Below are 54677 nucleotides of genomic sequence, written 5' to 3'. Positions count from 1 at the left end.
CGGCCGACGAGCTGAACAGCACGCGCGTGATGCCGCGCGCGGCCAGCAGCCGCAACATGGTGATGGTGCGGCCGACGTTGACGTCGTAGTAGCCCAGCGGGTCGGCGACGGACTCCGGCACGACGATCCGCGCGGCGCAGTGGATGACCAGCGAGATGTCCGGGTGCTCGTCGGCGATGCGATTGATCACCGAGGCGTCGGCGATGTCGCCGACGTACAGGCTCCGGCCGTCGCCGAAATCCGAGCGCCCGGTGGAGAGGTCATCCAGGATGACGACCTCGATCCCCGCGTCGACGCAGGCACTGGCGATGGTCGAGCCGATGAAACCGGCGCCGCCGGTGATGAGGATCTTCACACCGGCCATGGTAGTCGGTGGCATGCCCGCGCCTGCCTCCAGGCATCCCACACAGGCGACCGGTAGGCTGTTGATCCGTGACCTCCCTGACGCATCTGACGAGCCGGACGCCCCTCTTCGAGGAGCAGGCATGACCGGGGCCGAGTTCGACCCGGCATCCGCCGCGATCGTCGTCGTCACCTACAACCGCACCCATCTGCTTCGCGGGCTGCTCACCAGCATCCGCTCGATGGACCCGAAGCCGGGCCGCGTCGTCATCATCGACAATGCGTCCACCGACGACACGACCGAGGTCGTGGAGTCGTTCCGCGAGGGCCTGGGCACCGAGATCGTCTACCGGCGCCTGGAGACCAACACCGGCGGGTCGGGCGGATTCAGCGAGGGCATGCGCACCGCCTACGAGCTGGGCGCGGAGTGGATCTGGCTGATGGATGACGACGTCGAGGTGCTCCCCGACGGTCTGGCACGGATGGGTCACTGGTCGCGTCGGTTCAAGAGCATCCAGGGCCGCCGCTACGACTACGACGGCAGCGAGTTCTACTGGCAGTACCGCATCGCCGACCGGATGGGCATCCCGATCCCGTTCGCCCCGAGCGGCTTCGACGACTCCGGCTTCAAGGAGATGAACAGCGGATGCTTCGAGGGCATGTTCATCCACCGCTCGATCGTCGCGCAGATCGGCCTGCCCGACCCGCGGTTCTTCATCTACTGGGACGACCAGATGTACGGCTGGCTGGCGTCGCGGCTGACGACCGCCGTGATCGTCAACGAGTTCGTGCTGCGCCGCACCCGCGAGATCAGGCAGTGGGACATGGGCATCAGGCACATGAACGCGTCCAGCAACGCGTATCGGTACTACATCATGCGCAATCGGGCATACATCAAGAACTACTACCGCACGAAGGACGCGTACAACCCGGTGCTGTTCGGCCTGGGCACGACGGCGACGTTCTTCAAGGAGCTGATCCGCCTGGTCTTCGTCGAGCACACCGTGCGCGGTACGAGCAACCTGTTCCGCGGCCTGCGCGACGGAGGCAGGATCGCCCGCGACCGCACCTGGCAGCCGATGCCCGCCCTGGAGGCATGATGAGCGAGCAGCAATACCTGTGGGCCCCCACCCCCGACAAGCCCAAGCGCGGTCGCGTGTGGCTGATCGTCGTACTCGCCGTGGTGGCGCTGCTGATCGTCGGCGGGGTGCTGTGGCTGGCCCTGCGGCCGGGTGCTCCGGATGCCGATCCCGCGGCCACCACGTCACCGTCTGCGTCCGCGTCGGCGAGCCCTTCCGAGTCGGCGACGCCGTCGGCGGAGCCCGCTCCCAGCGATACGCCGGTCACGAGCCCGCCACCGGTTCCGGATCCGAGTCTGGAGACCTTCCGCGGCCAGGTCGGCGGGTGGCTGGACGATGCGCTGACGGGTCTGGACATCGTCTCGAAGTCCAGTGGACAGGACGCGCAGGCTGTCATCGGCAACCTTCAGGACGATGCTCAGCGACTGGCGGAAGCCGCCCCGCCGTCGTCGATCTCCTCGAAGTGGCGCGATGGCGTATCGCAGTACAGCACGCAACTGTCCGAGATGGAGAAGCAGGCGGGATCGCGGACTGCGGTTCCCGTGAACACTGCAGAAGCCTCAGTGGCAAGTCTGCGTGACCTGATCGGGATGTGAAAGCAACCTGCCGTCACATCGGATACAGCCTGCGCGCGAGACGTGCCTTGTGGCGTCCGAGCTTGCGGGCATGCGCAGGGAACGACTTCAGCGACGTCGCAGGTGCCGATGCTGACGCATCCTTCTCCTCCGACTGCAGAGTCCAACCGGTCCCGAGCTCGAGCAGCAGCTCATGCTTGATGTCGTAGTAACCCGGTCTAACGTTCAGCACCGTCCCCCGTGCGCCTGCTGCAGCAGCGAGCAGATGGAAGTGGAATCTAGATGTCAGCCAAGTCTGCCCTTCGTATGCGGGGAATCCTTCGTCCCAGATCCGCATGAATGGGAAGAACTCGGCTCCGTCTCGCACGCGCGATTCCGCGAAACGGCCGTCCTCCGGGGGAATTGCCTCAGCGAACCCGACCGATGCATCCGGCCCCGCGGCGTCCAGGAAGTCATCGATGCAGGCCGAAATCTGACCCACTCGCTCCTCGTCGACCATATCTCCCTGAACGAGCACCATCGCGTCTGGAAGATCGGCGCGATCCGCATACACCGGTCGGCTATTTTGGAATGCTAGAAAAGCGTCATCTGTACCCGCATGGATGTCGAAAAGCGCCGATCCTCTCGCGTCGCGCGACTCGACGTAGTCGAACTGCGCGAGTTGCGCCTTCATCCATTCCTGGCTCTCCGACTCGTGAGGCAGCAACCCCTGCCCTGTCGCGTAAATACGCACGCCGTAATTGCGCTTGACTGCAGTGACCGCCGCAATAATGCCGAGATTCCTGTGCCAGATGGTGTTGAAGTAGCCGCCACCGAGCAGGTGAATGGATGCCATCCCCCGCAGGTCTCGTAGGCCGAAATCAACCTTCGGGGAGCCCAACTGTGTGACCAGGCGCTCCATCGTTGCAGCCGACGACTCGACATCGTCAGTACCGAGGGAATGTGCTGTCTGCCACAGCGTGTTGGTCGTATGAAGGAGCGGGTGCGTGTTGCGGAACAGATGTGCGGCCCGCCCGGGCTCCATGCAGTCCAACCAAACATGACGCCGCGGATGGTGCCGTGCCAGCCAATCCAGCCAAGCTCGCGTGATGAACTCGTCTCCGAAGTTCGGTTGCCCGGCGGCGGATACGAGGTAGATCGGTCCATGCTTCCGATGACGCGCCGCGCGGATCCGCCTGCGTGCACTTCTCAATGCACGCCGAACAAGACTCACCATGCAATCGCACCGCCCTCAGGATAAAGTCGACCGACTCGAGGCCCGAGCGTCGTTGCTGTTCGAGCCTAGCGTGAAATCGCGTACCGAACTACTCAGGCGAGTGGCCCCTCCTCAGCGCGGGCTGTGGTCGGCGTTGTAGCGGTCGAGCACCTGCGCGATGGGGCCGTCCAGCACCAGCGCCCCCTTGTCGAGGTACAGGCCTCTGCTGCAGAAGCGACGCAGGTCGCGCTCGTTGTGGCTGACGAAGAACAGCGTGCGGCCGTCGGCGAGCAGTTCGTCGATGCGCTTGTAGCACTTGTCGCGGAACGCCTTGTCGCCGACCGCCAGCACCTCGTCGACCAGCAGGATGGGCTCATCCAGCTGCGAGACGACCGAGAAGGCCAGCCGCACCTTCATGCCGTTGGAGAGGTGCTTATAGGGAGTGTCCTCGAAACCTGCCAGCTCAGCGAAGGCGATGATGTCGTCGTAGCGCCGGGAGATCTCCTCGCGCGGCATGCCGTGCAGGCCGGCTGTCAAGCGCACGTTCTCGCGCACCGTCAGGTCGCCCACGAATCCGCCGGTGAGCTCGATCAGCGGCGCGACCCCGCCGTGCACGGCGACACTGCCCTCGTCCGGGAGCAGGACGCCCGCGACCAGCCGCAGCAGCGTGGATTTGCCCTGCCCGTTGCGTCCGACCACCCCGATGGACTCCCCCGGCTGCACAGCGAACGACACATCGCGCAGTGCCCAGAACTCGCCGGGGCGGGAGCGCCGACGTGCACCGGCGAACAGGTCCTTGAAGCTGCGCCTGCCCCGCCTGTTGCGGCGGAACCGCACGCCCAGCGAGTGGACTTCGATCGCGGACGTCATCACAGCTCCTTCAGCAGGGATCGCTCGAGGGCGCGGAACGCCCAGGATCCCAGCGCGAGGAACACCGCACACATCCCCGCGCTGATGAGAACGGGACCCATTTCGAGAAGCTCGGGGAAGAACGCCGACCGATAGAGCATGAAGATGCCGGTGAGCGGGTTGAATGACAGGATGCTCTGGAACGGCTCCGGCAGATTCTGCACGGAGTAGATCACCGGAGTCGCGTAGAACAGCGCGCGCAGGATGAGCGCGGTCGTGCGCTCGAGATCTGTGAACATCACACACAGCGGCGCGACCAGCATCCCGAGCCCGACCAACAGGGCCGTCTGCATGATGACCGCCACGGGCAGCAGCAGCAGTCCCCAGCCGACGTGGGCGGTCTTGGCGGGGTCGGTCTCGACCAGCATGTTGATGATCACGAAAAGCGCCAGCACGGGCAGCGAGCAGAGGAACTCGACGCCCTTGCTCAATACGATGCGATTGATCCAGATCGAGCGCGGGATGGCTGTGGAGCGCACGAGCTTCGCGTCCTTGCGGAACGCGCGGGTGAAGTCCGACACCGAGGTGTTGAACCATACCCAGGGCAGGAGCCCTGCGATGAGGTAGACGATATACGGCTCGGCTCCGACATCCTTCTTGAAGAAGAACGTGAAGACCATCAGGTAGATCAGGCTCATCACGAGCGGATCCAGCACCGACCACAGGTAGCCGAGCATGCTGGTGGCGTAGCGCACCTTCAGATCGCGCGCCGACAGCAGCCACAGCGAGTGCGCATATCGTCGCGGCGTCCCCGGAGCGCCGACCGTGGTCCTGCTCATGCGCGGATCAGTCGTCCTGGCCCGCGAGATCGTTACGCCACATCGACAGTGCGGATCCGATCGCCATGTGCATGTCGAGGTACTTGTAGGTGCCCAGGCGCCCACCGAAATGCACGTCTTTCTCGCCCTTGGCCAGCTCGCGATACGCGAGCAGTCCGTCGCGATCGGCCTCGGTGTTCACCGGGTAGTACGGCTCGTCGGCACGGGTCGCGAAACGCGAGAACTCGCGCATGATGACGGTCTTGTCGGAGTTGAAGACGTCCTTGCGCTCGGGGTGGAAGTGCTTGAACTCGTGGATGCGGGTGAACGGCACGTCCAGGTCGGGATAGTTCATCACGCTGGTGCCCTGGAAGTCCGTGACGTCCACGGTCTCCTGCTCGAAGTCGAGCGTGCGCCAGCTCAACTCGCCCTCGGCGTAGTCGAAGTACCGGTCGACGGGACCGGTGTACACGATGGGCAGCTGCCCGACCGTGGCTGCCTTGTTCAGCGGCTGCGACTCGTCGAAGTAGTCCACGCCCAGCTTCACCTCGATGTTGGGGTGATCCGCCATCCGCTCCAGCCACGCCGTGTAGCCGTCGGTGGGCAGGCCCTCCCAGGTGTCGTTGAAGTAGCGGTTGTCGTAGGTGTACCGCACAGGCAGGCGGCTGATGATGTCGCCGGAGAGCTCATGCGGGTCGGTCTGCCACTGCTTGGCGGTGTAGTCGCGGAAGAACGCCTCGAACAGCGGGCGCCCGACCAGGGCGATGCCCTTCTCCTCGAAGTTCGACGCGGTCTTCACATCGAACTCCCCGGCCTGCTCCTTGACGAGCGCACGCGCCTCGGCAGGCGAGTACGCGGCACTGAAGAACTGGTTGATCGTGCCCAGGTTCACCGGCATCGGATAGACGACGTCGTTGTGGTGCGTGTAGACGCGATGCACGTAGTCGGTGAACGTCGTGAAGCGATTGACGTACTCCCACACCGTCGCGTTGGAGGTGTGGAACAGGTGCGCGCCGTAGCGGTGGATCTCGATCCCCGTCTCAGGGTCGGCCTCACTGTAGGCGTTGCCGCCGATGTGCGAGCGACGGTCGATGACAGTCACCCTGCGGCCGGCTGCTGCGGCGCGCTCGGCGATGGTGAGGCCGAAGAAACCCGACCCGACGACGAGGAGATCCATGAAAAGTTCTGCTTTCTAAGAGCGTTGAGCGACGAGTCTCTCGCGCCGATCTTCTTCAGTCGAGTCTAATCGGATGACCCTGGCTGACCGATCAGCAGAAAGTGCGCTATCGCGGGTTCAGCGGGCGCCGGTAGCAGCAGTGATCGCATTCGCTACCTCCGGCTCCAGGAGCCGCACGTACTCGAGATTGAGGTGGTCGGCGTCGTAGTAGACCGGCACCCCGCCGATCGCTGCGTAGCAGGATCCCGCGTCGCAGAACCGATCGGTGAGATCCAACGCTTGCAGCTTCAATGCCTTGGATGCGGTTGCAATCGGGTCCAACGGGCTCGCCTCCGCTCGCGGGCGCGCACACGACACTGGATCCTTCTCGTTGAGCATCAGGCAGTCCGGCGGCCTCACCTCAGCGTTGTAGGGCGGGTTGACGATCGGGAGAACCCTAATGCCCTTGGCAGTCCATCGTTTCCAATAGCTCGCAAGTCCGGAGACCATCTGCTGCGCCTGCGGTCTCCCGCTGCCATCGTCAGACAGCTGATCGCGAGCAGCCATGCTCGTCAAGACCACATCCGGGCTCTTCGACGCGATGTACTTGGAAATGTCCTGTGACCACTGCCGACACGCCAGCACGTCGGCAGCACCCCAGGAAGTGCGGAACCCGATGAACTCGGCGTCCGTCGCGGGACAGCCGCCGAAATAGCTGGTCGTGACAACCCAATGATGCCTGCGGGCGAGGTCGAAAACCGCGCCCTGCCACTGCTGGACATGTGAGTCGCCTACCAGTGCCACCTGCAGCGGCTTCGATGTCCCGGCGGAAAAGTCGCAGGTCATCGTCGTCTTCTTTTCGCCGTATGTGAGTTCAGACATAAAGTCGCCGCATTCGGGCGGCGTGTAGTAGTACTCGTTCTTCGCCGTCATCACTACGTAGTTCACGCTGGTGAATCTGTCAGGGCAGTCCGCTCCCGGTGCCATCGCCGCCGGTCCTTGACACGGCTTCATCGCAACAGTCGCAGGAGGTCGATCGGCAGCCGCTCGCGGATAGTAGATGGAGAGAACACCAGCGACGCAGGCAGCGATCAACAGGAATCCGGCCAGCATCACGGCGAAGGCGCGCGGGCTGGAGTTGTTCCAGAAGCGCCAGTGCTGGCCGCCATCCTCGATGAAATGCTTGGTCAAGCCGGCGAGCAGCAACGAGATCATCAGAACGCCGACCCTGAGCGGACCGGTCATCGACGTATTCAGCGCGAACGGCGCAATGACGATCAACGGCCAGTGCCAAAGGTAGACCGAATACGACACAGCACCAAGCCATTGGATCGGGCGCGTTGCGGTGAGGCGATCATGCAGTAGGACGACAGGGCCGTCACCGGCACGGGGCGTTCCTGCCGCGATGATCATCGCGGCCCCGATCACAGGAACCGCGGCATAACCACTCGGGAACGGCGTCGTGTGACCGTACAGGATTCCAGTCGCGACGATCAACGCGAGCCCCAGGAAGCTGAACACATTTCGCATCAATTGCGTGATGCGGATGTAGGGTCCTGCCAGCGCCAATGCACCGCCGACACCGAACTCCCAGGCCCTGGTGAACGTCGCGAAATATGCAGGTGCGGGAGCTGCCGCGGTATAGGCGATGCTGAGGATGAATGAGACAACGGTCAGCAGCATGACCACACCGAGCACTCGCCGTCGCATGCTGGCGGCGGTGGCCGCCTTCCCTCGGCGTAGACCAAAAAACAAAGTTCCAGCCAGGATCAGGATCAATGGCCAGACGATGTAGAACTGCTCCTCGACCGACAGTGACCAGTAGTGCTGAACTGTGCTGGCCGCGTCATTCAGCGCTGAGTAGTTGACGGACTTGGAGGCGAGGAACCAGTTCTCAACGTAACCTGCGCTGGAGAGGATCTCCCACGCGTTGCGCTCCCAGCGCGGGTATGGCAGAAACGCATACACAAGCGCCAGAGACGAAACCAGCACGACCATCGCCGCCGGAATCAGACGTCGGATACGTCGCGCGTAGAAGCGTCCCAGCTTCACCCCATCCGTTCGCGTCAGTTCCGCCATCAGGTGGCCGGTGATCAGGAATCCCGAGATGACGAAGAACACGTCGACGCCGACGTAGCCTCCGCTGAATCTGGTCGGCCAGAGGTGGGTCAGTACGACTAGCGCAATCGCAAGTGCGCGCATGGCCTGAATGTCAGTGCGGAAAACCCGTTTGTGGCTCGCCTTCACCAGACGCTCAGGCTGGATAGCGACCGTCACCCGCGTACCCTCAACCGTGCGGATGTCACTGTCCGTTGTATCACGCTGCTGCTTTCAAAGGGTGAGGTCAGGATTCGTCCCGGGTGATTCGATGCATCGGTAAGCATATCGCTACGAGAACGGCTCCCCTGTCAGCCGACGCTGGCCCCGGACAGGGCAGGCAACGGGAAGCCTCCGTCACTGAGCATCTTGGCGAGCATCGGCCCCATCGTCCGTCCATACGAATCCGTCACATGATTGTCATCGAGGTACACAGCGATGTTGCCAATCACTGAATGGCACACTCCGTCGGGGCACAGCCACGGCGTGAAGTCAACGGCGGTCACAAGATCCGACGCGGTTTCGAGGGTGCCCATGTCGACCGTCGAGGGTACGCGTGGAACATCACAGTCATGGTCTCCTTCGCTCGCGCACACATACATGTCAGCAGCGAACCGCGGGTTGTCCCGGACTGCCACCACGGGTATCCCCTCTCGTGTGAGGTCTTCAATGATGTCCTGGATACCATTGATGAACTCCTCCTGGCCGTCCGCCGTCGCGCGAGTGACAATGAGATAGACCGCGGCAGGCTTCAATTCCAACGCATAGTCCAGCGCCGCATGGCGCCACTCCTCACACGGCGGTCCAGTGATGGACGTGGACGGTGCGTTGACCCCAATCGAGCATCCGCCTTTTAGCAGTGCGACGAGGCCCCACGCATTGTCGTCAGCGACAGCTCGCAAGGGCGAGGACAATTGCTGTGCATGCGAGTCTCCCATCACCAGCACGAGGGGCGCAGTCGGATCATGCGCGGCACGGTTACTCATGCAGCTGCCGCCCAGACGCGGATCACTCGGTTCGAGCTCATCGCATGCCACGCCGAGGTCCACCCAGTCCCGATCCCTCAAGAGCGCCGGTGGCTTCAGTGGGAGGCTGGGCAGTGGAGTGGATGCCCCGATCTGCGCGGCACCGGGATAGTCCGGATTGCCGGCCGCCACAATGTTGTTCGCGTGCGCGATGGCGCTTGTCTGCCAAATGGTCAGGGGCGCGGCGACCACCACAACTGCCCCGGCCACCACCGCAGCTCCACGCCATGCATTGCGGTCGAAAACGGCCGCGTGACGCAGAGGCTCCTCAACTCCCCAAGCCACCACGCGTGCGATGAGAAACGACAGCAGAATGATCGCCAAACCCGCATACGGCCCGGGCGCAGGTCGATCCGTGATCACCCGCCATGTGATCAGAATCGGCCAGTGCACAAGATACAGTGCATACGCATCACGCCCAAGAAATCGCAGCGGACGTGAAGCCAGAAGACGCGACGGGGAATAAGGAGCCTCTTTGCTGCCCGCGACGATGACGGCAGCCGTGCACAGCACCGGCCACAGCGCGAAGTAGCCAGGGAAGCCGCCCTGCACGTCAAGGACGAGCCCACAAATGACAATGCCGACGACGCCCAGCCAACCGAGGAGCGTCCGCACAACGGCGGGGAGTCGCACGTTTGGAAGCGCGAGTGCCACGAGCGAACCTGCGGCGAATTCCCATAGTCGCGTCCGGGAGTCGAAATATGCGAACGACTGTGCAGCAGCAGTCTCGTATATCGAGAAGGCCAGCGAGCCGGCGAACAACAAGGAGAACAAGATCCAGAGCAGGGGAAGCGCGAGATGTAGGTGACGCCTCGTGATCACCGCGACCAGTGCAATCAACAACGGCCAGATGATGAACACTTGCCCCTGCACGGACAATGACCAGAAGTGCTGGAAAGCGCTCGGTGTCACAGCATTGCGCGCGTAATAGTCGACGTTCGAGACGGCGAGTGTCCAATTCTCGAAGTAGAAGAGACTCGACCATGCGTCGCGCCATACTCGGGGCCACTCGACCTCGGGATAGCACGTCAGTGCTATGGCCACGACGCCGAGGATCGTGACGGCAGCAGCCGGGAGAAGCCTGCGGAATTTGCGAATCCAGAACGCTCCCAGAGTGAGCGGCAGACCTCGCTTCACGCGGCGCGCAAATGACGAAGTCAGGAAGAACGCAGAGATCATCAGGAAGACGTCTACTCCGCCGGAGACACGACCGAGCCACACGTGATATACGACCACCAGCACAATCGCCAGTGCGCGCAGACCATCAATATCCGACCGGTACCCTGCGGTGCCATCCGCTGCGAGTTCGTGTCGCGACTTCGCACGCGTCGTTCTGGGATTCAAGGTGATTGATGGGTCCTGTTTCTTGTACTGCGGCGCCCTGAACTGGCCAGTGGCGCGGACCGTCAGCCTAGCATCCGCATACGCGACTTCTCAGAAGTCGCCCCCGCGCTGATGCACAAGCCACTCGGCCAACGAGATCGCGGAGTCCTGAGGGATGAAATCAGTCGCGAGGATCTTCGACAGATCCAGAGTGCTGTTATGAGGACGCTGCGCGATCGGTCCGACCACTGACGAGAAATACTCGGTCGTCGAGACACCTGTAACCCGAGACGGGTCATGACCGGTGAGGCGATAGACGTTCTTGGCGATATCCGCCCAGGTCTGCGCTGGGCCGTCGCCGGTGAGGTTGTAGGTGCCGTACTCGGCTTCGTTCTCCAGCAGGTGTCGGATGCCCCGGGCGATGTCGGCGGTGAATGTGAGTCGGCCGGTCTGGTCTTTGACCACGTTGGGGTTGATGCCGCGTTGGGCGAGGGAGGCCATGGTGCGAACGAAGTTGTTGCCGTCGCCGATCACCCAGGAGGTGCGGATGATGTAGTGCCGGGGTGTGGTGGCGACGGCCAGGTCGCCTGCGGCTTTGGACTGTCCGTAGACGCCCAGGGGGCTGAATGCCGCGTCCTCTCGGTACGGCGTCTCGGATGTGCCGTCGTAGACGTAGTCGCTGGAGACGTGCACCAGCGTGATTCCGTATCGTGTTGCGATGCGTGCCAGGGCGGCGGGCGCTGCGGCGTTGGCAGACCAGGCGGCGGCCCGGCCCTCTGGAGTCTCGGCGGTGTCGACGGCGGTGTAGGCGGCGGCGTTGATGATCGTGCCGTAGTCGCGCCACCGGCGCGCGGAGTCGAGGTCCGGCGAGGTCACATCCAGCTCGGCGCGTGAGGCGTATTCGACGTGCGGGGCATCGCCGTACTCGGCGCGGAGTGCACGCCCGAGCTGTCCGTTCGATCCGAGGATGAGGATCTTGCGCGGGGCGACGGGCGCCGCGTCGGCCAGGGCGGGGTGCTGCTTGTCCTTATCGGAGATCTCGGCTTCTGCGAGCGGGATCGGCCAGGGGATGTTCGCCGTGGGGTCGGCGAGATTGAGGAACGCGTACGCGGCATCAGGGGACCAGTGGTCGTTGACCAGGTAGGTGTACGCCGTGTCGGGTTCGAGCGTCTGGTATGAGTTACCGACGCCGCGGGGCACGAACACTGCGCGCGATGGGTCGATCTCGGTGGTGAAGACCGTCCCGAACGTCGGGCCGTCGCGCAGGTCCACCCAGGCGCCGAAGATCCGCCCGGTGGCGACGGAGACGAATTTGTCCCAGGGCTCGGCGTGAATGCCGCGAGTGGTGCCGACAGCGTCGTTGAAGGAGATGTTGTTCTGCACCGGCCCGAAGTCCGGCAGTCCGGCATCCGTCATCTTCTGCCGCTGCCAGTTCTCCTTGAACCAGCCCCGGGAGTCGCCGTGCACGGGCATGTCCACGACGAGCAGGCCGGGGATCGAGGTCTCGGCGACGACCAGCTGCTTGCCGAACTCGACGCTCACTGGCCCTTGCCTGCGTAGAAGGCTTCGGTCGCATCCTTGGACGGCGCCCACCATGCCTCGTTCTGCCGGTACCAGTCGATGGTCGCGGCCAGGCCTGCCTCGAAGTCGTGGTACCGCGGCTGCCAGCCGAGCTCTGTGCGCAGCCGCGTGGAGTCGATGGCATAGCGCAGATCGTGCCCGGCACGGTCGGTGACATGATCGTACGCCGCGGGATCCTGCCCCATCAGCGTGAGGATCAGCTCGACGACGTCCTTGTTGTTCTTCTCCCCGTCGGCGCCGATCAGGTACGTCTGCCCGAGCTCACCGCGCTCGAGGATCGTCAGCACCGCCGAGGAGTGGTCGTCGGCGTGGATCCAGTCGCGCACGTTCAGGCCGGCGCCGTACAGCTTCGGGCGGATGCCACGGATCACGTTGGTGATCTGACGTGGGATGAACTTCTCCACATGCTGATAGGGCCCGTAGTTGTTCGAACAGTTGCTGATCGTGGCCCGCACGCCGAACGAGCGCACCCAGGCGCGCACCAGCAGATCGGAGCCCGCCTTCGTGGACGAGTAGGGCGAGGACGGGTTGTACGGGGTGTGCTCGGTGAACCTGTTCGGGTCATCCAGCTCCAGATCCCCATACACCTCGTCGGTCGAGATGTGATGGAACCGCACGTCGTGCCGGCGTGCGGCCTCCAGCAGCGTGTACGTGCCGATGATGTTCGTGTTCAGGAACGGCGACGGGTCGTTCAGCGAATTGTCGTTGTGCGACTCCGCGGCATAATGCACCACGGAATCCACCCGCCCGAACAGCTCATCGACCAGCGCGGCATCCGCGATGTCGCCGTGGACGAACTCGACCCGGTCCTCGGGGAGCCCTGCCAGCGACGCCCGATTGCCTGCGTAGGTGAGCTTGTCCAGCACCGTCACATGATCGTCGGTGTGCGCCACGACGTGATGCACGAAGTTGGATCCGATGAACCCGGCACCGCCGGTGACCAGAAGCCTCAACGCTCGCCCCTCTCCAGCAGCTCCAGCAGATATGTTCCGTAGCCCGACTTCACTAGCTTCTCGGCACGCTCGCGCAGCGCATCATCGCTGAGGAAGCCCTGACGCCACGCGACCTCCTCTGGCACGCCGATCTTCATGCCCGTGCGGCGCTCCATCGTGCGCACGTAGTCGGCGGCATCCGTCATCTGATCGAACGTTCCCGTGTCCAGCCAGGCCGTGCCGCGGGGAAGGACCTCCACCTGAAGCTTGCCGCGGTTCAGATACTCGCGGTTCACATCCGTGATCTCGTACTCGCCGCGCGCAGAAGGCCGCAGCTTGCGGGCGATATCGACCACGTCGTTGTCATAGAAGTACAGGCCAGGCACCGCATAGTTGCTCTTCGGCTGCGCGGGCTTCTCCTCCAGAGACACCGCACGGCCTTCGGCGTCGAACTCCACAACGCCGTATGCCTGCGGCTCGGACACCCAGTATGCGAACACCGCACCGCCATCCACATCGGTGTAGCGCTTCAGCTGCGTCCCGAGGCCCGGGCCGTACAGCAGGTTGTCGCCCAGCACCAGGGCGACGGAATCATCTCCGATGAAGTCCGCACCGATGGTGAATGCCTGCGCCAGCCCATCCGGCGACGGCTGCTGAGCGAACGCGATCCTCACGCCGAACTGGGATCCGTCGCCGAGCAGACGCTCGAAGTGGGCGGCATCGTGCGGTGTCGTGATGATCAGGATGTCATCGATGCCCGCCAGCATCAGCGTCGACAGCGGGTAGTAGACCATCGGCTTGTCGTAGACCGGAATCAGCTGCTTGGAGACGCCGAGGGTGATCGGATGCAAGCGCGTGCCGGAACCGCCGGCGAGAATGATGCCCTTCACCCGTCTATCGTGCCACACCGCGTCGGCGCGATCGATCCGCCCAGCTTGCAGGAATTCCGACTCGAAATGAGTCAGACTACTAGGGTGCTCCCCAACACACTACGTGCCAGCCGCTGGACCACTCCCCTGCTCGCTCTGGCGATCACCATTGGAGTGGCTGTCGCGACGGTTTCTCCCACAGCCGCAACCGCAACCGCAACCACGCAGCCCTCGTCCAGCGCCACCTCAGCAGTGCTTTCGTCTTCCCTTACGCGAGTTGATCAAAGCATTGTGAAAGCGGCAGATCTCTCGCTGTTTCGTCCCGGCAACATCATCTCGGATACGACATTCTTCAACTCCGGAACGATGACGGCGGCACAGATTGACGCGTTCTTCCGTAGCAAGGTGACCACGTGCCAGTCCGGCTACGTCTGTCTGAAGGACTACCGGCAGAACACTCCCAACCGTGGCGCAGACCAGTACTGCAACGGATACAGCGGTGCGGCGAACGAGTCCGCAGCGAGCATTATCTACAAAGTCGCGCAGTCGTGCGGAATAAATCCACAGGTATTCATCGTCATGCTCCAGAAGGAGCAAGGTCTCGTCACGCACACATGGCCAAGTTCCTGGCGCTATGACAAAGCACTGGGACAAGGCTGCCCGGACACCGCGCCATGCGATCCGGCGTACGCAGGCTTCTTCTACCAGGTCTATGGTGCCGGCAGGCAGATGAAGATCTATACCGAGGGTCGATGGTTCACCTACTACGCCCCGGGTAAGACCTGGAACATCCTTTACAATCCGAACACGGCGTGTGGTACGGCACCGGTCTATGTCGAGAATAAGGCTACCGCTGCCCTGTACTACTACACGCCTTATCAGCCCAATCGCGCGGCGCTCAGTGCGGGGTACGGCGAAGGCGACGGATGCTCGTCATACGGAAACCGCAACTTCTACCAGTACTTCACGGACTGGTTTGGCAGCACTCAGTCCGGATCGCTGGTTCAAGGGAGTGGACGACCGGAGATCTATCTGCTGTCCGGCGGCTACAAGTACCACGTCGCGACGCTGGAGGACCTGACAACCCTGAGATCCGGCCTCGGCCCCGTCACAGCGGTCAGCGCGGCATATGTCGATGCCCTCCCGTCAGGCCAGGATATTGAACGATATGTTCACGACCCACGCACCGGGACGCTCTACCTCCTCGAACCCGATGGGACGAAGCACCGCTTTACGAGTAGTGAGCAGATCAATGCATACGGGTATACGTTCTCCTCATACGTGAATCTTGATCCCGGGCTCGCCGACAGATTCGCAACGGGTGCTGAGGTTACTGACTTCTTCCGCCCCTGGAACTCGGGCGATGTCTACCTATATGAAGGTGGCCAGAAGCGGCATATTGCGACGACCGCGACTTGGGTGAGCGTTTCTGCAGGAACCTCGGGTTTCATCGCAACAATGAGTCCCACGGCGGCAGCCGCGTTGCCAATGGGACCAGTGAGTATTCTCCCGAATAGCCTGGTTCGGGCATCATCATCCGGTGACGTGATGCTCGTTCTGCCAAGTGGTGCAATGTTGCGGATCCCGAGCTTCGCCCTCGCGAAGGAGTTCGGCGCGACACGCTACTCAGTGCTCTCCGATGCGTCGTTGTCTGCAAACCCCGTCATGAAGGGCGTCTCCCTGACGCCGATAGTGCTCTGCGACGGAAAACCTTTCCTTGCCGTCGGCGGCTCGCTCCAGGGGGTTGACGGCTCAGACTACGGGGGCATCAGTCCAACGAGTCTTTCAGTACAGGACTGCGCGGCGTTTGCCAAGGGAACTCAGACCTTCAGCTCGCCGATATTCGTGCAGGCGGCCGGGCATCCCGAGATCTACGCGCTTGATGGCGGCTTGTTGCGCCATGCCCGGACCCAGGCCATCCTCCAGCACCTCAACGCTTCCCGACCGTTGAAGATCGCGACTTGGAGCGCGGACACCGTCAAGGCGGTCGGCGTGGGCGCCCCTTACCTTGAGGAAGGCGTGTTCGTCCAGTTCTCCGGACTCCCTGAGGTGTATCGATACGCGTCCAACCAGTTGCATCATGTCCGGGACTTTGCGACTCTGCTCTCGCTGAACGGTGGACGACTCCCCGCCATCCTGGCAATTCCCCAGAGCGGCCTGTCTGCGTACACGGTCGGGGCGCCGATCATCGGGCAGGGGACCTTTGTTCAGTTCGCGGGCCTTCCAGAGGTGTACCAGTTCTCGAACTCTCAACTACATCATGTGGTGTCCCGTGAGACTCTCCTCCGCTTGGGCGGTGGCCGAGTGCCCGCCATCGGGGTGATCGCAGCAACCTACAAGTCCGCTTACACTATGGGGGCGCCGATCCCGTGACACTGACTGCTGAACATCGCGCAACCGGAGAAGAATGAACGCAAGTGAAGATCGCGTGCTCGTTATCGTGCCCGCGTGGAATGAGGCGCGGAACGTTGGCAATACGATCAGGGAGATCAGAGCGGCAGACGCCGCATACGATGTACTCGTGATCGACGACGGTTCCAGCGACGGGACGGCAAGTGTCGCGCACGATGCTGGCGCAATGGTTGTCATGCTTCCCTTCAATCTCGGAGTCGGAGGCGCAATGCGCACCGGCTTCACCTACGCTCAACGGGCCGGATACACTCGTGCGATCCAGGTGGATGCTGATGGTCAGCACAACCCGCTCGATATCGCCCGCGTCGTTCAAGGCCTGAAATCAGCTGATATCTCTATCGGCGCACGATTCGCAAAGGTCGGCGACTACAGCGTGCGCGGACCTCGAAAGTGGGCGATGCTCTTTCTGGCCCGTACAGTCTCGCGGGTCGCGAGAACCCAGCTCACCGATGTGACGAGCGGGTTCCGAGCCGCTAACAAGCGAGCAATAGACCAGTATGTCGATTACTACCCGGCCGAGTACCTCGGCGACACCATCGACTCGCTGGTAGCAGCGTGCAACGCAGGACTGACAGTGACCCAGGTCCCAGTAGCGATGCGGCCGCGCGTCCATGGAAATCCGAGTCAGGGCGCATTCGGCGCATCCGTCTACCTACTTCGTTCCGTCTTCGCACTCGCGCTGGCAATGATTCGTGGATCGATCGCCCGACCAGCCTCGCGATCAAGGGAGCCCAAGCCGTGATCATCATTGCCGGTATCGCGATCTCAATCATCATCCTTGTTCTTGTTTTCTGGCTTCTGATCGCACGGCGAATTCGTGAAAAGTATGCTGTACTTTGGATCGTTATCGCGCTCTGTGTGCTTGTGCTTGGACTTTTTCCTCAATTGTTGCTCTGGGCGACTGCAGTGCTGGGAGTCCAGATCCCCGCAAATCTGCTTTTCGCACTGGCCATCGTGCTTCTGCTCGGCGTGTCCCTCCATCTCTCATGGGAACTCTCTCAAGCTGAAGACGAGGTACGTAGAGTGGCCGAAGAGGTAGCGCTCTCCCGAACTCAGATTGATCTACTGATTCGGCGCATGAACGATCTCGAGAGAGCCTCAGGTGACGATGACGATCCAGAGTTCACATGACTCACGAAGCCCGTATAACTGCCGTCGTAACGATCTACCGCCCGATGGAAGTACCACCCTTGCTTGAACAGCTCAGATCACAGGTCGATGAGATCGTGATCGTGGACGATGGAAGCGGTTCGGAGTTCGCGGCTCTGCATGATCAGATCCGCAGGACAGGCGCTACTCTGCTCATCCTGGAACGAAATTCAGGTATCGCGGCGGCTCTGAACGTAGGCATCAACCATGCCCGATCAGGGAACGCTGACGCTGTCGTGACTTTCGATCAAGACTCCGAGGTCGGCTCGACCTTTGTTTCGGACTTGCTCGCGGCACGCTCATATGCGATTTCGCAAGGCGCACCTGCTGGCCCCGTCGTACCTGCACTCTTCGGTCACGTATCACAGGCCGGCAGACAGACACGCTCTGGAGTCGTAGTCGCAGCTCATGCGATCCAGTCGGGCATGCTTATCACACAGGATGTTCTTGCCGCTGTCGGGTTGATGGATGAGTCGCTCTTCATCGATCTCGTAGACACCGACTTTGAGTTGAGGTGCGATGACGCGGGGTTCCCCTGCATCATCGCACCAGGACTCCGACTCGCTCATAACCTCGGCGCGCGATATCGCGTAAAGGGTTTGTTAGGTCGCCTACTCCCTCCCCTGACTCTCAGCACCCCATTCCGCTATTACTATCGTGCGCGCAACCGGATCATCGTCAATCGCCGCAATCCGAAATACCGATCACGATTGCGTGCGGAACGACTCGCTGACTCCGCATACTTTTGTATCGCAGTCCTCCTTGCGCGCCCACGACGATCGATGTGGGCGCTGATTCGCGGAGGAATCCGGGACGGGCGAGCCGGCGTCGATGGAAGAATGCCTGCCGACCTGCAAGCCCTTGCCTCCGACATAAGTTGGCGGGCGACGTCAGTCACGAGTTGACCTACTCTCGCGTCTGAGCGCCTCCCAATCTGCGGTATGCCATGACTGCAGGAACAACCAGGACCAGGAGTGCCGATGTCTCAGACGAGACGACTCCAAGCGCCACCACTTCAGCCGACCGTGAAAGCGCGCCAAGGATCATGATCGTCACACCGATGACAGCGGCAACTACTGTCGATCCCAGGACGACACTAATGCGCCCGGCGGGGATTAGCAGGTTGCGGATGAGCGGCGTCGCTGTTGAGATGCACACAAACGCAATGCCGAAAAGTGCAGACGGGATCGGTGCTGCTGCGACGTCTGCACCGAACACAACCGCAGTCGCCCAAGGTCCCAGCATCGCAATCGCGGCGCCTCCCACGAGGCCAACAAGCATGTGCACCAGAACCGCAAACCTCTGTCGTGCTCTCGCGTCAGCCGCCTCAGGGTCAAGCGTCCAGGCCTGCAGGGCGTTTCCAACCGCCACTACCAAAAGCGTTCCGATCCTATACGCGCGATCAGCCGACGCAAACGCGCTCGCATCCACCGAATTGAGTCCCGCCGTTGCAATCGGGATCGAAGTCGACCCGTATGCATTTCCCGTCGCGTCAATAGCCGCCGTCCCCGCTAGCTGTCGCAAAACTGCCGCAAGTCGCCCTGGCGTTTGACCATCGCGCCACCGGGAATGCGCATAGAGCCAAGCATGCACTGCGTATGCAGGCACTGTGAGGGCGAACAGGAAGATGGGATAGGAGAGCACGTTCCCCCATACGAGCAGAAACGGCAGGGATAATATCGCAGCGACGACCTTGGGCGCGGCATCAAAGATCATGAGCCCCCTGGCGTCCCCCCGCCCGATGCAGAACCACGCGGGTGTGAGCCCGCCGGCGGCCATCGCAACAGCAATCGCAACGGTTTCCGCTCGATATGAGGTTCCCGAGATCAGATATGCGGCAGCTCCGGCAGCTGGGAGTGCGATGCAAGCCAGAGCGAGACGGGATCGCAGACTGTCATGCAAGATGATCGCGCGCTCCCGATCCGTCGAGCTGCGTGCCACGCGTACAGGCCCGAGGATCCCCCATCCGAACATCACGGCAACCATGCCGAGAACCCCGATTGACTGCCCCGCCGAGAAGTTCGCCCAGCCGTCGGCACCAACGATCCGGGAGATGACGGGAAGTAGGATGAATGGAGCCAGGGCCGAGATGACCGGCGCACTCGTGAATCCCACGAGCCTGAGCATGAGTGAACGCATCCTTGCCAGTCTATTCACCCCATAGTCCAGAAGGCACACCCCATGACCGACGCAGACCGTGTAAGCGTATGCATGGCGACCTACAACGGCGAGAAGTACATAGACGCGCAACTCCAATCGATCCTGCAGGAGCTTGACGACTCTGACGAGGTTGTGATCGTTGATGACGCAAGCACTGACGGCACTCTCGCGGCCATAGCGAAATTCAACGATCCGCGGATCCGCGTCATCAGCCAGACAGAGAATCGGGGATACGTCCGAACCTTCGAAACCGCGATCCGCGCCGCGACGAACAGCGTCCTGTTCTTGTCAGATCAGGATGACGAATGGGTTCCGGGGCGAAGAGTCGCGCTATTGGAGGGGCTTCAGAATCGGCGCATCGTGGCAGGGGACTTGGTTCTCCTGGGCGACGATGCTCCGTTGACCTCGCCTCTCACCCGACGCCCTTGGCGTCTTGCAACGCTCCCAGAGGGCGGGAGCATCGGTAACGAGTTGAGAATCCTCGCAGGCAACGCACCGTACTACGGGTGCGCGATGGCGATCCGCAGGAACGCCCTCGCGCTGATCCTGCCGTTTCCCCAATTCCTCACCGAGTCCCACGATCTCTGGATCGCCACGGTTGGTAACGTCGCACGGACCATGGGTCACGTGCAGCATCCCGTGGTGCGCCGTCGGCTGCACGAGGCAAACACTTCCCCGCAGCGACCGCGCGGAATCCTGATGGTAGTTCGGTCCCGGGTTATGCTGATTCGCGCATGGGCTGAAGCCCGGCGGCGCGTACGGCTCGCACGGCGCTGAAAGTGACTTAGCCTCGATCTCAGGAAAAACGCTATCGCGGAGGAGCCCCGACCAAGTTCTCACAGGGAATGCCATTGTTGTCGCCGTCCAGCTTGGCAATATCCCCGTAGTACGGGAAATAGGTATCGAACCACACTTTCGCCTCAGAATACGTGGCGAAGTCGCCACAGTTCTTTGTGTCTCCTGGATTGGCAGGCACCGTCGGTTGTGCTGGAGCTGGTGAGGTCGGTACTCCCGCCGCAGGAACACGGAAGTTGTCACCTTCGTAGGTCCACGTCCTCCACCATCTGGCCAATACCCCGTCCCTTTCAGCAGCGTCAGCCGTGTAGAAGTGGTGGCGTGCTGTTTCGGACCAGAAGCGAGCAACGGACACTGTGTCAGTCTGTGTGGAGTTCGCGGGGTACACATAGTAGGCGATGCCCTCATAACTCCAGATTCCTGGCCATCGCGCAATCACCGCATCGCGCTCTGATTGCTGCGCCGTATAGAAGTGGCCGGCATACTGGTCGCTCCAGAAGCGGTAGAGAGGGACAGTCCCTGCCACCTGCGTCGCGTACGCAGTGTAGCGCTGACCCTCATACGTCCATATGTTTGGCCAACGGGCCAGGATCTGATCACGCTCGTGCGCATCTGTCGTGAAGAAGTGTCCTTGATAAACCGGACTCCAGAAGCGATAGACAGGCACTGCATCGGGGAGTGGCGGGCTGGGAGGCTGTCCATTCAACGGTTTGTCCGGCAACCACGTCTTAAGCTGGCCGTCGCACCCTGCTAGAACGTCAAGGATCGCAGACTTCTCTGCGGAGTCGACCGAAAGATTCCATCGCCATTTCACCGCGGTCCATTCGGCCACGTACCGGCACCTGACTAACAGGTAGGAAGGCAACCATGACGCCGGGTCCTTGTCAGCCTTCGCCGAGTTCACGGACGCAGTGACCATGTTCAAGGTGCGATAGTCATCAAGATCATTGGCATAGTCCTGGCGCTGGGCGTCAGTCCATGACCAGGCGCCCGACACCCAGGCTTCCTTGAGTGCAACGAGGTGGTCCATCTCCACAGCCGCAGAGTCCACATGCAACACATTGTCATAGTAGGAGAGCCATTGGCCGGTCGTCACCGTGCAAGGCGGGTCTACGACCGGATCAAGCTGAGACTCTTCCAGGAGCACCTCCTGTCGAGTACGGCATCCATCTGCATCAGCGTCTTGCCCCTCGAAAAAGAGATCTCGGACATACGGCACGGTCGCAGGAGCCTCGACCCGAAGTTGCTCAACGAGCGTCGACACGAGCACCATCTCCGAAGAATGCGCGGACGCGGCCGACGCTGGTACGGGCAAGCCTATTCCGACGATCGCAAGCGTAGCGACCGTCGCCGCACTGCAGACGCGAACATGCGCCCGCGTTCTCAATGCCCGTCTTCCCTTGAGGTGCATGCGCTCAGATTACACACATTGGAATAAATCTAGAGATGGCCAGCGACACGAAGGCGGATGATCGCCGATCGGGCACGGCGCCCGTGGTTCACCGCATGGAGAAAATGTGCGCGAGCGTCGAACCGACTCCCTCGCGGCTAGGAGAACCCAATACTGTCGGGAGCGTAGCCAAGCCGTGAAAACGCGACATCATCCGCCCTCGAGCTGCACGCGCAGTACGGCGCCACCCCTTCGCAATCGCGATCTCACGCGCCTGCTGAAAGTACAAGCGGTCATCCCGGAACCTCGACCCATCGAGCAGCGTCCGCTGCGAGGCGCTCCCACTGTGACGGCGATAGAGGAATGCCTTGTCGGGATCATATGCGAGCACTCCGCCTCGAAAGGCGATATCCATGAGAAGTGCGAGGTCCAGGATGATCGGAAAATCATCCCTAAATCCGATGGCGCGCACTGTCTCTACACGAAGCGAAAGCGACGGCCAATAGAGCCAGTTCCCCCTAATCAGACTCGTTGCCATATCCTGACCGCGCAACGTTGTGATGTCCTTCTGGTGCGGGGCAAGAAGGCGTTGCTTAACCCGATCAGCAAGCGGAAGAACTCGTCTGCCTGTCTGGTCGATGACATCCACGCCCGGCTGGATGACATCCGCCTCCGGCACAGAGTGGGCGATCTGTCGAACCAGCGCCACATAATTCGGCATCAGCAGGTCGTCGCTACCGAGGATCGTGATACGTGCAGCGGTCGCACGCCGAACGCACTCCCGAAAATTCTCAGTGATACCGAGATTGTGATCGTTGCGGATGTATCTTATCCTCCTATCCTGCTCCATCGCGAAGTACGCGGCCACAGATTCATCCGGGTAGCAATCATCGATGATCGTAAGCCGCCAATCAGGATCAGTCTGCCCGCGAACGGAATCGACCGTCTCATAAAGTTGCTGCGGATCGCCCCAGAACGGCAAGAATATCTCGTACATCATCAGCCGAGTCCACAAGATTCGATCTTGTACAGTTTCGCATCACCGTGCCTATCGATCAGGCGCACGTAGGGTGAATTATCCAGACCTTCAAGGCCGGAGTAGTCGTCGTGGTTTTCCTGGAAATCGCCGTCTGCACTGAAATCCAGAACGAACTTGACGTTCGTCGCCCTCAATGCGGAGCATACCTTCGCAGAATCTCCTCCAGTGGCAAGCTCAGTGTTGATGGTCTTTGCGTCCGGCGTCAGGTCCATGAGTAGATGTGGCATCAGAACACGTCGACCACTGACACCATAAGCAAATGAGGCCCCAGTCCACGGGTCACCGGCAATCACCGCATCTTTCGGGACGAGCTTGTCGATATCATTCATCACTGCGAGTTCATCCGGCGAGATGATTGGCCCGCCAGGACGCAATTCATAGGTGAACTCGACGTCAGCTGCGGCCTGGCGCATTGCTGGCCCCTGAGTCAGTCCGATGAGTGCGCCGACTCCGACGACGGCGACAGACACGAGAACAGGACGCGCCAGAGGTCTCACGCGAGGTACGACGCGCAACACCCAACGCACGAACACCTGTCCCCCCAATGCTGCGAGAGGCAGGACAGAGATAACCCAGATCGAAGCCAGCCTCGGCGCGTTGTTGTACCAGGGCGCCGTGAGCCAATATCGCAGTATCTCATACGGGGAGGAGGCAACCACAACATACAACGCCGAACCAATGACTGCCGTAGCCAGAACGGCCCACCGGATGAACCCACCTCTGCGGACGACACCATACGTGCCGACTATGAGCAGCGCAGAGATGGCAAAAGACGGCGGGTACAGATAGACGGAAGCGGAGACGATCTCACCAACGGCGCTCGGAACCTTCTCGATTACGGGCCAGTAGATCTGACTCCCCGGCGGACGCACGACTCGGAGAATGACGACACCCACGACGACGTACGCGATAAGAAAGATGAGAGGAACGACTCTCGCCCCCGCGCGATCCGCTCGTTTAAATGCGACAACGATCCGACCAATCACCGCCGGGACGCTCAGTGCAATGACCGCCATGAGCGCTCCCGGGTGTGCAATGCTAACACCCGGAATCGCCAATAGAATAAGGAGACCCCAATCGAGCCGCCTGCGCACGATTCCCGGATACAAAATCATCCAGACACCAGCCAGAAGCACCGGGGAGAGCGCGAGTCCGAGAAACAACGGGTACAGCACTCCGTAGTGCAGGGGCAGCAACGGAAATGCTGGAAACGCTGCGCAGAGCACGCCCGCAACGATCGTGAGTGCCTTGCCGCGTCCGAGAATCGTGCGCGCCAGAAACACTGCGCCAATCGGCCATACGACAGCGGCGATGATGAAGATCATCGCATTCGCTGCGACCGCGACAGATGCGTCCGACTGAGTCACCACAAGCGCGGCAATAGCATGCCAGGCAGATGGATAGAAGGGCACACCCTTGGGGGAAGTCATACTTCCCACCCAGAATGGCGACGCGTTTCCAGTGTCGATCACATACTGCACCGCGTTGAGGTGGAAGAAATTATCATAGCGCTGCGAGAAGTATGCCGGATCATGCATACTACGTACGAGGATGAAGCTCAGAATAACCGCTGGAATCACAATGGCAATAGCCAGCGGAATGCTGTCGCGCCTAGCCGTTTTCGGCTGGCCCGTTCGAGTCCCGACGAACTTCGCCCACGCCCAACCTGCTGCGGTGGAGACCACAGTGAGCATCACCACAGGAAGCAGGCCCCACCGAATCCCGACGATGGGTGCAACCACAGCACTTACGGCCACGAGAGAGACGCTGATCGCGGGCGAGAATGCAATCAGCCGGAATCCGCGTAGACGCAATGAAAAGCCGACCAGGACCCCTGGCACAAACAGAATCGCGGCACCGACCAGCAGTGCAGGGAAGATCGCAGCCCAGGTCATCGATTCGCCTCAGGGTACTTCAGCTTCGGGTTGAACGTGATGCCCTTGAGCCATCGGCCCATCATCTTGGCACGCAGGCCCAGCGACACGCGCCCGCGGTGCAGGCTGACGAACAGCCGCGCGCCGAACTCCAGGAAGTACAGGAAGCCGTGGTGGTGGAGCTGCCAGGATGCCTCGTTCCGGACGCCGTACGCGAACTTCCAGTAGTTCTGACGGTTCACCATCGAGAAGTTGACACCCTTGTTGTCGCCCATGTCGTGTACGACGACGCTGTCCAGCACCTGCACGCCGGGGCAGCGCCGGGTCAGACGCAGTGTGTACTCGCGGTCGTCGAACCAGATGAAGTACTCAGAGTAGGGCAGGCCATACTCTGCGATGGCCCAGCGCGGGATGAGTACCGACACGAAGGAGCAGGTGGTCACCATGACGTTCTGCTGGCCCTTGACGAGCAGGCGCCCCCAGTCCCAGGTGGGCACGGGGTTGTTCATCTCGCAGATGCCACCGTCTGTGAACTTCACGACCGAACAGGCGAAGGGGACTTCGTCGCCGAGTTCGGCGACCGACTCATCGAATCCGCGGACCAGCGTCGCCAGCGCGTCGGGCTGCGGGTAGCAGTCGTCGTCCATGATCCAGACATGATCTGCGCCGGAGGCGTAACCACGCTTCATGCCCTCGGAGAACCCCCCAGCTCCGCCGAGGTTCTCCGGCATGGTCACGATCTCGAGCAGGACCTTCGTCTCCAGCGATGCGAGGTAGTCAGCCGTTCCATCGGTCGATGCATTGTCGATGATGAAGAGCGTCGAGACTGCATGCGTCTGCGCCTCGATGGACGAGATGACTGTCTTGAGTTTCTCCAGTCGATTGAACGTCACGACGACGCCGGCAACGGTCACCATTCGCGGATCTCCTTCGCGAACCACTCGGTCGCACTCGTATTGGCCAACAGCTTCTTCTCGCTCTTCCTCTCGCGGCGCCAGAGCGCCTCGCGAGCAGCCTCGTCATCGGCCAGGTTGACAACCCGATCCGCCAGATGGCGGACCGCCCTGTGGACGTCACGTGGGACCAGTGCATAGTCAGGTATGACGTCGGCTTGCGCACCGACATCGGTCGACAGCACGGGAACACCCTCCGTGATCGCTTCCAGCGTAGTGAGAGTCAGTCCCTCGTTGTGAGACGAGACGACGAGTACGTGAGAATCCCCGAGGGTCTGCGGCACCGGAACCTTGGACGTACGGCGCTCGATCAGGCCGGTCATGCCCATCCCCTCGATGACATCATCAAGCCAGCTGGACAGTTCTCCATCACCATGCATGACGAATCTCACATCATCGCGCTTGGCTCGAATGCGCCGTGCCATCGCGACGAACACCTCTGGCGCCTTCTGGCGTGCGATCCTGCCCACAAACGCCACTGTGAATGGCTCATCTGCCCCTCTGCCGCGGAACCGCGCATCCTTGGGCTTGATGGTCAACCCGCCCAGGGGAGCCATCACCACCTTCTCCGCCGGTACGCCCTGAACATCCGTCATCCAGCGCGCCAGACTCGGAGAGATGACGTGATGCTTCGTGATGCTCTCTGTCACTCTGACACTGCTCAACGGGTATCCGCCGCCACGGTATTCGACGATGTGGGTGGAATCCACGATGGGGACGCCTGGTCGTGAGCGAACGATCCAGGCGAGCCTGTCGTACAGCCACTGATTGTGGTGCACCACCACGCCGCGAATGTCGAAGGTGCGCAGGATGCTTCGCAGAAGCTGTTCCACACCAAGCGACTGGGAGTCCACGGTGGCCTCTGAGAAGGGGATCACCAGTGCGCCGTCCAGCTCCGCGCGAGTGACCCACGGATGCTGTGACTCGCGGTTCGAGAGCACGATCGGCAGGAATCCCGCTTCCTTGATGAGGCGGATGGTCTCGAACGCCCACCGCTCTGCTCCACCGAGTTCGAACCAGTGCACGCCGACGAGCACGGCGCGTGGCGCACCCGCCGGCGCAGGAGGGACAGTCACCAACTCGGCCCCGGGCTGTGCAAGCGGACCGCTGAGCTCATCCTGATACCGCTGTCGCTCAGCAGGCGTCGACAACCGAGTCACATCGCCCAGCATCGCGAGATCGCGCGCTTCGTCGTACCAGAGCGGAGTCTTCGACTTCACCCTCCGGGCGAGACGCCCGACGAGATCGGTGCGTACGGGCCTGATGGGATCGTGTGCGAGCACGGCATCAGGAGAGATGTGCAGATGGCGTGAGCTGCGCTCGATCAGCGCTTGAGCTGCGGTCTCCCCTGGCCCGATAGCGCGTCCCTCGGCCTCGACCAGACTGCGGATGCCGAACGTGCCGGTGCGCGTGCGGAATCCGCGAGACAGCCCCGAGAACGTCGAATCGTCTGTCGTACGCGGCAGCGTCTCGACCGATCCCTCGTAGAGGTGGACCTGGAGCTCACGTTCCGGCGCCATGAGCGCGTGGAAATTGAGAGCGCCCGTCAGCAGCCGCCGCTCCCGCTCTGTCATGTCATCCAGGATCGGAGCATCGATCTCGAAAACGACCGGGAGGCCATGCAGATGCTTGAGAGTCACGTAAAAGCTTTCCGGTGCAGAGATCTGGACACAACTCCGCTGATTGTACTTGGATGATTCTTCAGAATCCCTGGCAGCGCATGGCGCGCGCTCCCTGAGCGCGCGTTCACCACTCCGACCGCGCGGAGCTTCTAAGATGGCATCCGGCGCTCGTCAAGCCGACGAGCAGACGGAGGTACTGCCGCGGTGCCAGACACGCGCATGAAGGAAGACGACGCGAAGCTCGTCCCACCCGCTTCACAGCGAGGATTGACCGAGGTCGTTCGGCATCGATACCTGCTGTCGCTCCTCGTACGCAAAGAGGTGCAGATCCGTTATCGGGGCTCCGTGCTCGGATGGCTGTGGTCATACGTGAAGCCGCTGCTTCAGTTCGTGGTGTTCTACTTCGCCGTCGGTGTCTTCCTCGGGATGAACGGGCGCGTTCAGTACTTCCCGATCTACCTCCTCGCCGGTATCACCATCGTCACGTTCTTCAACGAGGCGTTCTCGAACGGCACACGTTCGCTCGTCGACAACTCAGCGTTGATCAAGAAGATCTACCTCCCGCGCGAGATGTTCCCGATCGCAAGCATGCTGGTCGCAGCAGTGAACGCTCTGCCGCAGATCCTTGTGGTCATGGTGATCGCGCTGTTCTTCGGCTGGCACCCCACTGTCCTCTCCATCGCGGCGATTCTCTTCGCTCTGGTGATGGTGGCGGTTCTCGCAAGTGGACTGAGCCTGCTCTTCGGTGCCATCAACGTCTCCTTCAGGGACGCGGAGAGCTTCGTCGAGATCATCGTCATGGTCGCCATCTGGGCCTCCCCCGTCATGTACGAATGGACCGCAGTCGCCAACGTCGTCCCCGCATGGATGTTCGACCTCTATCGCGTCAATCCGCTCACCTCCGCCGTTGAGCTCTTCCACTACGGCATCTGGTGGCCGCTGGGCCCTGACAACGCGACACCACAGCCGGGGCTGTGGATGTTCGCGGGCATCGCGTTCCTGATCACACTCGTGTTCCTGGCGTTCGGCCAGTTTGTCTTCCGCAGGCTGGAGGGCCGCTTTGCACAGGATCTCTGAGCCCCAGGCACTGCCGCGGATCGTCGTCAAGGAAGTCCGCAAGGAGTTCAAACTCCGCCACACGCACTCCATCAAGGAGACTGCGCTGGCAGCCGTCCGCAAGAAGCCTTTGACGACCCACTTCCGTGCACTGGATGGAGTCTCCTTCGAGATCGGCGAAGGCGAAGCTGTTGCTCTCCTGGGCTTCAACGGCTCAGGCAAGTCGACCATGCTCAAGCTGATATCGGGTGTGCTCACACCCGATACGGGAACCGTGCTCACGCGCGGACGGGTCGCAGGGCTCATCGAGGTCGGCGCAGGGTTCCACCCGGATCTATCCGGGCGAGAGAACATCTACCTCAACGCGGCCATTCTCGGGATGACCAAGAAGGAGATCGACGAGCGCTTCGACTCCATCGTCGAGTTCAGCGAGATCGAGAAGTTCATCGACACCGAGGTCAAGCATTATTCCTCGGGTATGTTCCTGCGGCTCGCGTTCTCCGTCGCCATCCACACCGAGGTGGACATCCTCCTGATCGACGAGATCCTGTCCGTCGGCGATGAGCCGTTCCAGAAGAAGTGCCTCGCACGCATCCGCGAGCTGCACAAGCAGGGCAAGACGCTCGTCGTCGTCAGCCACGATCTGAACATGATCTCCGACCTCTGCGAACGCGGTGTGCTCCTCCGCGACGGAAACGTCGCGTTCGACGGCCCCAGCAAGGACGCCGTGCAGCTCATGCGGGCCTGAGAGCGCGCCAGCACGCTCTCAGTGCACCGGAGAGTGCCCGTGCCCCGCCTGGCGATTCGCAGCCGCTCACAGATCGGCGTGCAGCGCCCACAGGCGCTCGGCGGAACTCGCCCACGAGAACGCCCGCGCGCGGTCCGATGCCAGCACCCTCAACCGCTTCTCCCCCGCGCCCAGCGCGTCGATGACGGCATCCGCAACATCCTGCACATCCACGACCGCACCGCCGTCGGCGATCACGTCGTGATGCACGCCGGAGGACACGGCGACCAGCGGCACCGAGAGCGTCATGGCCTCCACCGCCCGCCACGGCCACGCGGACTCGTCCGACGTCGCGACGAAGGCTGCCGCCCCGCCGAGCACGGCCGCACGGTCCTCCGCACCCAGCTCACCGCGCAGGTGCGCACGATGCTCCGGCAGTCCGGCCGCGGCGGCGGCATCCGCCAGCAGCGGCTCTCCGCCCGGAGCGACATCGAGCACCACGGCGTCCACCCCGGCGCGGGCGGCGGCCTGGAACCCCACCGCCAGCGATTCCGCATCGCCGGACAGCACGACGTAGCGCTCGGGAAGCTGCAACTCACCCCGCCGCGCGACCGCGTCGGCGGGCACGCGGAAGTCCTCCGGTGCGGCGCCGGCGATCACGCGGATGCGGTCGCGGAGTCGCGCGATCTCACCCAGCCGTCGCCCCATCGCATGCGAGGGGACGACCACGGCATCCGCGTGCTTCACGGCGCGCTTGAGCATGCCGCGCTGCCACGCGACGTTGGCCTTCGGCAGCGAGTCCGGTCGCTCCCACGCCCGCAGATCCCACAGCGAGATCGTGGTCTGGTCGCTGTCGTTGCTGCGATCATGGCGCACCAGCGGGGCCATCAGGCTCGGCGCGTGGATGAGCCCGCCCCCGACACCGGCGGTGATGCCCAGCTGCCAGGCGGCCGTCAGCTCGGCCCTCGCCAGCGGCAGGGTCTGCACGTCCTGCACGCCCTTCATCCGCAGCTCGGCGCCGCGCGGCACCAGCGCCGCCACTGCGCAGCCGCGGGGCGCCGTGGCGATCAGGCCGGCGGTCAGCGACAGTGCGGCGGCCGCCTGATCGGCATCCACGACCTGCGACGCCTGATCCAGCACCACCCGCAACTGCACACTCATGAGGCAAGCCTAAGTGCGCATCCCCGAGAACGCCCGAGGCGCGACCGCGCAAGGTCCGAGCCGGGCCGACGAACGTCGGTTCGTGCTTGAATGCTCCGGTGACCGATGACACCGCACCGCACACCCCCGCCTCACACCGCAGGCGGTGGATCGGGTGGTCCGTCACCGCCCTCGTGGTGCTCCTGCTGCTGTGCATCGGGTGGGTCGTCGTGCGCGGGCTCAGCGCCGTCACGAGCCTGCAGTCCGTGAAGACCTCGGCATCCCAGCTGCGCGCTGACGCGGCCGCCGGGGATCTCGGCTCCGCCACCGACGAGGCCCGCAGCCTCGCAAAGCACGCCGACTCGGCGCGCGGACTCACCTCCGACCCGATCTGGCGCGCTTTCGAGATCGTCCCCTGGCTCGGCTCCGATTTCACCGCGGTGCGCGAGGTCTCGCAGATCGCCGACGACATAGCGACAGACGGCGTCGCCCCACTGCTGGAGGCATCCGACGGGATCGACCTGAAGGGCTTCGGCCTGCACGACGGCGCCATCGACCTCGCCCCGTTCGCAAAGGCTCAGAAGCCTCTATCCGCCGCCGCGACGGCGTTCGCACGAGCCTCCGCCGACGCCGGCCGCATCGACACCGGAGCCTTGCTCCCCCCGCTGGCCGACGCCGTGTCCGAGCTCCGCAGTACCGTCGACGAGGCGAATGGGATCGTCGATGCGCTGCACGGTGCGACAGTGCTGATCCCGTCAATGCTGGGAGGCGACGGCCCCCGCACCTACGTCATCGCCATGCTCAACAACGCCGAGCTGCGGTCCGACGGCGGGATCGTCGGCGCCTTCGCCGCGGTGCGCGCCGACCACGGTTCGCTGAGCATCGTCGGCCAGGCATCCACAGCCGATTTCCCCGCCCTCTCCGACCCGCTTCCGCTGAGCGCCTCGACCGCCGCACTGTTCGGGGACGGCCCCGGCCGCTACATCCAGAACATCTCCAGCATCCCCGACTTCGCCGAAGCCGCACCGCTGCTCGCCACCCGCTGGCAGGACAGGTTCGGAACCCGCATCGACGGAGCCATGGCCATCGACACGGTCGTGGCCCAGCACCTGCTGCGCGTGACTGGTCCGCAGCAGGTGGGCCCGCTCCGACTCGACGCCGACAACGTGCTGCCCACCCTGCTCTCCGACGTGTACCGGCTCGTGCCCGATCCACGTGCTCAGGATGCCGTGTTCGCCGGCGTCGCCGGTCAGCTGTTCACCGCCGCGCTGCACAGCGAGGATCCCCGCGCACTCGTCACCCAGATGGCGGATGCCGCCGCGGAGAACCGCATTCGGCTGTGGAGCGCCCATGACGACGAGCAGCGCATCATCGCGGCATCCGCTCTGGGAGGTGCTCTCCCCCAAGACACGGCTGCGCATCCGCACGTGGGCGTGCTGATCAACGACACCACCGGCGGCAAGATGGACTACTACGCGAGGGCGAGCATCACCGTCGCCACCGGCGTGTGCCACGGCGACCCGACGACGCGCGTCAGCGTCACCTGGACCAGCACGGCACCGGCTGATGCCGCCTCGTCACTGCCCGAGTACGTCACCGGCGGCGGCTACTACGGCGTGGAGCCGGGCAGCATCGGCACGCGCATCGCCGTCTACGGCCCCGCAGGCGCCGCACCCACCCGCATCCGACGCGACGGAGTCGAGGAGAAGGTGCAGACCGCCGACCTCGACGGGAGAATCGCCATCCAGCACGAGGTCGTTCTGGCGCCCGGCGCCTCCAGCACCATCACCGTCGACTACACCGGCGAAGGCGCCGGCATCCGGTCGACCGACGTCGTGCACACGCCGATGGCATCCGATCCGAAGATCGAATCCGTAACACTCTCCTGCGCGTCGTGACATTCGGCTCCGGATGCGGTAGCTTTTGTCGTACTGGGGAATAGCGGGCTCATTGATTCTGCCGTGGGGGCAGAAGGGGTCCAGCATCCGAGGGCTGGGGAGTCATCGGATGTGATTCCGCATGGATTCTGGGGAGAATCATGCTGAACAAGAGAAAGACGGCTGCGCTCGGCCTTGCCGTTGCCGCACTCGTGCTGGCTGGTCCGACTGCCGCCTCCGCGGCGACCTACACCGACGGGCCCAACGTGTCCGTCGACCATCCCGGTATCGGTGTCTGCGAAGTGTCCTCCGTCATCTTCGGCGCGGGATTCTTCCAGGCGAACGAGCACGTCCCTGTCTCGATCTCCGGCGCGAACGCGACCGGCGCGAGCATCACGGACAACACCGCGCGCGCCGACGGCAGCATGGTGGCCTCGTTCCGACCGCCGGCCGATGGGCAGGGAGCCTACGAGCTGTCGTTCGGCGGATCGCGTCCGTATGTCGCCACGATCGTCGTGTCCCACGGTCACGACGCCGTCGCGAACTGCGACCACGACCCGAACGTCGCCGCACTGGCGTCCACGACCTCCGGCACCACGCTCGCCATCACCGGCGGCACGGTGTCCGGCTGGGCCATCGGAGGCGGCGCGCTCGCGCTGGCAGCCGGTGGTGCGCTCGTGGTCGTCGGCGCCAAGCGCCGCAGCCGGCAAGGCTGAGCGCCGCCTGAACCACCGGTGGTGGTGACACCTCCCCCTCGTGTCACCATCACCGGGCGGTCCGTCCGCATCCGGGTCCTGCGACCCGGATGCGGACTTCTCCATGCCCGGGAACACTGCCCGCCTGTGCTGAATCGCGTCAGGCACGCTGAGCGCTGCCAGCTCTTGACGCCGACCGCTGTCAGTTCGTGGGCACCGGCGTCGAAGTCGGAGGATGCAGCGCGTCCTTCACCATGGTCCGGATCAAGGCGAAGTCGGGAGCCTTCTCCGCGATACCGTTCTCTGGAGTCAGCTCGAGTTGCTTCATCGGCTGCTTCTTAGCCTTCATCATCAGGTCGAAGAACTCCGGCAGCTTGTCCTGCGGCAGATCGGTGCTGGCCAGCGCCGTGCCGGCATTCATCACGTCGGTGAAGTGCGTGAGCACGTTCTGCGGCGTGAACTGCGCCAGGATCGCCTCCTGCAGCTGCCGCTGCCGCTTCATGCGGTCGTAGTCGCTCGTGGTGTACCGCGAGCGGGCGTACCACTGCGCGGTGTCGCCGTTCATGTGCTGCTGACCGGGCTCGATCCACCCGATGGCCCACTTGTTCACGTCCTTCGCGCCCTGCCCGGGGGCAGGCCCGCCCTTCGGCAGCCGTTCTGTGACGTTGATGTCCACCCCGCCCAGCGCATCGATCAGGTCGGCGAAGCCGTTCATGTCGACGAAGACGTAGTACGGGATCTTGATGCCCAGCAGGCCCTCGGCCGCGTCCTTGGTGGCCTCGATGCCCGGCGTGGAGCCGTGCGCGGCAGCATCCGGGTACAGACTCCTGCCATGGTCGGGACGGCACACCTCGGCGGCGGCCCGCACGTGGTTCATCCAGCCGTTCCAGCCGCAGGTGGCCGATCCGTGGCCCTTGAACCCGTCCGGGTAGAGCCTGTGCATGGGGCTGTCGTCGGGGAAGTGCACCCCGGGCAGCTCTCTCGGGATGCCGGTGATCGTGACCGCGCCGGTGCTGGCGTTGACGGAGACCACCGAGATGCTGTCGAAGCGCATCGAGTCGCGGCCGTCGCCGCTGTCCGCACCCAGCAGCAGGATGTTGTAGTAGCCCTCACTGGGCGGAACGCTGGGGCCGCTGTTGGCGAACAGCTTGCCGAACGCACCGCGGCTGGCCGCCGCATATCCGGAGCCGGTGACGGCGCCGGTCACGACGAGGGCGAGCGCCAGGAGCGCGGCGATCGGTGCCAGCCACCGCGTGATCACCGGCAGCTTCACCAGCCGCAGCAGGCGCAGCGTGTCGACGGTGAGCACGATCCACAGCAGCGCATAGCCCAGCAGCAGCACCTGCACGACGGTGAGCGCGAACCAGGAGGGCGCCCCGCTGAACAGCCAGACCAGCGTCTGCCGCGCGAACAGCGCGAGCCCCACGGCGACGATCGCGAGCAGCCACATCGCCAGGGTCGCGCCGAGGCCGAACCGCCCCAGGCGGCGGTTGCCCGCCAGTACCTGCGCAGAGCCCGGCACCAGCACATTCAGCACCACCAGCCACCACGCCCGGCGCCCCATCGTCGCCGAATCCTGGACATCCGGATGCCGCAGCGGGTGCTGCTCGATCAGCGGACGCGTGCGCTGCTGCGGAGAGCGCGGCGCCGCCAGGGTCACAGGGCTTCCTTCAGCCGCCGGTTCTTCTGCTCCACCTGGCCCTCGAGATCGCGGGCATAGTCCTCGATGCGGTCGGCGAGGGCGGCATCCGCCGTTCCCAGGATGCGGGCGGCGAGGATGCCGGCATTGCGCGCCCCGCCGATGGAGACGGTCGCGACCGGGATGCCTGCCGGCATCTGCACGATGGAGAGCAGCGAGTCCATGCCGTCCAGGTACGCCAGCGGCACCGGCACGCCGATCACCGGCAAGGCGGTCATCGAGGCCAGCATGCCCGGCAGGTGTGCCGCTCCCCCGGCTCCGGCGATGATCACCCGGATGCCGCGGCCCCGAGCCTCGCGCGCATAGCTCATCAGCTTGTCCGGCGTGCGGTGCGCGGAGACGACCTCGACCTCGTGCGCGACGCCGAAGTCGGTCAGCGCCTGCGAGGCGTCGCTCATCACGCGCCAGTCGGAGTCGGAACCCATCACGACCCCGACGAGGGGCGAGCTGGAGGAATGCAGCGGCTCAGTCACCCTGACAGGCTACGGCGCGCCGCTGTGAGATCCTCGCAGCGGCGCGCACGGCTCCCCCAGCTCAGAGGAACTGGGAGGCGGCGGAGCGCGCGGTGTAGACCACGTCGTCCAGGTCGGCGCCCGACACGTTGACGTGCCCGACCTTGCGGCCGGGGCGCGGAGACTTGCCGTAGGTGTGGATCTTGGCATCCGGATGCTCGGTCATGGCCTGCGCGAACCGGTCCTCCAGCGCGCCGTCGGCCGGGCCGCCGAGGATGTTGACCATGACGGTCCACGGCGCGCGCGTCTCGGTGCCGCCCAACGGCAGATCCGCGACGGCGCGCAGGTGCTGCTCGAACTGGCCGGTGACGGCGCCGTCCTGGCTCCAGTGGCCGCTGTTGTGCGGACGCATGGCCAGCTCGTTCACGAGGATGCGCTCGTCGTCGGTCTCGAACAGCTCCACGGCCAGCATCCCGGTCACGCCGACGCCTTCGGCGATGGTGCGTCCGATCCACTCGGCGACCTCTGCCAGGCGCGCGCTCGCCTCGGGCGCGGGGGCGATGACCTCGGCGCAGACGCCGTCACGCTGCACGGTCTCCACGATGGGGTAAGCGACCATCTCGCCGCCGGGGCGGCGCGCGATCTGCTGGGCGAGCTCGCGGGTGAACGAGACCAGCTCCTCGACGAGAAGCGCATCGCCGTCGGCCAGCCGCGCGAACCAGTCCTCGGCCTCGGCGCCGGCGTGCACCACCCGCACCCCGTGCCCGTCATAGCCGCCGCGCGGCGTCTTGACCACCGCACCGCCGTTGTGGTCGTCGATGAAGGCCTGCAGCTCATCCGCGTTCCGCACGGGGGCCCAGTCCGGCTGCGGGATGCCGAGTTCGGTCATCCGCCGGCGCATCACCAGCTTGTCCTGCGCGAACTGCAGGGCATCCGGACCGGGGTGCACCTGCACGCCGTCGGCGACGAGGGCGCGCAGCACCTCCTGAGGGACGTGCTCGTGGTCGAAGGTGACGACGTCGACGTCGCGCACGAACGCGCGCACGGTCTCCAGATCGTGGTAGTCGCCGACGGCGGTGGCGGCGAGCTTCGCCGACATCCCCTCGTCCTCGGCGAGGACCCGAAGCTCCAGCCCCAGCTCGACCGCCGGGGCGATCATCATCCTGGCCAGCTGGCCCCCACCGATCACTCCCACGCGCACGGTCATCCGCGGCTCCTCTCGTCGGTGACCATTCTTCCGCATCCGTGGAGGGTCGGAACGCGGGGGTTCAGTCAGCCGAGTTCGAACGCGAGTTCCGCCGCGAGCCGAGAGCGACGCGCCCGATCCGTGGTCCAGTTGATCCCGGGAGGCAGACTGAGGCTTCGCGCAATGAGCGCAGTGTCAGCACGCCGCCACCGCTCGCCGAGCACCGGAGCGATCTCACCGAGTTGCGATCGGATCTCGCCGCTGAGCATCTTCACTGCCGCGACGTCACGGTCCCACTCGGCAGCTTCGAGGAGCCGAACTCCCTCATCACCGCCATACAGGCGGTCAGCGACGTCCTCCGATTCGAGATACCAGTACATTGCGAGCGCAAGGTCCCGTGCATCCTTGTACTCGCCATACGCGCTGCGGTCCAGCCACGCGAACATCTTCAGAGCCGCGTACCCCGCCGGCTGAGGAATCCTGATCTGATTGTCGGTACCCGGAAGCCGCACGAGAGCCGCGTGCTCATAGACGTTCTCGAAGCCCGACACGTCCAGCGGCTGGTTCCGCCCCTCAGGAGTGGCGCTCCCGAGCGGATTCTCCACTCCGCCGAAGGGAAGCACATCCACGACGAGCCCCGCGATCAGGAACCGGATTCCGGTGTCTCCGACCGCGGGATACACATCCACAACGCGGCGGTACTCACCCCAATCCTCCAGGATCAATCCGAGGTCGATGTCACGGGTGTCGGCGACCGCGAACTCATACCCGTACGCCGTATGCAGCATGTTGCGACAGATCGCGCCGACGAGGAGGATCCGTTCGCTGTCTACCCCGCATTCACTGTGCAACCGATCAACGACGAGCGCGACAGGCGCGAGCAGCGCCGCGTCAGAGTGCGCGAAGTCGATCATCCCGCTCCTTCAGCCACTGTGCTGCTTCTTTCTGGCGGGAGTCTCCTGATGCCATCAGATCGGCGTAGATCAGAGTCGACGGAACCGGACGCACCTTCGGTGATCCTCCCGCCGACACCTCGCCAGGTACCGACCAGAACTTGCGACGGACGAAGACGTTCGGTTCGCGGTCTGTTCGCCACCGGTTGCGCGTGTAAAGCACCCCGTCCGAATGATCGATGTAGAGCGTGAGATCCTCGGCACGCATCACTTCCGGCACGGCAGCCGCACCGCTCAGCCATAGCGGCAGGCCGCCAACCTGCAATTGGTCGAGTTCGCCATGGAATTCCTTGAGGCGCAAAGACTTCGCAAGCCCTGACGGGTAAAGCCTCACCCAGGTGTCGAACAGCTTTCGAGGGTCTGTCAGGTTGCGGCCCGACATCTCACCGAGCTCTTCGAGCAGTTTCATCGTCTGCTGTGCCTGCCCGACCGAGACACCGGCCGCCCGAGCGATGCTCCGCAGTGAACCCGCCGCCAGTTCCTGCCACGTCAGCAGAGCGAACATCACCTGTGCACGTTTCGCGCTGAAGAGATTGACATCTCGAGCAGTATCACCTGCGTCCACCTCGCCCACAGCCTCTGGTCGACGGCCTCGCACGTCCACGAAGACGCCGCCGAACGCGATGAATGCGTTGCCAGCACTGTCGACGAACCAGACATCAGCGTCGCGCAGCTGTTGCGCGGTCCGCGCATGAATGCGATCGGCGATGACCAGCAACGGTCGGCCCGATGATGCCCGAGTTGCCAGCGATGCCTCGCCCCGGCGGGGAAGCCACACCTGCACGGGTTGCACTTCCGACATGCGGACGAGGTCGCCCGGTGCCTCACTGCCATCGGTCAGCTCCCCGAAGGGGACTCCTCGCAGTTCAAGCCCGAAGGAGGTCAGCTCACGTCGTACACGGTTCCAGTCGAGTGTCATTCACACACGCTCCCGTTCACTACTCACTGATGTTCAGCATAAATGAACACACATGAAAAGTGAACACTCGCGTGCGGGTCAGGCTCCGGACGACGACTGGGCGTCTCGGTGCGCGAGGATCTGGTTCACCTCGACCTGGTCGGCCAGGGCCTCGTGCACGAGGTTCACGCTGGGCACGTTCACGAGCCGCAGCGGAGCATCCACGCCATTGCTGAGCGTGATGGTCCCCGCACCCCACAGACGCTGGAGGAGCCCCCGGCGCACGGCGATCGAATAGCCGCGGGTGTGCGAGAGCTCGCGGCGATTGCGGACGCCCATCCCGCTCTGCACGATCACGCGACGCGTGGTGATCGTGTACGTGCGCGACAGCCACACCAGGAACGGCACGATCACCAGCAGCACGAGCGCCGCCGCGGCGCCGCCCAGCAGCATCCAGTCCTCGAACGGCGGCTTGAGGTTGCCGTACAGGAAGCCCACGGCGCCGGCGGCGACGATCAGCACCAGCGCGCACCAGAACAGCCGGCGCGCATGACTGCGGAATCGGGCGACCAGCAGCTCTTCGACGGGTGTGCCGGGCGGCGGCATCATCGGCCGTCCGCCGAGCGTCACGGGCTGGGTCATGTGTCCATTGTGCCCGGAGAGCGACGATTTCGATGCGCAGGCGCGCTCAGCGGTCCTGGGCATGTCGACGACGACGCTTCGACAGGCTCAGCGACCCAGGAACGAAAGCACCGACGACGCTTCGACAGGCTCAGCGACCCAGGAATGCGGACGGGCTCAGCCGCCGACCGTGCGCGAGCAGCGGCGCTGCGACGGATCCCAGACCGGGCGCACGTGCACGACATCGCCTGCGGCGACCTCGTGCAGGCCTGCGCCGTCATCGACCACCAGCCTGCCGTCAGCGGCCAGCCGCACGGCTGTGCCGGTCAGGATCGAGCCGCCGGGCAGCGACACGGTGACGGCCCGCCCGAGGGTCAGGCAGCGCTCGGTCGCCTCCGCGTGCAGCGCGTCGGTTCCCAGAGAGCGGATGCCGCGCTGCAGCCCGGTGAGGTAGTCGGCCAGCAGCCGATCAGCATCCACCTCTGCGCCCAGTGCGGCGAAGGACGTCGCGGTGGGCACCGGCAGCTGCTCGACGGTCATGGTGGTGTTGATCCCGGTTCCGACGATCACCGCACCTCCCGCGACCTCGGCGAGGATGCCGCAGATCTTGCGTCCGTCCACGAGCACGTCGTTGGGCCACTTCAGGCCGACCTCGTGCCCGGTCAGCTGTGCGGCCACGGCATCCGTCATCGCCACCCCCGCCGCCAGCGGGATCCAGCCCCACGCGTCCGCATCGGCGGGCAGGTCGCGCAGCAGCACCGACACCGCCAGCGCCGTGCGGGCCGGCGTGCTCCAGGTGCGATCCAGCCTGCCGCGGCCGGAGGTCTGCGTGTCGGTCAGCAGCACTGACAGGTGCGGCCAGGCCGCCTCATCCGCCGCACGCCCGCGGAGCTCGGCGTTGGTGGAGGCGCACTCCGGCAGCACCAGCAGGCGTGCGGCGGTCCGCTCGGCGAGCGGCAGTCGCATCATTCGTCGTCCTCCGCGTCGCCGTCGCTGACGTCGGCGTCGTCGAGTTCTGTCGCGGCGGCCGCGTCGCGGGCGTGCCACTCCTCCCACATCTGCATGAGCCGCTCGATGGCGGCATGGAACTTCGCCGTCGCGACGCCCGGTGCGGTGTCGCCGAAGTAGTGCTGCACCCATGTGCGCAAGCGCTCCACGGCATCCGCATCCGCACTCACGCGCTCGACCTCGGCGACGATCCCGCCCGCGCGATCCACGGGCAGCCATTCGCACGCCGACAGGTAGCCGGACTCGTCGATGGAGGCGCGCTCGTCCACGGGCCGGGTGACCAGCAGCGGCTTGCCCACCGCCAGCCGGTCGTAGACCATCGCCGAGATGTCCACGACGGCGACGTCGGCGACCGCCAGCTGCCAGCCCAGCTCGGGACCGTCGTCGTAGACGTGGTGCGCAGCCGGGTCAGCCGCGTTGGCCTCGGCCAGCGCGGCCAGGATGCGGCGGTGTGCGGCGCCGTACTCGTCGCTGACCACGCCGCTGCGCGGGTGCGGCCGGTAGATGACCCGGTGCTTCGGGCTGGCCAGCAGTGCGCCGACCAGTGCCTCGCCGTGCGTGGCGATGGAGCCGTAGTGCGCCGACGGCCGGTCGCCCTCCCAGGTGGGCGCGTACAGCACGACGGTGCGCTCGTCCGGCGTGAACGGCAGCGTGCCGGAGTAGTGGTCGGCCTGCGGGCGGCCGATCTCGATGGTGCGCCGGTCGAGGTCGTAATCCCACAGCGTGCGGCTGAGCCGGTCGCGGGCGGCCTGCCCGGCGATCAGCGCGTAGTCGTACGCCTTGTACTGGTTCGTGGTCATGTACATCTTGTCGGACTCGCCGTGGTTGATGAACACGTGCCAGCGACGCCCGTACCGGAACATCTGGAAGTTGCGGGTGTTCTGGTTGACGTACAGCACCACGCGGATGTCCTGCGTGGCGAGGAACTTCTCGAGGTTCCGCACCGTGGGAGTGAACGCCACGGGAAGGCCGCTCTCCTCGATGAGCTTCTCTGCGCCGGTCGCGCTGCGCGCGAGGATCACGACGGGCCACCGCTGGGCCAGCTGTGCGAGCGGCGCATACCACTGCCGCATCTGATACATGTTCACGGCGCCGTCGGCGAAGTACACCGCGATGCGGAAGTGATCCTGAGGGTGCGGCTCCTGCGCCTTCAGAGTGCGCCTGACCCGCTGCACCGCCGAGCGCGAGGTCAGGGCCTTGCGCAGCAGCCGATATGCCTTCTTCCCATCCGATACGACTCCCATCCCTCCAGAATACGGGGTGCGTCGGCTCGGTCCCGGGCCGCGGTGTCCCGCCCTGCACCCGTTCTTCGGGTCGTGGGCCGCGCCGCATGACATGATCGACGGGTGCAGGACAACGAGAGGGCCGCAGCCGAGGGCGTCTCCTTCGTCATGCCCGTGCTCAATGAGATCGACTACCTCGAGCACGCCGTGCACTCGGTGCTGTCGCAGAACGTCGAGGGCCCGACCGAGCTGATCCTCGCGCTCGGTCCCTCATCCGACGGCACCACCGCACTCGCACAGCGACTGGCGGATGCCGATGAGCGGGTGCGCCTGGTGCAGAACCCGCAGGCGCACATCCCGGTGGGGCTGAACGCCGCCATCCGCGCCAGCAGCTATCCCACGATCATCCGGGTGGACGCGCACTCCGAGCTGTCGGACGGATACGCGCGCCGTGCGCTGGAGACCCTGAAGCGCACCGGCGCGGCCAATGTCGGCGGCGTCATGCGCGCTGACGGCCGCACGCCCTTCCAGCGCGCGGTGGCCACGCTGTACAACGCCCCCGTGGGACTCGGCGGTGGCGCCTACCACGGCGGCGCGCCCGAGGGCGAGGCGGAATCCGCCTATCTCGGCGTGATGCGCCGGGAGGTGCTCGACGAGGTCGGGCTGTTCGATGAGAGCATCCGCCGCGGCGAGGATTGGGAGCTGAACCTGCGCATCCGGCAGGCCGGGTACAGGGTGTGGTTCGATCCGGCGCTGTCGGTGACCTACTGGCCGCGGGAGAGCTGGTGGCGGCTGGCCAGGCAGTTCCGCGCCACAGGCGCCTGGCGCGGCGAGCTGGTGCGCCGGTACGGACGCAGCAACAGCCTGCGCTTCTTCGCCCCGCCAGCCCTGGTCGTGCTCGTCGTGCTCGCTCTGATCATCGGCGTCCTGCAGCTGACCGGAGTGCTGCACGGCCTGGTCGGCCTGATCTCCTCGGTGATCTACCTGCCGCTTCTCGCCTATGTGCTGCTGGACCTGGCGGTCGGGTTCGCCGGCGTGGGCATCGCCGCAGGTCCCCGCAGCCTGCGCGAGCGGCTGTGGACACTGGCCGTGCTGCCGACCATGCACATCTCGTGGGGACTCGGCTTCCTCGCCGGAGTCCTCCGCGGCGCAGGCGACACGGTCGACGCCTCCCGCCTGGGCTCTCGCAACACCCCGCTCCCCTGACTCGCCCTTCGACCATTCGACCCTTCGACAAGCTCAGGGACCCAGCACTCTGGGTTGTCGAGCCAGTCGAAGCGACGGGCGCGTCAGGCGGTGAGCCAGCCGAGGTCGAGGATGCGGGAGACGACGCGGTCCGCAGCCGAGCCGTCGTCGAGGCGGTTGAACTGCACGGTCCACGCGGCGTAGTGCTCGGCGTACGCCGCCGGCCCCTCGTCGTCGTTCAGCGCGGCGATCAGCTCATCCTGCGTGCGCACCAGCGGGCCGGGAGCGCGCTGCGCGAGATCGAAGTAGAAGCCGCGCAGCTCGCCGCGGTAGTGCTCCAGGTCGGGCACCAGGAAGTACATCGGCCGCCCGGTGACGCTGAAGTCGAACATCACCGAGGAGTAGTCCGTGATCAGCGCGTCGGCGATCAGCAGCAGCCGCGCGGTCTCCGGATAGCCGGTCACGTCGATCACGCGGGAGCCGGCGCGATCGCGACCCGGCCGCAGGGTGCGCGAATGACCGCGCACCAGCACCACGGAGTCGGTGCGCGCCGCCAGTTCCTCGGGGTCGACGAAGTCCACCATCTCGGACCGGTCGTCGCGCCACGTCGGCGCGTACAGCAGCACCCGCTCATCCGGCCCGATGCCCAGCTGCGCACGGATGGGCGCCGGGTCGCCGGACGCCAGCAGATCGTTGCGCGGGTATCCGTCGGTCCAGATCGGCCGTCCGAAGAACGCGTACGCCTTCTTCAGCACCCGTGCGGCATAGGTGTTCTGCGCCAGCAGGGCGTCCCAGCGACGGGATTCCTTGACCACCGCCGCCATCCGCCGGGGGTCGAAGCCGGGCCGGTGCAGCGCGAGGCGCTTCAGCGGCGTCCCGTGCCAGGTCTGCAGCACGTGCTGCCCGGGCTTGCGCACGAAGCGCCGGCGCAGCCAGTCGTTGACGATCAGCATCCGCGACTCGGCGCGAGCGCGCCACCACTCGGGGCTCCCCTCCACCACCGCGATCGCGCCGTCGGGGATCTCCACCGACAGGTCGGTGACGGCCCAGTAGCGGGTGACGGACGGCGCGCGCTCGGCCAGCACCCGGTCGATGGCGCGCGGGTTGCAGCCGGAGGTCTGCCCGTAGAAGCTCTCGAAGAACACGGCGTTCTCGCCGGCGCCGATCTGAGACGCGTAGCGCTGCTCGAGCGTGCGCTGCCCCTCGACGGTCTCGTACACGGGGTCCAGCGGGGGTGCCACGGTCGCCACGGCGCCCGTCACGGCAAGACGAAGGGTCGGCATCAACACGGGCTCGACCTGAAGGCCCCCGAGATCGGCCCCGGCGATCTCGATGGCGTACTCCCCCGCCGGCAGCGGCAGCGCGGTGCCGCCCCAGCGCGCCACGCGCAGCGGGAACGTCGCCTTCCAGGTTCTCCCGCCACCGGTGAGCTTCGCGCTCACCCGAGCGCGCGCCCCGGTCAGCACAGCGGATGCCGGGCGAGCCCCCGAGCCGGCGATGACCAGCGTCTGCGCCTCCGAGTCGATCCGTGCGGTGGTCATCGTGCTCCCCTTCGGCGCGGGAATCTGCGCAGTGGTCATCTCTCCCCCTTCGGCGCGGGGATCCTCCGCGCCCGGATGGCCTGGTACACGCGCTGGGCGTTGCGCCCGTCGCGGTGAGCGTGCATGTCGGCGCTGAGCGCGGCCGACCGCGCGGAACGCTCGGCGCGCACGGACTCGTCGCCGAGCAGCGCGTCGAGCTGATCTATCGCCGCATCCCAGTCCCGGGCGTAGTCATCGCCCGCGACATCCTCATAACGGCCGTAGAAGCCGCGCTCCCGCCCGTACTCGGCGACGTCGGGCGCGAGGTACACGACGGGCATCGCCAGCAGCCCCACGTCGTACGCCATCGACGAGTAGTCGGTGATCAGCGCGTCAACGCGCGGCAGGGCAGGAGTGACGTCCGGCAGCAGCTCCGAGCTCAGCATCCGCACCCGCCCGCTGGACCACGGCGGCGAGTACGATCCCTCACCCAGCGGGTGAGAGCGGATGAACAGGATCGCGTCGTGCTGCTCCAGCATCCTCACGATCCGCACCCACTGCTGAGCCGTCGGAACGGCGGGGTCGGCGGCGCCGTCGCGCCAGGTGGGCGCGTAGAGCAGCGCGCGCTGGCGCTGCAGCAGCGGCCCGGTGCGCGTCAGCAGAGCGGATGCCGCCAGCCGGCGCAGATCGGCGGTGCCGGCGGAGAGCACGTCCACCCGGGGCTCACCGGTGACGACGACCCTGTCTTCCCCCAGCCCGAACGCGGATTCCAGGCGGCCCCGCGACCGGTGCGAAGCCGCGGGAAGCACCCGGATCCGCTGCGCGGCACCGCGATAGGCGACGGTGAGCAGGCGACGCAGCAGGCGCGCACCGGGCAGGCGGGCCGGCACCTGCGCGGTGACCGGGGAGTCCAGGCCGATCCGCTTGAGCGGGATGCCGTGCCACAGCTGCACGACGAAGCCGTCGGTGCTGCCGTAGCGGTTCACGTCTCCCAGCCCGTGCGTGACGACGATCACCCCGGCGCGGGCGGTGGCCCACCAGCCGCGCAGTCCGTCGCGCTTGCGCGTGCGGATGCCGAGGGCTCTGGCATCCGCCTCCTCGCGCGGCGAGCGCACCAGCCACAGCGTGCGGTGACCGGCCAGGTGCGCGACGCGGTGCAGCGCCAGGGCCCCGTCGCCGATGCCGGCGCCGCATCCGAACACCCACACGTCGCCGCGCGGGATGACCAGCGTGGCTATGCGTCCCGCGGCATACAGCGGCAGCCGGAGCAGCTTGGCCGCGTTGCCTGTTCCGAACGAGAAGGACGCCACCCCGCGAGCCTATCGCGGGGTGGCGTCCTGACCTGACTGCGGACGGGGACTCAGGACTTGAGCGCGCCCAGCGTGGCCTCGGCCGTGTAGGTCTTGCCGTCGCGGACGTACGTGATCTTCACCGTGGAGCCCGAGGCCTCCGCGCGCACCTGCGCGGTGAGGTCGGTGGCGCTGGAGATCGGCGCGCCGTTGAACTCCGTGATGATGTCGCCCTGCTTTAGCCCGGCATCCGCCGCCGCGCCGTTCGCGGTGGGCTTCTCGATGACCGCACCGGCGACGGTCGCGTTCTGCACGCTGGACGCGTCGCGGACCGTGGCGCCCAGCAGGCCGTGCGACGCCGAGCCGCTGTCGATGATCTCGGTGGTGACGCGCTTGGCGATGTTCGCCGGGATCGCGAAGCCCACCCCGATGGAGCCGGACTCGCTGGAGCCCGAGGACGACTGCCCCGCGGTCGCGATGGCGACGTTCACGCCGATCAGGCGCCCCTGGCTGTCGACCAGCGCGCCGCCGGAGTTGCCGGGGTTGATGGCGGCATCCGTCTGGATCACGGCGATCGAGATCGACGCCTTGGGCTGCTGCTGCTGACCCAGTCCCGGAATGTCGAACTGGAACGGGTTGCCGTTGCTGTCGCCGTTCCCGTTCTGGCCGTTGCCGTCCGACTGGCCGTCGGAGCCGGTCTTGGGCGCGGCCGAGGAGGCGACCTGGATGCTGCGGTTCAGCGCGCTGACGATGCCGGTGGTGACCGAGTTGGACAGCCCCAGCGGGGCGCCGACGGCCACAGCGGTGTCGCCGACGTTCAGCTTGGACGAGTTGCCGAACTCGATGGGCTTCAGATCGGTGGCGCCCGTGAGCTTGATGACGGCCAGGTCGTAGATCGGATCGGTGCCGACGACGGTCGCCCGGTAGATGCGCCCATCGGAGGTGGTCACCGCGATGGTCGGGTCAGCGACCGCACCCCCCAGGGTGACCACGTGCGTGTTGGTCATCACGTAGCCGTCCTTGCTGAGCACGACGCCCGAGCCGGAGCCGGACTCCTGAGCGCCCGCGACGTTGATCGTGACGACCGAGGGCAGCACGTCGGCGGCGATGGCCGTGGTCTCGTTGACTGAGCCGGGGTTGTTGACCGTGACCGTCTGCGGCCCGGTGGCGGACTGGGAGGTGGGTGCACTGGTCATGAAGCTGCCGAGCGCGCTGCCGCCGAATCCGGCGACGCCGCCGACGAGAGCGGCCGCCAGGAGAAGGCCCGCGATCTTCAGCGGGGCGCTGCTCTTCGTGTGCGATGCGGATGCCGCAGTCGAGGCTCCTGCGGGAGCCAGCAGACTGGGGTCCAGCGGAAGCGTGGGAGCGGTGGGCTGGGCGGGAACACCGAACGCCGCACCGGTCGGCTGCTGCGGGGTCGCAGGGCCGCCGAGGCCCGGCTGCGGCGCCGCGGGGGCTGCCTGCGGTGCCTGTGCTGCCTGCCAGGAGGCTGCCTGGTGCGAACCGAACGCGGCAGGGGTCACATGACCGCCCTGCACGGGTCCGGCCGGAGTCACGGGCGTCGAGTCGCCGTTCTGGGGCTCGGGCGTGGGGACGTCACCGGGGGTGTTGTTCTCGTTCATGATCTGCTCCTTCCAGGCGCACCATCAGAGTGACAAGTCAGCCTGTGGTTTTCATATGGCGGAGTTGGATTTCTCCTATGGTCTTAGCCTGTTCTGCATGGATGTCATTCCCGGCGCCTGGCGGCGCACCGCAGCTGGAGCAGGTCTTCTCTCCCCGCAGGGCGAGGTCGCGCCCACCATCTTCGCAGAGATGTCGGCTGCGGCGGTCCGATTCGATGCGGTCAATCTCGGTCAGGGCTTCCCCGATGAGGACGGCCCCGCCGAGGTGCTGGAGGCTGCACGGGAGGCCATCGCGCACGGTGCGAACCAGTACCCGCCGGGGCGTGGCATCCCGGATCTGCGGCTGGCGATCAGCGAGCACCAGCAGCGGTTCTACGGTCTGACTCCCGACCCCGACACCGAGGTGCTGGTGACCGCCGGCGCGACCGAGGCGCTGACGGCCACCCTGCTGGCGCTCATCGACTCCCCCGACGATGAGGTGGTCGTCTTCGAGCCGTACTACGACTCGTACGCGGCCATCGTCGCCCTCGCCGGCGCCCGGCTGCGGACGGTGCCGCTGCGCAGGCCTGATTTCCAGCCGGATGCCGAGCAGCTGGCATCCGTGGTCAGTGACCGCACCCGCATCATCCTCGTCAACGACCCGCACAACCCGACCGGGGCGGTGTTCTCACCCGAGGTGCAGGCCGAGATCGTGCGGCTCGCGAACCGGCACGACGCGATCATCGTGACCGACGAGGTGTACGAGCACCTGGCGTACGCCGGCCCGCACGTGCCCATCGCCACCCTGCCTGGTGCGGCCGAGCGGACGCTGACCATCTCGTCGGGGGGCAAGACGTTCTCGGCCACGGGCTGGAAGATCGGCTGGGTGCACGGACCCGCGGAGCTGATCACGGCCGTGCTGACCGTGAAGCAGTTCCTGACCTACGTGAACGGCTCGGCGTTCCAGCCGGCCATCGCCCTGGGCCTGCGACTGCCCGACGCGTACTTCGACGAGGCGCGCACCGCGCTGCTGCACAAGCACGAGCTGCTGGCGGAGGCCCTGCACGCGGCAGGCTTCGGCGTGCACTCCCCGCAGGGCGGGTACTTCACCGTGGCCGACGCGACGGCGCTGGGCGGAGCGGATGCCGCGGCCTTCTGCCGCGCGCTTCCCGAGCGGATCGGCGTGGCGGCGATCCCCATCACGGCGTTCGTGGCCCCCGAGCATCATGCCGACTACGCCGGTCTCGTGCGCTTCGCGGCCTGCAAACGCGTGGAGGTTCTGGAAGAGGCGGCCCGGCGGCTGAAGACGCTGGGCTGAGCGGTGTGCGGGGCATCCGGGCATCCGCTGTCTCGGTGCCCCGGTGGCCGTTCCACTTCGGGGGCCGACACGCCAGATCACGGACGTTTCCCGCGAATCTGGCCGACAAGTGGCGTGTCGGCCCCCGATCTGTCACGGGCGAGGCTGTGCGACGGGCCGATCAGGCGGTCGGGACGACGCGGTAGCGGCGCAGCCGCAGCACGGGGTTGGTCTCGCGGGTGCGGGTGATGAGGTCGGAGTCGAGGGATGCCGTGGCGATGCCCTCCCCCGCGCTGACGCCGGCGAGCACGACGCCCTGCGGGTCGATGATCTGCGACAGGCCCACGCCGATGGGAGCCGGGTGGTCGGCGGCGATCACGTATGCGGTGCTCTCGATCGCGCGCGCGGTCAGCAGCGTCGACCAGTGGTGCTCCTTCAACGGGCCGCGCACCCACTCGGCGGGCACGAGCAGGGCATCCGCACCGGCATCCACCAGCGTGCGCGCCACCTCGGGGAAGCGCAGGTCGTAGCAGGTCATCATCCCGAAGCGGATGCCGAGCACGTCGAAAGTCGCCGTCTCCAGCGGGCCGGGCTCGATCCAGTCCGACTCGGTCTGCCCGAACGCGTCGTACAGGTGCTGCTTGCGATAGACGGCCTGGATTCCGGCATCCGACACCGCAACCAGCGTGTTGCGGACGCGACCGGCATCCGCCTGCTCCACCAGCCCCGCGACGATCGTGACGCCGTGCTCGGACGCGAGGCGGTGCAGGGTCTGCACGAACTCGCCCTCGAGCGTCTCCGCGTTCGCGGCGAGCGAGGCGTCCATCGGGCTGACGAAGAAGCTGCTGTACTCCGGCAGCACGACCAGTCCCGCGCCGCGGGAGGCGGCCTCGACGACGAGCTCGATCACGCGCTCCCGGTTGGCGTCACGCGAGTCGGTGGGCGCGAACTGGCAGACGGCGACGAGCGGAGCGGATGCTGTCATGTGCCCATCCTCGCACCCGCCAGGCACGGCGGGCATAGCCTGAGAGAGTCAAGGAAGGACACATCATGGCAGATTCCCCCTATCCCGCCCGCAGTGCCGAGCTCAACAAGAAGCGTCGCGAGCTGGTCCCCGACACCACCGCCGCGTTCGAGGCGTTCAGCAAGCAGGTGTTCGCCGAGGGCGCGCTGGACGAGAAGACCAAGCAGCTCATCGCCGTCGCCGTCGCGCACACCACGCAGTGCCCGTACTGCATCGAGGGTCACACCAAGCTGGCCTCTCGCAAGGGCGCGAGCGACCAGGAGATCATGGAGGCCATCTGGGTGGCTGCCGAGATGCGGGCCGGCGGCGCCTACGCGCACTCCGTCATCGCGCTCAACGCGCTGGAGGGCCTGCCGGGGCACGCGCACTGACGCGCACCGCTGAGACGAAGAAGGCCCGATCCTTGCGGATCGGGCCTTCTTGTGTCGCATTCTCGTTGCGGGGGCAGGATTTGAACCTACGACCTCCGGGTTATGAGCCCGGCGAGCTACCGAACTGCTCCACCCCGCGGCACGTTGAAAAGCCTAACACGGGCGGGAGAGGGAGGGCGAATCGAGGGGATGCTGCGGGAACGGCGGGCGTGTCGCGTGCGGGTGGGTGCGACCCTTCGACAGGCTCAGGGACCCAGTCAAGGGGGGCCCACGACCCTTCGACGGGCACAGGAACCCAGTCAACGGGGCCCACGATCCTTCGACGGGCACAGGGACCCCGTCGGGAGAGTCCACATGCGCGCGGGGCCCGCATGGCGAACCATGCGGGCCCCGCGATCTGCGTTGAGCGCTACTTCTGCGAGCTCTGATCCTCCAGCGTCAGCAGCTTCTCGATCGCGGCGGTGAGCTTCTTGTCCTGCACCGCGAACTCCTCGAGGTCGCCGGCCTTCAGCGCGGTCTCACGCGCGTTCAGGGCATCCTTGGCATCCGAGAGAGCCTGCGTGACGGCATCCGACGCAACCGGCGGAGTGGCGCTCCCCTGATCCGGCGGGGTGGAGCCTTCCCCCGGATCGGGCGTCACGCCCTGATCGCCGCCGGCAGCGCCCGAGTCGCCGCCGAACAGGGCATCCAGCGCTTCGGTGAGGGTGTCCTCGAACGCGACCTGGTCGCCGAAGGCGACGAGCACCTTGCGCAGCGTCGGCAGCTTGGCGCCCTCGGACGACTGCACGAACACCGGCTGCACGTAGAGCAGGCCCCCGCCGACAGGCAGGGTCAGCAGGTTGCCGTACAGCACCTGGGATTTACCGATCGTCAGCACGTTCAGCTTCTCGGCCACGCTGGCGTTCGAGTCGAAGATGTTCTGCACCTGACCGGGGCCCGGCACCGGCGTGGAGGTGTTCAGCTCCAGCATCCGCAGTGTGCCGTAGTCCTTGGACTTCACGCCCTTCTTCGCACCGGCATCCGAATCGACGGCCAGATAGCCCATCAGCACCTGACGGCTCTCGCCCTGCCCGTCGGCCGGGATGTACGTGGAGAACATCGAGAACCGCGGCGAATCCTGGCCCGGCATCTTCATCGACAAGTAGTACGGCGGCTGCAGCGCGTCCTTGTTCTGCGGGTCCGGCGGCGTCTGCCAGCGGTTGTCCTCCTGCGCGAACGAGCCCGCATCGTCGATGTGGTACGTGCCGAGGATGTTGCGCTGCACCTTGAACAGGTCGGTCGGGTAGCGCACGTGGCTCATCAGGTCGCCGGACATCTCGCTGATCGGCCGGATGGTCGACGGGTAGATCTTCTCCCACGCCTGCAGGATCGGATCCTGGGCGTCCCACGCATACAGCTTGACCGAGCCGTCGTACGCATCGACGGTGGCCTTGACCGAGTTGCGGATGTAGTTGACGTTGTCGAACGCGACGGCGGATGCCGGAGTGGTCGAGTCCGCGATGGCGTTCTGCATGTTCACCGTCTGCGAGTACGGGTAGGTCGAGCTGGTCGTGTAGCCGTCGACGATCCAGACGATCCGGCCGTCCACCACGCTCGGGTACGGGTCGTGGTCCAGCGTCAGATACGGGGCGACCTTCTGCACACGGGTGATCGGCTCGCGGTCGTACAGGATCTGCGAGTCGGAGTTGACCAGGTTCGAGAACAGGATCTGCTCGGACTGGAACTTCAGCGCGTACAGCAGCTTGGTGAACGTGTTGCCGATGCGCGGGCCGCCGTTGCCGGTGAAGGTCGTGGTGGTGTCCTTGTCCTTGTCGTCCTGCCCGCGCGGGTAGTCGATCTCGACGGGCTTGGTGCCCTTCGGCGCGCCCACGATCGAGTACTCCGGCGATGTCTCGCCGAAGTACACCCGCGGCTCGAAGTGCTCGGTGTCGGTGAGCACGCCCGAGGTGGGGATGCCCTGCTCCAGGAACACCGGGTTGCCGTCGGAGGTGCGCTCGTTGCCGGCCATCGCGACCAGGCCGTAGCCGTGCGTGTACACCGCGACCCGGTTGTTCCAGGTGTCACCGGCGCCCAGCTTGGACATGTCCAGGTCGCGGACCGAGACCACGGTGTCCTGCGACTTGCCGTCGATCGTGTAGCGGTCCACGTCCATCTCGGGCGAGAACTGGTAGTACGAGCGGTACTGCTCGAGCTGGCGCACGGTCGGGGGGATGACGGCCGGGTCCATGATGCGCACGGACGCCGTCGTGTCGGCATCCGCCCGCAGCTGGCCGGCGGCGGTGTCGGTGGTCGCCTTGAACGGCGTGACCTTCATCTTGTCGACGCCGAACGCGGCCTTCGTCGCGGCGATGTTGCGCTCGTAGTACTGCGCCTGGTAGTTGTTCTCGTTCGGCTTCACCTGGAAGGTGGTGACCACCCACGGGTAGCCCATCCCGACCACCAGCGAGGCGACGACGAACAGCGCGGTCGCGGCCAGCGGGAAGCGCCAGCGGCCGATCACGGCGGTGATCAGGAACAGCACGGCCACCACGGCGGCGATGATCGCGAGTATCCCCTGCCCGGGGATGGTGGCGTTCACGCCGGTGTACCCGGCGCCGATGATGCGGCCCTCGGGCTGCACGAGGGTGAGGTAGCGGTCCAGCCACAGGCTCACGGCCTGCACGGCCAGGTAGATGCCGGCGAGGATCGCCAGCTGGATGCGGGCGGGCTTGGAGATGCGCAGCTCGCGCTGGCCGATGCGCACCGAGCCGTACAGGTACGACACCAGCGCGGTGATCAGCAGGCACAGCAGCAGCACGGCCGAGATGAACGCCAGCAGCATGGAGTAGAACGGCATCGCGAACAGGTAGAAACCGGTGTCCAGGTGGAACTGCGGGTCGAGCGTCTTGGTGCTCACGCCGTTGGCCCACAGCCACACGGTCTTCCAGTTTCCGGCGGCGGCGAAGCCCGCGAAGATGCCGAAGAAGACCGGCATCCCCCACATCGCCAGGCGCCGCAGCGGCTCGATGACCTCCTGGTAGCGGTCCAGTTGCGAGCTGAGCTTCACGTACACCGGGCGCAGCCGATAGGCCAGCTGGATGCACAGGAAGATCGGCAGGGCCATCGCCAAGAACCCGGCGACGAACATCGTCACGGTGGCGATCCACTGCGTGGTCAGCACGTTCGAGAGCTTCAGCTGGTCGAACCAGAGGAACTCGGTGTACAGCGACGCGAAGATGAAGAACGCGACGATCAGGGCGACGATGATCGCCACCGAGACGCCGAGGATCCTGCGCGACGCGCTGCGCGTGGCCGGTGGGCGGTAAGAGGAGGAGGTCACCGTCCCATCCTAAGCAGGGGGCCTGTGACGGGCGGGCAGGTTCCGCTCAGGGCTGACCCGTCACTTCGCGGATGTCGTGCACATCGGCAGCTTTGACGTGTCGCCGTGGTCGGCGACGACCTTCAGGATGTCCAGCGAATCCTGCAGCGTGGCGGTCTTGAACACCTTCAGCCCGTCGGGGATGTGGCCGACGACCTCGTCGCAGTTGCTCGCCGGGGCGAGGAAGACCGTCGCTCCGGCATCCTTCGCGCCGTACAGCTTCTGACGGATGCCGCCGATCGGCCCCACGACGCCGGCGGCGTCGATGGTTCCCGTTCCCGCGACCTCGGCTCCCCCGTTGAGCTCACCGGGCGTGAGCGTGTCGATGATCCCCAGGGCGAACATCATCCCGGCGCTGGGGCCGCCGACATTGTCCAGCTGCAGCTTCACGTCGACGGGGAACGTGTAGTCGGTGGTGAGCGAGATGCCGACCAGCCACACCGTGTCGCCTGCGGTGTCCTTCGTCTTCCGCGGTGTGACCGCGACGGTCTTCGTCCCGTCGCCGCGTTTGACGGTCAGCTCGACCTCGGCGCCCTTCGCCTTCTGGATCTCGTCGCGCAGCACGGTCGCCGAGCTGACCTCGACGCCGTCGATGGCGAGGATCCGGTCGCCCTTGCGCAGCTGCCCCTTCGCGGGCGAGCCGTCGATGACGCCGGCGACCTCGACCTGCGCGCCCACGTCGTAGCCGAGCTCGGTGAGCGCGGCCGCAGTGGCCTCGTGCTGGGAGTCGACCATGAGAGCGCTGTTCTGCTCGTCGCGCTCCTTGGTGGTGACCCCCTCGGGGAAGACGGTGTCGAGGGGCACGACCGCGCGCGACGAGTCGAACCACGCCAGCGCCAGCTCGAACCAGTTGGGCGTGCGCTCGCGGTTGCCGATGACCTGCACCGTGAGCAGGTCCAGCGCACCGCCGGTCGGATAGGTCTTCGCGCCGGACACCTCGATGAGCGGCACCTCGGCACCGTCGGCGTCTTTGGCGGTGCCGAGGGTGTCGAACACCGGGCCCGGCTGCTGGATCACGTACTGGGTGGGGATGAAGGTGAGCCCCACCAGCGCCACGAGCGAGATGCTCAGCGCCGTCACGCCGACGACCGTGCCAGTGCTGCGGCGTGATGACACGAGACCTCCGGGCGTTCGCGAGCGGCGTACAGATTCCTCCCGCTCCCAGGTCGGGGCACAGGATCGTGTGACTAGCGTAGATCGCACACGCTACGGGCATGCTGAGAGGGCGATCATGGCAGACGACGACCGCGATCCTTCCGACTTCGAGGAGATGCTGCGACGCATGCTCTCGGGCGGTCAGATCGACCCCGAGGCGCTGCGCGACGCGTTCTCGAACATGCAGGGCCAGCCGTTCGATCCCACCCAGCTGCAGGGCATGATGTCGCAGATGCAGGGCATGTTCGCCGGCGACCCGTGGCAGAGCGCAGAGCGCTCCGCGCTGCACATCGCGAACCAGGACGGGCAGGGCGTCACCTCGAGCGCCCAGGCGTCTCTGGCGGATGCCTTCGGGCTGGCGAACCTGTGGCTCAGCGAGGCCACCACGATCTCGGAGCTCGCCTCGGCTCCGCAGGCGATGACCCGCGGCGAGTGGGTCGAGAAGACCCTGCCGGTGTGGAAGGAGATCGCCTCGCCGGTGTCGACCTCCATCGCGGACGCACTGATGGATGCCCTGCAGACGCAGGTGCCCGAGGAGATGGCGGGCATGGTGCAGGGCGCCGGCCAGCTGATGCGCGGCCTGGGCGGTTCGCTGTTCGCCGCGCAGTTCGGCCAGGTACTGGGCAGGCTCTCGCTCGAGGTCGTCTCGGGCGGGGATGTCGGCATCCCGGTGCTGCCGGCGGGCACCGCCGCGGTGATCCCGCAGAACATCGCCGCCTTCGGCGCGGGCCTGGAGGTGCCCGACGATCAGGTCGGGCTGTACCTCGCGGTGCGCGAGCTGGCGTACGCCCGGCTGTACCGGCACGCCAAGTGGCTGCACCTGCACGTGCTCTCGCAGATCACGGACTTCGCCCGCGGGGTGACCGTCGACATCGACGCGCTCGAGGACCTGGCCTCACGGCTGGACCCGTCCAACCCCGAGGAGCTGCGTACGGCCATCGAGGGCGGAGCGCTGCTGCCCACGCAGACGGATGCGCAGCGCGAGGCGCTGACGCGCCTGGAGAACCTCATCGCGACCATCGACGGCTGGGTGGATGTGGTGACCAGTCAGGCGATCGCGCGCCTGCCCGACGGCGCCCGGCTGGCCGAGGCGGCCCGGCGCCGCCG

Annotated in this window: 46 protein-coding genes and 1 tRNA gene; 15 read left to right on the top strand and 32 right to left on the bottom strand. The window is 65.4% G+C overall.

The annotated features are described in order from the left end of the window. A partial coding sequence (locus WA967_RS03400) for an NAD-dependent epimerase/dehydratase family protein (protein WP_424419491.1) occupies positions 1-379 on the bottom strand: 379 nt, incomplete at its 3' end. A gap of 106 nt (positions 380-485) precedes the next feature. Here WA967_RS03400 and WA967_RS03395 point away from each other — a divergent pair. Together WA967_RS03395 and WA967_RS03390 are read left to right on the top strand one after the other, a co-directional pair. Continuing rightward, entirely contained in the window at positions 486-1442 is a 957-nt protein-coding gene (locus tag WA967_RS03395) for a glycosyltransferase family 2 protein (RefSeq protein WP_424419490.1), read from the top strand. Next, the gene (locus tag WA967_RS03390) at positions 1442-2017 is read left to right on the top strand and encodes a hypothetical protein (protein ID WP_424419489.1); all 576 of its coding nucleotides are present in this window, start codon (positions 1442-1444) and stop codon (positions 2015-2017) included. The genes WA967_RS03395 and WA967_RS03390 overlap by 1 nt, the downstream gene beginning before the upstream one ends. A gap of 13 nt (positions 2018-2030) precedes the next feature. On the opposite strand, the gene WA967_RS03385 is transcribed toward WA967_RS03390, so the two are convergent. From WA967_RS03385 to rfbA, 9 genes are all read right to left on the bottom strand, one after another. Beyond that, positions 2031-3212, bottom strand: coding sequence for a polysaccharide pyruvyl transferase family protein (locus tag WA967_RS03385; protein WP_424419488.1), 1182 nt, complete (start codon positions 3210-3212; stop codon positions 2031-2033). Between the two features lie 111 nt (positions 3213-3323). Further along, positions 3324-4061, bottom strand: coding sequence for an ABC transporter ATP-binding protein (locus WA967_RS03380; RefSeq protein ID WP_424419487.1), 738 nt, complete (start codon positions 4059-4061; stop codon positions 3324-3326). Then, a complete protein-coding gene (locus WA967_RS03375; RefSeq protein ID WP_424419486.1) occupies positions 4061-4879 on the bottom strand; it encodes an ABC transporter permease in 819 nt (272 codons plus the stop codon). Before WA967_RS03375 ends, WA967_RS03380 begins: the two co-directional genes overlap by 1 nt. 7 nt (positions 4880-4886) lie before the next feature. After that, positions 4887-6035: a UDP-galactopyranose mutase gene (gene glf / locus WA967_RS03370; protein ID WP_424419485.1), complete on the bottom strand. Its 1149-nt coding sequence runs from the start codon at positions 6033-6035 to the stop codon at positions 4887-4889. Positions 6036-6152: 117 nt separating this feature from the next. Then, positions 6153-8291, bottom strand: coding sequence for an acyltransferase family protein (locus tag WA967_RS03365; protein WP_424419484.1), 2139 nt, complete (start codon positions 8289-8291; stop codon positions 6153-6155). A 131-nt stretch (positions 8292-8422) separates the two neighbouring features. After that, the gene (locus WA967_RS03360) at positions 8423-10480 is read right to left on the bottom strand and encodes an acyltransferase family protein (RefSeq protein WP_424419483.1); all 2058 of its coding nucleotides are present in this window, start codon (positions 10478-10480) and stop codon (positions 8423-8425) included. Positions 10481-10570: 90 nt separating this feature from the next. Then, on the bottom strand, positions 10571-12001 hold the full coding sequence (locus tag WA967_RS03355) for a sugar nucleotide-binding protein (protein ID WP_424419482.1): 1431 nt from the start codon (positions 11999-12001) through the stop codon (positions 10571-10573). Continuing rightward, positions 11998-12993 carry a dTDP-glucose 4,6-dehydratase gene (gene rfbB, locus WA967_RS03350; protein ID WP_424419481.1) on the bottom strand — a complete coding sequence of 332 codons (996 nt, stop codon included), beginning with the start codon at positions 12991-12993 and terminating at the stop codon, positions 11998-12000. Before rfbB ends, WA967_RS03355 begins: the two co-directional genes overlap by 4 nt. Beyond that, complete coding sequence (rfbA, locus tag WA967_RS03345; protein ID WP_424419480.1) at positions 12990-13862, bottom strand: glucose-1-phosphate thymidylyltransferase RfbA; 873 nt, start codon at positions 13860-13862, stop codon at positions 12990-12992. Before rfbA ends, rfbB begins: the two co-directional genes overlap by 4 nt. 84 nt (positions 13863-13946) lie before the next feature. Here rfbA and WA967_RS03340 point away from each other — a divergent pair, with 84 nt between their 5' ends. Genes WA967_RS03340 through WA967_RS03325 form a run of 4 tightly spaced genes read left to right on the top strand, consistent with a single transcriptional unit; the run spans position 13947 to position 18307 of the window. After that, complete coding sequence (locus WA967_RS03340) at positions 13947-16214, top strand: hypothetical protein (protein WP_424419479.1); 2268 nt, start codon at positions 13947-13949, stop codon at positions 16212-16214. Between the two features lie 34 nt (positions 16215-16248). Then, positions 16249-16995 carry a glycosyltransferase family 2 protein gene (locus tag WA967_RS03335; protein ID WP_424419478.1) on the top strand — a complete coding sequence of 249 codons (747 nt, stop codon included), beginning with the start codon at positions 16249-16251 and terminating at the stop codon, positions 16993-16995. After that, entirely contained in the window at positions 16992-17384 is a 393-nt protein-coding gene (locus WA967_RS03330; protein WP_424419477.1) for a DUF2304 domain-containing protein, read from the top strand. Before WA967_RS03335 ends, WA967_RS03330 begins: the two co-directional genes overlap by 4 nt. Next, a complete protein-coding gene (locus WA967_RS03325; RefSeq protein ID WP_424419476.1) occupies positions 17381-18307 on the top strand; it encodes a glycosyltransferase in 927 nt (308 codons plus the stop codon). The genes WA967_RS03330 and WA967_RS03325 overlap by 4 nt, the downstream gene beginning before the upstream one ends. Position 18308: 1 nt before the next feature. On the opposite strand, the gene WA967_RS03320 is transcribed toward WA967_RS03325, so the two are convergent. Then, the gene (locus WA967_RS03320) at positions 18309-19541 is read right to left on the bottom strand and encodes a lipopolysaccharide biosynthesis protein (protein WP_424419475.1); all 1233 of its coding nucleotides are present in this window, start codon (positions 19539-19541) and stop codon (positions 18309-18311) included. Between the two features lie 42 nt (positions 19542-19583). Here WA967_RS03320 and WA967_RS03315 point away from each other — a divergent pair, with 42 nt between their 5' ends. Further along, on the top strand, positions 19584-20339 hold the full coding sequence (locus tag WA967_RS03315; RefSeq protein ID WP_424419474.1) for a glycosyltransferase: 756 nt from the start codon (positions 19584-19586) through the stop codon (positions 20337-20339). A gap of 31 nt (positions 20340-20370) precedes the next feature. Here WA967_RS03315 and WA967_RS03310 read toward each other — a convergent pair whose 3' ends face one another. The 5 genes from WA967_RS03310 to WA967_RS03290 form a co-directional block, all read right to left on the bottom strand. Next, positions 20371-21630: a GmrSD restriction endonuclease domain-containing protein gene (locus WA967_RS03310; protein ID WP_424419473.1), complete on the bottom strand. Its 1260-nt coding sequence runs from the start codon at positions 21628-21630 to the stop codon at positions 20371-20373. A gap of 226 nt (positions 21631-21856) precedes the next feature. Then, entirely contained in the window at positions 21857-22747 is an 891-nt protein-coding gene (locus WA967_RS03305) for a glycosyltransferase (RefSeq protein ID WP_424419472.1), read from the bottom strand. Further along, positions 22747-24681 carry a DUF6541 family protein gene (locus WA967_RS03300; RefSeq protein WP_424419471.1) on the bottom strand — a complete coding sequence of 645 codons (1935 nt, stop codon included), beginning with the start codon at positions 24679-24681 and terminating at the stop codon, positions 22747-22749. The genes WA967_RS03305 and WA967_RS03300 overlap by 1 nt, the downstream gene beginning before the upstream one ends. After that, a complete protein-coding gene (locus WA967_RS03295) occupies positions 24678-25577 on the bottom strand; it encodes a glycosyltransferase family 2 protein (RefSeq protein WP_424419470.1) in 900 nt (299 codons plus the stop codon). The genes WA967_RS03300 and WA967_RS03295 overlap by 4 nt, the downstream gene beginning before the upstream one ends. Then, positions 25571-27253 carry a glycosyltransferase gene (locus tag WA967_RS03290; RefSeq protein ID WP_424419469.1) on the bottom strand — a complete coding sequence of 561 codons (1683 nt, stop codon included), beginning with the start codon at positions 27251-27253 and terminating at the stop codon, positions 25571-25573. The genes WA967_RS03295 and WA967_RS03290 overlap by 7 nt, the downstream gene beginning before the upstream one ends. 249 nt (positions 27254-27502) lie before the next feature. On the opposite strand from WA967_RS03290, the gene WA967_RS03285 reads away from it, so the two are divergent. Both WA967_RS03285 and WA967_RS03280 read left to right on the top strand, forming a co-directional pair. Continuing rightward, positions 27503-28312, top strand: a complete 810-nt coding sequence (locus tag WA967_RS03285) for an ABC transporter permease (RefSeq protein WP_424419468.1) — start codon at positions 27503-27505, stop codon at positions 28310-28312. Continuing rightward, on the top strand, positions 28296-29039 hold the full coding sequence (locus WA967_RS03280; protein WP_424419467.1) for an ABC transporter ATP-binding protein: 744 nt from the start codon (positions 28296-28298) through the stop codon (positions 29037-29039). Before WA967_RS03285 ends, WA967_RS03280 begins: the two co-directional genes overlap by 17 nt. 66 nt (positions 29040-29105) lie before the next feature. Here the strand turns inward: WA967_RS03280 and WA967_RS03275 are convergent, their stop codons facing one another. Continuing rightward, positions 29106-30179, bottom strand: a complete 1074-nt coding sequence (locus tag WA967_RS03275; RefSeq protein WP_424419466.1) for a glycosyltransferase — start codon at positions 30177-30179, stop codon at positions 29106-29108. A 98-nt stretch (positions 30180-30277) separates the two neighbouring features. On the opposite strand from WA967_RS03275, the gene WA967_RS03270 reads away from it, so the two are divergent. After that, positions 30278-32056 carry a DUF4012 domain-containing protein gene (locus tag WA967_RS03270; protein ID WP_424419465.1) on the top strand — a complete coding sequence of 593 codons (1779 nt, stop codon included), beginning with the start codon at positions 30278-30280 and terminating at the stop codon, positions 32054-32056. Positions 32057-32196: 140 nt separating this feature from the next. Beyond that, positions 32197-32751, top strand: a complete 555-nt coding sequence (locus WA967_RS03265; protein ID WP_424419464.1) for a hypothetical protein — start codon at positions 32197-32199, stop codon at positions 32749-32751. Between the two features lie 181 nt (positions 32752-32932). On the opposite strand, the gene WA967_RS03260 is transcribed toward WA967_RS03265, so the two are convergent. The 8 genes from WA967_RS03260 to WA967_RS03225 form a co-directional block, all read right to left on the bottom strand. Next, the gene (locus tag WA967_RS03260; protein ID WP_424419463.1) at positions 32933-34390 is read right to left on the bottom strand and encodes an LCP family protein; all 1458 of its coding nucleotides are present in this window, start codon (positions 34388-34390) and stop codon (positions 32933-32935) included. Further along, entirely contained in the window at positions 34387-34854 is a 468-nt protein-coding gene (gene purE / locus WA967_RS03255; RefSeq protein WP_424419494.1) for a 5-(carboxyamino)imidazole ribonucleotide mutase, read from the bottom strand. Before purE ends, WA967_RS03260 begins: the two co-directional genes overlap by 4 nt. A 109-nt stretch (positions 34855-34963) precedes the next feature. After that, complete coding sequence (locus WA967_RS03250; RefSeq protein ID WP_424419493.1) at positions 34964-36157, bottom strand: 5-(carboxyamino)imidazole ribonucleotide synthase; 1194 nt, start codon at positions 36155-36157, stop codon at positions 34964-34966. Then, entirely contained in the window at positions 36154-36981 is an 828-nt protein-coding gene (locus WA967_RS03245; RefSeq protein ID WP_424419462.1) for a hypothetical protein, read from the bottom strand. The genes WA967_RS03250 and WA967_RS03245 overlap by 4 nt, the downstream gene beginning before the upstream one ends. Then, the gene (locus WA967_RS03240) at positions 36959-37939 is read right to left on the bottom strand and encodes a type IV toxin-antitoxin system AbiEi family antitoxin (RefSeq protein ID WP_424419461.1); all 981 of its coding nucleotides are present in this window, start codon (positions 37937-37939) and stop codon (positions 36959-36961) included. Before WA967_RS03240 ends, WA967_RS03245 begins: the two co-directional genes overlap by 23 nt. Before the next feature lie 78 nt (positions 37940-38017). Further along, on the bottom strand, positions 38018-38560 hold the full coding sequence (locus WA967_RS03235; RefSeq protein ID WP_424419460.1) for a PH domain-containing protein: 543 nt from the start codon (positions 38558-38560) through the stop codon (positions 38018-38020). A 156-nt stretch (positions 38561-38716) separates the two neighbouring features. Further along, a complete protein-coding gene (locus tag WA967_RS03230; protein WP_424419459.1) occupies positions 38717-39508 on the bottom strand; it encodes a biotin--[acetyl-CoA-carboxylase] ligase in 792 nt (263 codons plus the stop codon). Next, positions 39505-40791 (bottom strand): CDP-glycerol glycerophosphotransferase family protein, encoded by a 1287-nt coding sequence (locus WA967_RS03225; RefSeq protein ID WP_424419458.1) that lies wholly within the window; start codon positions 40789-40791, stop codon positions 39505-39507. Before WA967_RS03225 ends, WA967_RS03230 begins: the two co-directional genes overlap by 4 nt. Positions 40792-40938: 147 nt before the next feature. Here WA967_RS03225 and WA967_RS03220 point away from each other — a divergent pair, with 147 nt between their 5' ends. Beyond that, entirely contained in the window at positions 40939-41976 is a 1038-nt protein-coding gene (locus WA967_RS03220; RefSeq protein WP_424419492.1) for a glycosyltransferase, read from the top strand. Between the two features lie 83 nt (positions 41977-42059). Here the strand turns inward: WA967_RS03220 and WA967_RS03215 are convergent, their stop codons facing one another. The 3 genes from WA967_RS03215 to WA967_RS03205 are packed head-to-tail and all read right to left on the bottom strand — an operon-like array spanning position 42060 to position 46386. Continuing rightward, a complete protein-coding gene (locus tag WA967_RS03215; RefSeq protein WP_424419457.1) occupies positions 42060-43496 on the bottom strand; it encodes a CDP-glycerol glycerophosphotransferase family protein in 1437 nt (478 codons plus the stop codon). Positions 43497-43531: 35 nt separating this feature from the next. After that, positions 43532-44785, bottom strand: a complete 1254-nt coding sequence (locus WA967_RS03210; RefSeq protein ID WP_424419456.1) for a CDP-glycerol glycerophosphotransferase family protein — start codon at positions 44783-44785, stop codon at positions 43532-43534. 50 nt (positions 44786-44835) lie between these two features. Beyond that, complete coding sequence (locus WA967_RS03205) at positions 44836-46386, bottom strand: S1C family serine protease (protein WP_424419455.1); 1551 nt, start codon at positions 46384-46386, stop codon at positions 44836-44838. A 97-nt stretch (positions 46387-46483) separates the two neighbouring features. On the opposite strand from WA967_RS03205, the gene WA967_RS03200 reads away from it, so the two are divergent. Then, the gene (locus WA967_RS03200; protein ID WP_424419454.1) at positions 46484-47683 is read left to right on the top strand and encodes an aminotransferase class I/II-fold pyridoxal phosphate-dependent enzyme; all 1200 of its coding nucleotides are present in this window, start codon (positions 46484-46486) and stop codon (positions 47681-47683) included. Positions 47684-47843: 160 nt separating this feature from the next. On the opposite strand, the gene WA967_RS03195 is transcribed toward WA967_RS03200, so the two are convergent. Continuing rightward, positions 47844-48647, bottom strand: a complete 804-nt coding sequence (locus tag WA967_RS03195) for a carbon-nitrogen hydrolase family protein (protein WP_424419453.1) — start codon at positions 48645-48647, stop codon at positions 47844-47846. A 65-nt stretch (positions 48648-48712) separates the two neighbouring features. On the opposite strand from WA967_RS03195, the gene WA967_RS03190 reads away from it, so the two are divergent. Beyond that, positions 48713-49057, top strand: coding sequence for a carboxymuconolactone decarboxylase family protein (locus WA967_RS03190; protein WP_424419452.1), 345 nt, complete (start codon positions 48713-48715; stop codon positions 49055-49057). A 65-nt stretch (positions 49058-49122) separates the two neighbouring features. Here WA967_RS03190 and WA967_RS03185 read toward each other — a convergent pair. The 3 genes from WA967_RS03185 to WA967_RS03175 all read right to left on the bottom strand — a co-directional run bounded on the left by WA967_RS03185 (position 49123) and on the right by WA967_RS03175 (position 53531). Next, a tRNA-Met gene (locus WA967_RS03185) sits at positions 49123-49196 on the bottom strand. A gap of 270 nt (positions 49197-49466) precedes the next feature. Continuing rightward, complete coding sequence (locus WA967_RS03180; protein ID WP_424419451.1) at positions 49467-52376, bottom strand: UPF0182 family protein; 2910 nt, start codon at positions 52374-52376, stop codon at positions 49467-49469. A 60-nt stretch (positions 52377-52436) separates the two neighbouring features. Beyond that, entirely contained in the window at positions 52437-53531 is a 1095-nt protein-coding gene (locus tag WA967_RS03175; protein ID WP_424419450.1) for a YlbL family protein, read from the bottom strand. Between the two features lie 115 nt (positions 53532-53646). On the opposite strand from WA967_RS03175, the gene WA967_RS03170 reads away from it, so the two are divergent. Beyond that, on the top strand, positions 53647-54677 hold a 1031-nt coding region (locus WA967_RS03170; protein WP_424419449.1), incomplete at its 3' end, for a zinc-dependent metalloprotease.

The sequence above is a fragment of the Microbacterium sp. genome, assembly GCF_049650565.1.
Taxonomy (GTDB): Bacteria; Actinomycetota; Actinomycetes; order Actinomycetales; family Microbacteriaceae; genus Microbacterium.
This window is presented reverse-complemented; position numbering and strand designations above follow the sequence as displayed.

What these genes read in the sequence shown, in the direction of transcription:
- WA967_RS03395 (WP_424419490.1), top strand. Translation starts at nt 486, where the DNA reads ATGACCGGGGCCGAGTTCGACCCGGCATCCGCCGCGATCGTCGTCGTC.
- WA967_RS03390 (WP_424419489.1), top strand. Translation starts at nt 1,442, where the DNA reads ATGAGCGAGCAGCAATACCTGTGGGCCCCCACCCCCGACAAGCCCAAG.
- WA967_RS03385 (WP_424419488.1), bottom strand. Translation starts at nt 3,212, where the DNA reads ATGGTGAGTCTTGTTCGGCGTGCATTGAGAAGTGCACGCAGGCGGATC.
- WA967_RS03380 (WP_424419487.1), bottom strand. Translation starts at nt 4,061, where the DNA reads ATGACGTCCGCGATCGAAGTCCACTCGCTGGGCGTGCGGTTCCGCCGC.
- WA967_RS03375 (WP_424419486.1), bottom strand. Translation starts at nt 4,879, where the DNA reads ATGAGCAGGACCACGGTCGGCGCTCCGGGGACGCCGCGACGATATGCG.
- glf (WP_424419485.1), bottom strand. Translation starts at nt 6,035, where the DNA reads ATGGATCTCCTCGTCGTCGGGTCGGGTTTCTTCGGCCTCACCATCGCC.
- WA967_RS03335 (WP_424419478.1), top strand. Translation starts at nt 16,249, where the DNA reads ATGAACGCAAGTGAAGATCGCGTGCTCGTTATCGTGCCCGCGTGGAAT.
- WA967_RS03325 (WP_424419476.1), top strand. Translation starts at nt 17,381, where the DNA reads ATGACTCACGAAGCCCGTATAACTGCCGTCGTAACGATCTACCGCCCG.
- WA967_RS03320 (WP_424419475.1), bottom strand. Translation starts at nt 19,541, where the DNA reads ATGCGTTCACTCATGCTCAGGCTCGTGGGATTCACGAGTGCGCCGGTC.
- WA967_RS03315 (WP_424419474.1), top strand. Translation starts at nt 19,584, where the DNA reads ATGACCGACGCAGACCGTGTAAGCGTATGCATGGCGACCTACAACGGC.
- WA967_RS03310 (WP_424419473.1), bottom strand. Translation starts at nt 21,630, where the DNA reads ATGGTGCTCGTGTCGACGCTCGTTGAGCAACTTCGGGTCGAGGCTCCT.
- WA967_RS03305 (WP_424419472.1), bottom strand. Translation starts at nt 22,747, where the DNA reads ATGATGTACGAGATATTCTTGCCGTTCTGGGGCGATCCGCAGCAACTT.
- WA967_RS03300 (WP_424419471.1), bottom strand. Translation starts at nt 24,681, where the DNA reads ATGACCTGGGCTGCGATCTTCCCTGCACTGCTGGTCGGTGCCGCGATT.
- WA967_RS03295 (WP_424419470.1), bottom strand. Translation starts at nt 25,577, where the DNA reads ATGGTGACCGTTGCCGGCGTCGTCGTGACGTTCAATCGACTGGAGAAA.
- WA967_RS03275 (WP_424419466.1), bottom strand. Translation starts at nt 30,179, where the DNA reads ATGAGTGTGCAGTTGCGGGTGGTGCTGGATCAGGCGTCGCAGGTCGTG.
- WA967_RS03265 (WP_424419464.1), top strand. Translation starts at nt 32,197, where the DNA reads ATGCTGAACAAGAGAAAGACGGCTGCGCTCGGCCTTGCCGTTGCCGCA.
- purE (WP_424419494.1), bottom strand. Translation starts at nt 34,854, where the DNA reads ATGGGTTCCGACTCCGACTGGCGCGTGATGAGCGACGCCTCGCAGGCG.
- WA967_RS03245 (WP_424419462.1), bottom strand. Translation starts at nt 36,981, where the DNA reads ATGATCGACTTCGCGCACTCTGACGCGGCGCTGCTCGCGCCTGTCGCG.
- WA967_RS03240 (WP_424419461.1), bottom strand. Translation starts at nt 37,939, where the DNA reads ATGACACTCGACTGGAACCGTGTACGACGTGAGCTGACCTCCTTCGGG.
- WA967_RS03235 (WP_424419460.1), bottom strand. Translation starts at nt 38,560, where the DNA reads ATGACCCAGCCCGTGACGCTCGGCGGACGGCCGATGATGCCGCCGCCC.
- WA967_RS03230 (WP_424419459.1), bottom strand. Translation starts at nt 39,508, where the DNA reads ATGATGCGACTGCCGCTCGCCGAGCGGACCGCCGCACGCCTGCTGGTG.
- WA967_RS03225 (WP_424419458.1), bottom strand. Translation starts at nt 40,791, where the DNA reads ATGGGAGTCGTATCGGATGGGAAGAAGGCATATCGGCTGCTGCGCAAG.
- WA967_RS03220 (WP_424419492.1), top strand. Translation starts at nt 40,939, where the DNA reads ATGCCCGTGCTCAATGAGATCGACTACCTCGAGCACGCCGTGCACTCG.
- WA967_RS03215 (WP_424419457.1), bottom strand. Translation starts at nt 43,496, where the DNA reads ATGACCACCGCACGGATCGACTCGGAGGCGCAGACGCTGGTCATCGCC.
- WA967_RS03205 (WP_424419455.1), bottom strand. Translation starts at nt 46,386, where the DNA reads ATGAACGAGAACAACACCCCCGGTGACGTCCCCACGCCCGAGCCCCAG.
- WA967_RS03200 (WP_424419454.1), top strand. Translation starts at nt 46,484, where the DNA reads ATGGATGTCATTCCCGGCGCCTGGCGGCGCACCGCAGCTGGAGCAGGT.
- WA967_RS03195 (WP_424419453.1), bottom strand. Translation starts at nt 48,647, where the DNA reads ATGACAGCATCCGCTCCGCTCGTCGCCGTCTGCCAGTTCGCGCCCACC.
- WA967_RS03190 (WP_424419452.1), top strand. Translation starts at nt 48,713, where the DNA reads ATGGCAGATTCCCCCTATCCCGCCCGCAGTGCCGAGCTCAACAAGAAG.